The following is a 55549-nucleotide window of genomic DNA, read 5'->3' as shown; positions in this document are numbered from 1 at the left end:
CGAGGTAGAGGGCAGCCATCTCCTCGCGGGGGTACCCGTGGTGCAGGTACTGGATCGCGGTGTGGCCGATGGTGCCGAAGTCGCCGTTGATCCGGCCGACCGTCTGCTCGATGTCGTCGCGGAGCTGACGGTACGTCTCGACGCGTTCGCGGCTGGGGCTGGCGACCTGGACGAGCGTGACGTCCTCGACCGCGAGCTTGCCCTGCGCGAGGAGCTCTCCGAAGGCCTTGAGTCGGTGCCCGATGCCCTTCGTGTAGTCGAGGCGGTCGACGCCGAGCATGATCGTCTCCGGGTTGCCGAGCTCCTCGCGGATCTGCTTGGCACGGGCGATGATGTCGGGGCGTTGCGCGAGGGCCTGGTACCCCTTGCTGTCGATCGAGATCGGGAAGTGCCGGGCGATCACCGTGCGGTACGGGGCGCCACGCTTCGAGGCGACCGGTGCCGCGTCCGTCGTGACCGACACGAGTGCCGCATCGAGCGGGACCTGGATCGCGGCCCCCTTCGTCTCGTACCCGAACAGGCGGCGGACCGCCCGGGAGAAGTTGCCCGCGTCCGCGACGCGCTGGAAGCCGATGACGTCGGCGCCGAGCAGTCCCTCGATGATCTGGCGTCGCCATGGGAGCTGCGAGTAGATGCCGTAGGCCGGGAACGGGATGTGGTTGAAGAAGCCGATCGTGAGATCGGGTCGCAGCTCACGCAGCATCTTCGGCACGAGCTGCAGCTGGTAGTCCTGCACCCAGACGGTCCCGCCGTCGGACGCGGCCGCTGCGGCCGCCTCCGCGAACCGTCGGTTCACGGCGACGTAGGAGTCCCACCACTCGCGGTGGTAGCTCGGCGGAGCGATGACGTCGTGGTAGAGCGGCCAGATGGTGTCGTTCGAGAAGCCCTCGTAGTAGCGGGCGATCTCGTCCTCGGACAGCGGGACCGGGATGATCCACATGTCGTCGTTGTCGAACGGCTCGATCTCGAGGTCGGCAGAGCCGGCCCATCCGATCCAGGCGCCGTCGGCACCGCGCATGACGGGTTCGAGGGCGGTCACAAGTCCACCGGGTGAGGTCCGCCAGCTCTCGGCGCCGTCTGCATCGACGACGCGATCGACCGGCAGCCGGTTGGATACCACGATGAAGTCGAAGGTCGACGCTGATCCGCCGTCAGGCGCGGAATATCTGGTGATGATGGCCCTCCCGGGGTACTCGGGTTCGCTGTTCAGGCTAGCAGCGTTCCGCATGGCGAAACCGCGTGTTCAGACGGCGAGCATATGCTTGCGCTGATGATCCGCCATGGCATGAGCACCTCCTGCGTCTACCCGCTGGGAACCCGGCGCGCGTTCGAGTTGGCCGCCGAAGCCGGCTACGACGGCGTCGAGGTCATGGTGACCCAGGACCGCGTCACGCAGGACGCCGACGCCCTCCGCGCCCTCGCCGCCGAGACCGGGCTCGACATCCTCTCGATCCACGCGCCGGTCCTGACCCGGACCGCGTTCGTCTGGGGCCGCGACCATCGGGAGAAGCTCCGCCGCTCGGCCGAGCTCGCCGCCGCCGTCGGCGCGTCGACCGTCGTCGTCCACCCGCCGTTCCGCTGGCAGCGGCGCTACGCGCACGCCTTCGTCGACCTCGTCGCCGAGCTGAGCGAGACGCACGGACTCGAGCTGGCCGTCGAGAACATGGCGTGCTTCCAGAGCCGCGGGCTCCGGGTGCAGCCGTTCGCCTTCGGCTACGACCCGGCCCCGCTCGCCTGCGCCGCCCTGACGCTCGACTTCTCCCATGCGGCCCTCGCGGGTGAGGACTCGCTCGAGATCGCGACCCGCTACGGCGGCCGCCTCCGCCACGTGCACCTGTGCGACGGGACCGCACCGTCGCCGCGGGGTGCCTTCCTCGACGAGCACCTCCTCCCGGGCGACGGTGAGCAGCCGGTCGCCGAGGTCCTCGAGCTGCTGCGCGCGGCGGACTGGTCGGGAAGCATCGTCGCGGAGGTGCACCTGCCCGCAACCGGCGGCGACGCGCTCCGCCTCAGCCAGCTGCGCGCCTCACTGGCCTTCGCGAAGCGTGCATTCGCTAGCACAGGCGAGAACCCGAAGGAAAGCCCGGATGCGGGGGGCCTCCCCTACCGGCTAGCGTGAAGTCATGCGCAAATTCCTCTTCAACGGCAGCATGATCTCCACGGTCTTCGGCGGGATCTCCGCCCTCCAGGCGACCCGACAGGGACCGCGGGACTGGAAGCTCGCCCTCCTCTGGGTGAGCTGGGGCATCTCGCTCGCCCTCGCGATCAGCTCGGTGCTCGACGACAGCAAGCAGGCGGAGATCGGCCGCTGAGGTCGCGTCGCCCGCGCTACCACGACCGCCCGGAGAACCCGGGAATTGGAGCGCACACCCGCGTGTCTCCGCGTCGTTCCGCGCCTCGTGATCGACAATGAGGGCAGTCCAGCCTCACGGATGATCCGCTTTCGATGAAGGGCCCGCCATGTTCGGTCGCCGACGCCACGCAGCACCAGTCTCCGCATCGAAGCTGACCGAGAAGCAGCTGTTCGACCTCGTCCACGCTCGACTGGCGAGCGAGCTCGGTGCCAACGGTGCCTGGGTGCTGTCGCGCCGCACCCCGAGCTCCGGCGATGAGATCTTCCACGAGGTCTACGCCCAGCAGCTCGCCCACGACATCGCGACGGACATCGACCTCGAGCAGGCTGCGGTGACGGTCCGTGCCGAGGCCGCTCCTGCGCGCGGATGGCGGCTCTGGTCTCGTGGCCAGGAGGAGTCCGCGGTCGACGCCGCCGGCGAGGTCGAGGCCGTCGAAGCCATCGAGCCGACCGTCGCCGAGGAACCTGCGGCCCTCACCGAGACGATCGACGCGCCGTCCGAGGCGGCGGCTGACGACACTGAGCCGACGCTCGTCGAGCGAACCCTCCTCGAGCCGCAGCACTACCCCATCACCGTCTGGGCCGAACCCGAGTTCATCGACGCGAGCCTCGTCAACCCGGTGCCGGCGCGCCGCAGCTCGGTCGCCTGACCGGCCACGCACGTCGACAACGGCCGTCCACTCCGGTGGACGGCCGTTTCGTCGTACCGGGCCGTTGAGCGGGCATGACGCCTCATCGAACCCGAATCGATGAGGCGTCACGGCGCTGGTGGGCACGAATGCCCGACCGTCGCTCTGCTCCGCACGGTGGGGTGACCACGCGGAGGCTTTCGTCGGCAAGGGCAGGACCCGATCCCGCCATGCTGCCGACCCTTCCAGGGTCTCATGCCCGCGCTCTACTCGGTTCCGATGACGCGAATCGGACGGGAGCTGTCGCGAAACGTCACCGGAGCGTTTCGTCGGGCCGTAAGCCCGAACGCGAGTCGAGCCGAAACGCAGAACGGCCCCGTCCGAAGACGAGGCCGTTGCTGGTGTGGTGCACCCCCCCGGACTTGAACCGGGAACCCACTGATTAAGAGTCAGTTGCTCTGCCAATTGAGCTAGAGGTGCGTGGTATCGGAGTGTTCCGAACCGAGATATGACACTAGCACCCAACTGGCCCGGGTGCGAAATCGAGCCGGTCGGCGTGTCGCGGCGGCACGTCGCCGACCCCACGAGCGTCGTTCGATCCGGCCCGCGCGACCCTATCCTGGAGAGGTGACCGAACCCGTGACCGTCTCCCCCGCCGACCTCGATCTCGCGCTCCGGCTCGCCGACGCGGCCGACCGCATCGCGATGGACCGCTTCGAGGCCCGAGACCTCGAGGTCTCCACCAAGCCGGACCGCTCGCACGTCACCGACGCCGACCTCGCCGTCGAACGCGCCATCCGCGGCATCCTCGAGACCGAGCGCCCGGACGACGGCGTGTTCGGCGAGGAGTACGGCGCGCAGGGCCCGACGGATCGGCAGTGGATCGTCGACCCGATCGACGGGACGGCGAACTTCCTCCGCGGCGTCTCGAACTGGGCGACACTCATCTCCCTCGCCGTCGACGGCGTACCTGTCGTCGGCGTCGTGAGCGCACCCGCCATGCACGCCCGCTGGTGGGGTGCCATCGGACACGGCGCGTGGGGCGTCCGGTTCGGCGAGACCACCCCACGCCGGCTGTCCGTCTCGGGGGTCTCCGACCTCGCCGACGCGTCCTTCAGCTTCCAGAGCATCGCGCAGTGGGCCTCGGTCGGGCGGATCCCCCAGCTGCTGGCCCTGTGCGGCTCCCTGTGGCGCGATCGGGCCATCGGTGACATGTGGCCCTACATGCTGCTCGCCGAGGGCTCGATCGACGCCGTGGCCGAATTCGGCGTGCAGGAGTACGACCTGGGCGCCCACGTGCCGATCGTCCTCGAGGCCGGCGGTCGCTTCACGGACATCGACGGCATCGAGACCATCTCCACGCGGAGCTCCCTCGCGACGAACGGGCGCCTGCACGACGCCTTCCTCGCCGAGCTGCCACCCGTCGGCTGACACGAGCGCACGGCACGGCGCAAGCCCGCCGAGCGGTATCCGACCGCGTCGTAGCCTGGGCGGATGGTACGACTGAGGCGCAGCGACGTGAACGGACAGGGCATCCGACGGGTTCGATCCGGGCGCGGTTTCAGTTATCGAATGCCGGACGGTTCGCTCCTCGACGATCAGGAGATCCGGGCACGGATCGACGGCCTGGTGGTCCCTCCGGCGTGGAACGACGTCTGGATCACCCCCTACGCGAACGGGCACATCCAGGCGACGGGGATCGATGCAGCCGGGCGACGGCAGTACCTCTACCACCCGTCGTGGCGCGAGCGTCAGGACCGGAGCAAGTTCGACCGCGCCCTGGCCCTCGCAGAGGCGCTCCCTGCCGCGCGAGGTCGGGTCACCCGGGACCTCCGGCTCGAGGGATACCCGCTGGCACGGGTGTCAGCCGGCGCGTTCCGCATGCTCGACACCGGCTCCCTGCGCGTGGGCGGCGAGCAGTATGCGGAGGCCAACGGCAGTCACGGCCTGTCGACCCTCGAGGGAGCGCACGCTCGTGTGAGCGGCGACACCGTCGCGCTGAAGTTCCCGGCGAAGAGCGGACAGCCCTGGGAGTCCGACATCGTCGACGCCGACCTGGCCTCGCTCATCCGCTCCTTGAAGCGCCGTGGACCGCACGCCCGCCTCCTGGCCTGGAAGGACGGGAACCGGTGGCGCCACCTCCAGGCGAGCCAGATCAACGACTACGTCCGGGCGCTGACGAACGGCGAGTTCACCGCGAAGGACTTCCGGACGCTGCACGGCACCGTCGCGGCCGCGGAGAGCCTGGCGAAGGCCGGACCCGTGCAGAGTAAGACGGCACGCTCGAAGGTCATCGCACAGGCCATGCGCGACGCCGCAGCGGTCCTCGGCAACACCCCGGCGATCGCGAAGTCCAGCTACGTCGACCCGCGGGTCGTCGATCGCTATACGCACGGCGAGACGATCCCTCCGGACGGTCGCGGCTCACCGGAGACGGCGCTCCGTGTCCTACTCGTGGGGACGGACGAATCGTCCTAGCCGTGGTCCTGGTCGTGGGACTCGGTGCCCGCGTCGCGCGACGCCCCGTTCCCCGCGAGGTGCCCCTCGACCTCGGACTCCGGGATGAGCTGTAGCCCTCGCGGGGTGTGCGATGAATCCGAGAGGACCTCGAGCCACGCGCGGTTGAGTTCCGGCGGGCGGCTCCCGAAGAAGCGGAACTGCAGCGGGATGCTCGGGGACAACCAGAGCGACCGTCGTCCCGAACCGTGTTCGGGATCGTTCGCCCAGCTGAGGAAGAAACTCTCCTGTCGGCGCAGCTTCGCCCCGATGACGGCCTTCAGGTGCGCGAGCGCGCGGTCTTCGATCTCGTACTCGTCGCCGGACCCGTAGATGAGCATTCCCATGGGGACATTGTGCCGCTATTCGGGCGTGTGGCCGGGATGTCGTTCCTCGCCGAGTTCTTCGCGTCCCGCGAGCTCGTCGCGGACGAGGACGGCCGCGTCGAAGTTGCCGCTCCGGTACGCCGCCCGGGCGACCATGTGCGCGGAGATCGGCGCGGTGAGGCTCTGGAACACGATGATCGCGATCGCGATCGTGATTGTCCCGACCGTCGGGCTCGAGACGGCGACGTCCGCCATGATCGCGATGAGCCCGAGGATCTGCGGCTTGGTCGCCGCGTGCAGGCGGGACAACACGTCGGGGAAGCGCAGGAGGCCGACGCCGGCGGCGAAGCACATGATCGCCCCGACGAGCACGAGGGCACCGGTGACGATGTCGCGGATCAGCTCGCCGGTCATGCGTCGTCCTGCTTCGACATGAAGCGCGCGACGCTGACCGAGCCGACGATCGCGAACATCGCGAGCGCCAGGAGGACCGGCAGGCCGTCCGTGTGACGGTTGATCGCCATCTCGGCCCCGATCGCGCACATGACGGTGGCGACGAGCACGTCGGAGGCGATCACGCGGTCGAGGAGGCTCGGCCCGCGGATGATCCGGTAGACCGCTGCGAGGGCCGCGGCACCGAACAGCACGGAGACGATGATGATCACGACGAGCATCACTGCCCCCTTCCGATCGAGACGTGGTCATGGTCGTGGCGGAGGGCGTCGGCCTCGGAGCGCGAACCGATCGCGAGGATGAGCCGTCGCTCCGTTCCGAGGACTTCGGCGACGACCTCGTCGATGTCGGCGTCGTCATGCACGTTCAACGCGTGCAGGTAGAGCGTCGACGCCGTGCGGTCGAGGTCGACCACGATCGAGCCGGGGACGATCGAGACCGCCTCCGCCGTCCAGCTCATGATGAGGTCGGAGGTCGTCCGCAGACGGACCGCGATCACCGCGTTACTGGAACGGAACCTCGGCTTGAGGACGAGCCACGCGATCTCCGCACTCGCCCGCACGATGTCGACGAGGAGCTTGCCCAGGAAGATCGCGGTCCACCAGAGGTTGATGCGGCCGCTCAGCTCGACGGCCGGCAGGTAGAACAGGAACGACACCAGCAACGCGACCCCGAGGCCGGTCACGAGGGTGAGCAGGTCGAACATCCCCCAGAGGAGACACCAGAGCAGGATGAGTCCGGCCAGGAGGAGGGCCTGGCTGAACAGTGCGCGACGACGTGACGGTTGCATTACTTCAGGTGCTCCGTTCCGTCGGGGAAGACCGCGGTGATGTAGTTGTCCGGGTCCTCGATGTTCTCAGCGGCCCGCGTGGCCAGTCCGAAGAGCGGCCCCGCGAAGACCGTCAGGGCGAGGGTCAACGCGACCATGCCGGTCGTGGCACCGATCATCGGGCGCGAGATGGTCTTGGTGTCGACCGACCCCGAGTCCTCGGGGCTCTCCGCGAGCTGGTCGAGCAACGGCGAGGAGTATCCGGCGACCTCGTCCTTCCCACGCCAGAAGCCCATGTTCCACACGCGCGCCAGGGCGTACAGGGTCAGGAGCGAGGTCGCGGCTCCGGCGGCGATGAGGATGTACGACAGCGGGTCGCCCAGGGCGACACCCGCCTGGAACAGCCCGATCTTGCCGAGGAAGCCCGAGAACGGCGGGATGCCGCCGAGGTTCATCGCTCCGATGAAGAAGAGCACGCCGACGATCGGCGAGGCCTTCAGGATCCCGCCGAGGCGGGAGATGGAGGTCGTCCCGCCGATCCGCTCGACGAGACCGGTGGTGAGGAACAGCGTGGTCTGGACGACGATGTGGTGGACGATGTAGTAGATCGTCGCGGCGGTACCGGCGACCCCGCCGACGGCGATGCCGAAGATCATGTAGCCGATATGGCTCACCAGAGTGAACGACAACAGTCGTTTGATGTCGGCCTGGGCGACCGCGCCGAAGATGCCGATGAGCAGGGTCAGGAAGGCGATGACCATCAACGGTGTCGCCAGCGGCACGTCCTTGAAGATGAGCGTGTCGGTCCGGATGATCGCGTACACACCGACCTTCGTCAGCAGGCCGGCGAAGACCGCCGTGACCGGCGCCGGCGCGGTCGGGTAGGAGTCGGGCAGCCAGAACGACAGCGGGAACACCGCCGCCTTCACCGCGAACCCGAGCAGCAGTGCGGCGCAGAGGATCGCCTGCACCTCCATCGGCAGGTCGCGCACGCGGTCTGCCACAAGGGCGATCGTCACCGTGCCCGTCGCGCCGTAGATGAGGGCGATCGCGGCGACGAAGAGCAGCGACGACATGAGGCTGATGACGATGTAGGTGACGCCGGCGCGGATCCGTGCTCCGGTGCCGCCCAGGGTGAGGAGCACGTAGCTGGAGGCGAGGAGCATCTCGAAGCCGACGTACATGTTGAAGAGGTCGCCCGCGACGAAGGCGTCGAACAGCCCGGCCGCCAGGACCAGGTAGGTCGGGTGGAAGATCGACACCGGCGTCTCGCGGTCGCCGTCGACGATGCCCTGACCGATGGCGAAGATGAGGACGCCCAGCAGCATCAGGGCCGCGACGAGCAGCATGATCGCCGACAGCCGGTCGACGACGAGCACGATGCCCCACGGCGGGGACCAGCCGCCCAGCTCCACGACGATCGTGCCGCTCTGGTCGACTGCCGCGAGCAGGATCGCGCTGATCACGGTCACCGCGGTGAGCGCGACGACGCTGATCGCCACCTGCGTCTTGCGGCGGTTGCGGAACATGAGCGCGATCGCCGAGCCGATCAGCGGGATCATGACCACGAGCGGGACGAGTGCGTTCATTCGCCTGCCCCCTTCCTGGTCGTGTGACTGTCGTCGCCGTGCTCGTTGCTCTCGTCGAGGACCCGTTGGATGGCCTCGTCGTCCAGGTCGACCTGGTTGAAGACCGCCTCCGTCGCCGCCTCGGTGTCGTCGGCGTGCTCATCGCTGAGGGTGTCACCCTCGTCGCCGAGCTGTGCCAACCACCAGGTCCGGTAGATGAGCGCCAGGATGAAGGCGGTCACACCGAAGTTGATGACGATGGCCGTGAGCATGAGCACCTGCGGCACCGGATCGACCATGCGGTCGTCGGAGGCGGTGCCCGTGACGAGCGGTGCGGTGCCGCTCGGGCCGCTCATGATCAGGATGAGGAGGTTCGTCGCGTTGCCGACGAGCACGAACCCGATGAGGAACCTGGTGAGGCTCCGCTCGAGCATGACGTACACCCCGGTGCCGTACATGACGGCCATCAGGACGACGAGGGTCAGTGAGGCGCTCATTGCTCGGCCTCACTCGCCGAGAACTCGTCCGTACTCTGCTCGTCGATGTCGGCTTCCTCCTGTTGACGGTCGACTTCGGCCCCGAGGCTGCGCAGGATGTCGAGCGCCAGTCCGACGACGACGAGGTAGACGCCGATGTCGAAGATGCTGGACGTGCCGAACGAGAGGTGTCCGAGGATCGGGACGTCGGCCGAGAAGTACGCGGACTGGAGCGCCTCACCGCCGAAGAACAGGGAACCGACGGCCGTCCCCACCGCGAGCAGCAGTCCGACGCCGAGCACCTTGCCCGCATCGATCGGCACGGCTTCGCCGAGCTCGTAGCGTCCGCCGGCGAGATACCGCATCACAAGCGCGAGGCCGGCGAGCAGACCGCCGGCGAAGCCACCACCCGGCTCGTTGTGGCCGACGAAGAGCAGGAAGACGGAGACGACGATCGCCGGGTGGAAGAGGAGCCGCACGAGGACTTCGAGGAGGATCGAACGGTTCGCCTCGGCGATCGCCCGGCCACCGATGAGCCATGAGTGCCGCCCCACCGCGTCGCGAGGTGCTTCCATCTCGCTGTCCGCGAGGTGGGGGTCTGACACGACCTGGGATCGGAGGCCCGGGATCCGTCGACGCCGCGCACCGCTGAGGCGCGGGACCTCGGCGCCCCGCTGTGAGACGAAGAGCAGGCTCGCGATGCCGGTGGCCACCACGACGAGCACGGAGATCTCGCCCATGGTGTCCCAGGCCCGGATGTCGACGAGCATCACGTTGACGATGTTCTTGCCGTGGCCCTCCTCGACGGCGAGCCTGGGCAGCTCGGTCGCAATGCTCTCGGCCTGTCGGGCGCCGAGGGCGATGATCCCGATGAGCCCCATGACCAGGCCGGTCAGCGTGCCGATGACGACCCGACGGACGCGGTGGACCGGGGCGTTGCGCTGGGCGATCTTGGCCGGGAGTCGGCGGAGCACGAGGACGAACACCACGATCGTGATCGTCTCGACGAGGGCCTGGGTCAGCGCGAGGTCGGGAGCGCCGTGCAGGGCGAACAGCGCGACGAGCCCGAACCCGGTGACGCCGACGAGCAGCACGGCGGCCATGCGCTGCTTCGCCCGGGCGGCCGCGATCGCCGCGGTCGCCATGATGAAGGCGATGGCCACCTGGGCGGGGTAGTCCCACAGCCGGATCTCACTCGGCCAGGCGCGCCCGAGGAGGGCGATCGTGCCGAGGGTCAGGACGAAGACCACGAGGATGGTGGACAGGTACTGGACGAGCCCGCCGCGCTGGGCGAACAGGGTAACCTTCGCGGAGAGCCGGTCGATGCCCTGGGTCGCCGCCCAGTACCCCTTCGAGGAGTCGATGAGGGGTGGCAGGCGGTCCTGCAGACGCGCGACCGGGAGCCTCCAGCGGAAGAGCAGCAGACCGAGCAGCACGACGACGGCCGAGATGCCGAGCGCCGGCTCGAGGCCGTGCCAGAGCGCGAGGTGGTAGTCGCCCTCCCCCACGGAGTCCGCGTAGGGCGCGAGCACCGTATCGATGGGCTTCGTCGCGAAGCCGAGAGCGATGGTCGCGACGGCGAGGATGCCCGGCGCGATCATGATCGTTCCGGATTCGGCATGCAGTTCGGTCGGCGCGGCGCCGCGCCGGTCTCCGAAGGCACCCCAGAGGAACCGGGCGCTGTACGCGACGGTCAACACGGACCCGACGGCGGTCCCGATGATCGCGACCCAACCCCACACGTCACCCTCGAGCGCGCCCTCCAGCAGCGAGGTGAAGACGGCCTCCTTCGCGACGAACCCGAAGAGCGGTGGGATGCCGGCCATCGACGCGACCGCGATCGCCGCGATGACGGCGAGCACCGGCGTCTGACGCCCGAGACCGGAGAGGTGCCTCCAGTCACGCGTCCCAGCGCGGTGGTCGATGATGCCGACGACGAGGAAGAGTGCCGCCTTGTAGATGGCGTGAGCAAGCAGGAGCGCGACGGCGGCCAGGGCCGAATCACGGGTGCCGTACCCCGAGATGACCATGAGGAATCCGAGTTGGCTCACCGTCCCGTAGGCCAGGACCAGCTTGAGGTCGTACTGACGCAGCGACCGCCAGGCACCGGCGACCATGGTGAGGACACCCAGGCCGACGAGCATCGCGTCCCAACCCGGGGTGTCGGCGTAACCGGGAGCGAGTCTCGCGACGAGGTAGATCCCGGCCTTCACCATCGCCGCAGCGTGCAGGTATGCGCTCACGGGCGTCGGTGCGGCCATCGCGGCCGGCAGCCAGAAGTGGAACGGCACGAGCGCCGACTTCGAGATCGCGCCGACGAGGATGAGGAGGATGGCGACGGTGGTCGCGGGGCCGGTCAGACCCTGCTCGACGATCGAGGCGAGCGAGGTGCTCTGCGCCTGCACGGAGATCATGATGACGCCCACGAGCATGACGAGCCCGCCGAAGGTCGTCACCAGGAGCGCCTGGAGCGCGGCACCGCGACTCTCCTTGCGATCGGTGTAGTGCCCGATGAGCAGGTAGGAGAGCACACTCGTGATCTCCCAGAACATGAACATGACGATGATGTCGTCGGCGGTCACGAGACCGAACATCGTGCCGGCGAAGGCGAAGAGGAGCGCGGCGAAGCGACCGAGGCCGGGCTCGGTCGAGGAGAAGTAGCGGCCGCAGTAGAGCAATACGAGAGCACCGACGCCGGTGACCACGAGGGACAGCAGCCAGGCGAGCGTGTCCATCCGGAACGAGAGCGCGATGCTCAGTTGCGGGATCCACTCGATCGTCTCGACGACCGTGCCGCCGGCCGTGACCGTGCCGGTTTGGAAGAGCGTCCAGACGAATGCCGCCGCGGGCATACACGCGATGAAGTAGAAGACCTTCGTCGACAGCACTCGAGTGAGTGTGGGCGTGGCGACGGCGATCGCAGCAAAAACAAGCAGGATTGTCGCCATGCAGGTCTCCCGGGTGGTGGCGGCCTCTGGACTCCCAGGTTAGCAGCCCGTCGGTACCCCTCCGACCCCAGGAACGACGACAGGCCCCCGCCGAAGCGGGGGCCTGTCGTCGACTCGGCAGCGTGTGACAACGTCCGGAGTGGAGATGGGGGGAATTGAACCCCCGTCCACTGCTGTGATTCTGCGCCTTCTACGGGCGTATCCCTTAATGCGTTCTACTCGGCCCCGACCATTGACAAGGGCATCTTGGTCGACGGGCCCAGCCGAAGAAAAGTCCCGGATGACGTCGCGGCTCCGTCATCCAGCAAGTCCCCTAGATGACGCCAGGATCCGAGACGGGGACACGCTCGGTCTGACGGACTATCGGGCTCGCTTAAGCAGCGAGGGCGAAGTCAGTGCGCTTAGAGTTGGCACTTGTTGTTTTGCAGAGATCGTTAACGAGATAACCCTGCATCCTCGACCCGCTTCTCGCAGTTTCGCAGGCAATGTCGAAACCGATCATCCCCATGGACTCAGCGCCTCGGAGTACGAGGCGAAGAGGGTCGTTGTCACACGCTGTCGAGTTGTCAATCCACCGCGAGCGGTGGACGAGCACCTTGCGGTGCAGCTTTCAAGTGTACCGCGCCGAGGTGGCGCCTGTCACCTATTCGCCGAGACGGTTCCTGGTGGCCATCGCACGCGCGGCCTCACGGGTGTCCTGCTTCTCGCGCAGGGCATGCCGCTTGTCGTATTCCTTCTTGCCCTTCGCCACGGCGATCTCCACCTTGGCCTTGCCGTCCTTGAAGTAGATCTTCAACGGCACGAGGGTGAAACCACCGGGGGCGATCTTGTGGGCGATCTTGTCGATCTGCTCGCGGTGCAGCAGCAGCTTGCGCTTGCGCCGCGGCGGGTGGTTCGTCCACGTGCCCTGGCCGTACTCGGGGATGTGTACCGCGTCGAGCCACGCCTCACGGCGGTCGATGAAGGCGTACCCGTCGACGAGCGACGCCCGCCCGGCTCGCAGCGACTTCACCTCGGTACCCGTCAAGACCATGCCGGCCTCGTAGGTGTCCTCGATCGTGTAGTCGTGGCGGGCCTTGCGGTTCGTGGCCACGACGTTCTCGCCCCGTTCCCTCGGCACGGTGTACTCCTGACGTTCTGGTTCGGATCCATCGGAACGGACCGGCCGCGATCGCGGCAGCCTGTCAGTCTAACGCAGAGCGAGCGGTGCGGTGGCCGCACTGCCTCCCCGCTAGACCTTGAGGTACCGCGAGATCGCGAAGTTGGCCGAGATCGCCGCCAACAGCACGCCGACGAGCAGCAGGATCGGGAGGACCACGAAGGCGTCACCGAGATCGACGAAGTTGACGTACCGCATGCGGTCCGCCAGGTATCCCTGGACGAACACCTGGACGATGGTGATCACCGCCCCGGCCGCGAGGATGGAGCCGATGAGCGCGGCGAACACACCCTCGAGGATGAACGGTGTCTGGATGAACCGGTTCGATGCACCCACCAATCGCATGATGCCGAGTTCCCGGCGTCTCGAGTACGCCGACAATCGGATGGTCGTCGCGATCAGCAGGGCTGCGGCGACCAGCATGAGTGCTGCGATCCCGATCGCCGTGTAACTGGCGATGTTCAGGACCGAGAAGATCTGGTCGAGGTACTGGCGTTGATCCGTCACCTGCTCCACGCCCGCGACGCCGGAGAACGCCTCGACGAGCACGTCGGACTGCGAGGCGTCCTTCATGTTCACCCAGAAGGTCTCGGGCAGCTGGTCCGCCGTGACGAACTGTGCGATGTCGTTGCCCTTGAACTGCTCTTGGAAGTTCGTGAACGCCTGCGCCTGGTCCTCGAAGTAGAACTTGTCCACGAAGGGTGCGAGGGTCGACGACTCCAAGGCGCTCTGGACGGCAGCGCGCTGCTCCTCGGTCGCGGCGCCGGCGGCGCAGGTGTCGCCCGCGCTGTCGGCGGTGCAGAGGTAGATCGCGACCTGTGCGCGGTCGTACCAGTAGTTCTTCATCTGGCCGATCTGCATCTGCAGCAGGACGGCCGTACCGACGAAGGTGAGCGAGATGAACGTCACGAGCACGACGGAGACGACCATCGAGACGTTGCGACGCAGGCCGTTCCAGACCTCGGACCAGATCAGAGCGAGTCTCACTTGGTCGGCCCCACGTTCTGCTCTCCGTCTTCAGTGCCGCGCGCCGCGGCACGCAGACCGAGTCGCTCGGCGAGCGACAGGTGTTCGACCTCGATCGGGTCGATCTCGTTGCGTGCCGGGAGCCCGATGGGGCCCGTGGCGTTGCTCAGGCGTTGCGGAGGCGCGACCTCCGGGACCGCAGCCGCCGGTGGCACGGCGGGCTCCGCTTCCGGCGTCGTCGGCTCGGCCTCGGGCGCTTCCGGTGTCGATTCCTCGGCCCGCGTCGCCGGGGTCTCAGGCTCGGCGACGGAAGCCGCGGCCGATTCCTGGATCGGCGTCGAGCCGGACACCCGGGTGACGACCTCGTCGGTGTCGGCCCGCGGCGTGGTCTTGCGCGAGACCGCGGCGGGCGCGGTCGGCGCGGCTGGAGCGGTCGGCGTGGTCGCGGTTGCGGCGACCGCGGCTGCGGCCACGGCACTCGTCGTGGGCTCGGAGCTGGCAGCGACGGACGACGTCGTGGTCGTCACCGGAACCGAGGAGGTCTCGACGGCGGGCGCGACCGGGGTCGAGGCCGTTGCGGGAGCTGTCTGTGCCGACGGGACGGCAGCCTTGGAGGATCCTCTGACGAGACCCGGGATGGCCGCGGTCGTGCCGTATCCACCGTGGCGTTCGTCACGGACGATCTGGCCGTCCTGCAGCTCGATCACACGACGCTGCATCTGGTCGACGAAGCCGGCCTCGTGCGTGGCCATGACGACCGTCGTCCCACCGGCGTTGATGCGCTCCAGCAACTGCATGATGCCGGCGCTGGTGGCGGGGTCGAGGTTACCGGTCGGTTCGTCGGCGAGCAGGATCTGCGGCTTGTTGACGATCGCGCGGGCGATGGCGACGCGCTGCTGCTCACCACCGGACAGCTCGTGCGGCAGGCGCTGCGCCTTGCCGTCGAGTCCGACCATCTTGAGGACGTCGGGGACGGCCTCCTGGACGAAGCCGCGCGACTTGCCGATCACCTGGAGGGTGAAGGCGACGTTCTGGTAGACCGTCTTGCTCGGCAGCAGTCGGAAGTCCTGGAACACGACCCCGAGGCTGCGCCGGAAGTACGGCACCTTGCGGTTCGAGATGGAACCGAGGTCGTGGCCGAGCACATGGATCTTGCCCTTGCTCGGCTTGTCCTCCTTGAGCATCAGGCGGAGGCAGCTCGACTTCCCCGATCCCGAGGCACCGACGAGGAAGATGAACTCTCCCCGGAGGATTTCGAAATCGACGTCGTTGAGCGCGGGACGCGAGGTTCCCGGATACTTCTTGGAGATGTGATCAAACCGAATCATGGCTCCTTGAGCTTAAGGAGCGACCTGCCGATTACGGGCAGGACACGCCCGCGATCCGTACCCTGTACGAGGGCTGGGCGAACACTATGCCGCGGTGCGCTACTCCGGCTTCGACATGGACCGCCAGCGGATGCCCGCCGCGATGAACCCGTCGAGATCGCCGTCGAACACCGCTGCGGGGTTCCCCTGCTCGTGCTCCGTCCGCAGGTCCTTGACCATCTGGTACGGCGCGAGCACGTAGGAGCGCATCTGGTCGCCCCAGCTCGCCGTGATGGTGCCGGCCAGCTCCTTCTTCGTCGCGGCCTCCTGCTCCTTCTGGATGAGGAGGAGTCGCGACTGGAGCACGCGCATGGCCGCGGCGCGGTTCTGGATCTGGCTCTTCTCGTTCTGCATCGAGACGACCGTGCCGGTCGGCAGGTGGGTGATGCGAACGGCGGAGTCGGTCGTGTTGACCGACTGTCCACCAGGGCCGCTGGACCGGAAGACGTCGACACGGATGTCCGATTCGGGGATCTCGACGATCTCCGTCTCCTCCATGAGCGGGATGACCTCGACGGCGGCGAAGCTCGTCTGACGCTTGCCGGCGGCACCGAAGGGGCTCATGCGCACCAGGCGGTGCGTGCCCGCTTCGACGCTCAACGTGCCGAAGGCGTACGGTGCGTCGACCTCGAAGGTGGCCGACTTGATGCCGGCCTCCTCCGCGTAGCTCGTATCCATGACGGTGACCGGGTACTTGTGCTGCTCGGCCCACCGCAGGTACATGCGGAACAGCATGTCGGCGAAGTCGGCGGCGTCCACACCGCCGGCACCGGCGCGGATGGTGACGACGGCGGGGCGCGGGTCGTACTCGCCGCTCAGCAGCGTCTGCACCTCGAGGTCGCCGAGCACCTTCTGCAGGCTGATGAGCTCCTGGCGGGCCTCGTCGGCCGACTCCTCGTCCTGGGCGTCGGTCGCGAGTTCGATGAGCACCTCGAGGTCGTCGAGCCGGTTCGCGATGCTGGTGATGCGGGCGAGCTCGGACTGACGGTGGCTGAGCGCGCTCGTCACCTTCTGCGCGTTCGTCGTGTCGTCCCAGAGATCCTGGGCACCCGCCTGCTCGCTCAGCGTCGCGATCTCGGCTTCGAGACGGTCGACGTCGACGACGGTGCGGATGTCGTCGAAGGTCGAGCGGAGGGTACTGATCTGTGTGGAGAGGTCCAAGTCAAACATTTGGCTTCAGCCTACCGCGCAGGGCCGCGGGCGTACGATCGAGGGGATGACTTCCGACGAACGCCCGTTCCAGCTGCGCTCCGTGGCCGTCTCGGTCTTCCTCCCCACGCTGTTGTTCTCGATCGGTGAAGGCGCCATCATCCCGATCATCCCGGCCGTCGCCGGGAACCTGGGGGCGACGCTCGCCGTCGCAGGCGTCATCTCCTCACTCATCATGCTCGGCGAACTCGTCGGCGACGTCCCGTCAGGGTGGATCGTCAGTCGGATCGGCGAACGCTTCGCGATGATGTGGGCGGCGCTGCTCGCGGTCGTCGGGGTCGCGACGGCTGCCATCTCCCCCAATCCGTTCGTCCTTGCCGTGGGCATCTTCTGTATCGGGCTCGCGACCGCCGTGTTCGGTCTGGCACGGCACGCGTTCATGACGACGTACGTGCCGATGCGGTACCGGGCGAGGGCGCTCTCCTCCCTCGGCGGTGTCTTCCGCGCCGGCACGTTCATCGGACCGTTCCTGGCCGCAGGCGTCATCCACCTCACCGGGACGTCGCAGGCGGCGTTCTGGGTGATGGTCATCTGCTGCGCTGGCTCCGCGATCACCCTGCTCGTCCTCCCCGACCCGGCGGAGATGTTCGGGCGACCGCCGTCGACGCGCACCGCCGACGGCGAGGAGCGGACCGGGGGTGAGGAGCTCGCGTCCGAGGAGTCGAGCGGCCTCATCGCTTCGATCCGCGCGCACGGCGCGGTCCTCACCAGGATGGGGACGACCGCCGCACTCGTCGGCGCCCTGCGCTCCTGCCGCGCAGTCCTGCTCCCCCTGTGGGCCGTGAGCATCGGCGTCTCGGAGACGGACACGGCGCTCATCATCGGCGTCGTCGGCGCGGTGGAGTTCGCCCTCTTCTACGCCAGCGGTCAGGTGATGGACCGCTGGGGGCGGATCTGGACCGCCGTCCCGTCGATGATCGGGCTGGGCTCCGGGTTCATCGTCCTGGCCTTCACGCACGACCTCGATGAAGCGCGGGTCTGGTTCATCGCCGTCGCCCTCGTGCTGGCACTCTCCAACGGCCTCGGCAGCGGCATCCTCATGACCCTCGGCTCCGACCTCGCGCCACCGGACCGACCCGCGCCGTTCCTCGGCGCCTATCGCTTCCTGGGCGACGCGGGCACCGCCGCCGCTCCACTGGCGATGTCCGGGATCACCGCGGCTGCGTCGATCTCCCTCGCCGCCGGCACCATCGGCGGTGTCGGGCTCATCGGAGCGTTCCTCCTCTTCCGGTTCATACCCCGGTTCATCGACCGCGGCACGCGCCCGTTCCCCTGATCGTCGGGGGGCCCGTCCGCCGTCACCAGAAGACACTCCGAGCACTCGCGGTCGCCTCGATCCGGAGGCCCTGCGGGACGAACAGCGTCAGCATCGGCGGCCGCCAGTCCGACGCCAGCGAGACCTCCGCGCTCCGACCGTCCGGGGTCCGCGCCGCGACGATCTCGACGCCGGTGAGCGCACCCGCACCACCGGTGATGAGGTCGTCGCGTGCACTCGAACGGACCGAGTCGTCGTCGAGGACGGGGCGGACGGTCCCGTCCGGCTGGAACGTGACGTCGTCGATGGAGAAGGACTCCGCAGCGGTGACTGCCAGTCGGTCGGCGAGGTCGAGGAGCCGCTTGTGCTCCACGTACAGGGACGTGGCGGCGCTCCCGACGAGGACCACGGCGAGCGCCACCACGGCGAATCCGATGGTCAGGAGCATGGTGGACCCGTCCTCCTCGCCGACGTCCAGATGTCGTCGTCCGCCCGGCTCCCTCACTCCGCCTCGCCGAATCGGTCATCGAACCGCGAGATCGGTGCCGTGGCGACGCCGGTCACGGGGACCGCGGCCTGCACGCCGATGATCTCGGGCATCAGCGGCAGGACGACGAGGATGTCGACGGTGACCGTGACGGCACCGCCGCGCTGCCCACACGGGAGGCCGGCTGGTGCGCAGTCGAGCGTGACGGACGACTGGGACCGGTCGAGCCCGAAATCGTCGAGCGCGAGTGCGAGCGAGTCCTCGACGCGTTCGCGACCCGTGGCGTCGTCGTCGGCCCGCGCGTAGAGTTTCGCCGCCTGCGCCGCGGCCCCGCCGGCCGCGAGCACCGCGGCCTGCACCTCGGCGAGCGCGACGATGAGATAGACGATCGGCACGAGGAGGACCAGACCGACGGTGATGAACTCGAGGGAGGCCGAACCGTCGTCGTCCAGCGCGGTCGGTCGGCGACGCAGCTCATCACTCGAGTGTCTCGAGGACCGCATGACCCTCCACCTCCAACACGCCGGGCAGACCGATCAAGCCCACGACCGGAAGCGGTGCGCGGACGGTCACGGTGACGACGCTTGCTCCGCGATGATCGGCCAGCGTGGCGCCGACGTCACCCGTGTAGCCCTCCCCCACGGCGACGGCGATGAGCTGGCGTGCTCGGTCGGCGCCGTCGAGCAGTTCGGTGTCGGCCAACGCGCCGAGCCGGGCACCCTCCGCCGCCGCGTCGATGAGCGTGTTCCGGACGTGGAGGGCGAGCGCGAGCTGGACCACGGACATCATCAGGACGGTGAGGATCGCTCCGACGAACACGAACTCGGCGACGGCTGATCCGTCCTCGCCGCGCACGAGCCTCTTCCGCCATCCGCCGATCTCGGGCTCAGATGCCGGAGACACGGTCGATGGCCTGTTCGAACACCTGCGTGAGCGCCGGGCCGGCGACACCCCAGATGAGGAGGACGAGCCCGGCCGTCATGAGCGTGATGAGGACCCAGCCGGGGACGTCGCCGCGCTCCTCGGTGAAGAGGGAACGACTCCGGTTGAGCGTGCGGTCGAGGAAGGAGGGGGAGGACATGTGGAACCTTTCGTCAGAAGCCGGTCCGGAGCACGAATACCCCGGGGAACACGGCGATGATGATGGACAGTGGCAGGATCAGGAAGACGAGGGGCACGAGCATCGCGACCTCCTTCTTCCCGGCGGATTCGAGGAGACGGCGCTTGGCGGTGTCGCGTCCGTCGTGTGCGTGGTCGAGGAGCACGGCAGCGACCGGTGTGCCGCGTTCGAGCGCACCGAGGATCTGGTCGACGCATCGCGACAGCATCGGCATCGCGAGTCGTGCCTCGAACTGCCGGAGTGCGGCGGCGAACGGGATACCGGTGGAGACGTCCGCCATCACCCGGCGGAACTCCCTGCCGAGCTCCCCGCTGGACCCGATGCGCGCCACGCGGTCCATAGCGTCCGTGATCGCTTCGCCCGCCGCGAGACTCAGACTGAGGAACTCGAGCACCGTCGGCAGCTCCTCTTCGATCCGCGCGAGGCGGCGACTGGCGGCGAGCGCCAGCAGCTGGTCGCGGAGGACGATCCCGGCCACCGCCCCGACCGCGGGAAGCGGTGCTGCGAACGGGAGCGGGAGCCGACCGTTGCTGAAGGAGAACACGGCGAGCGCCGCGGCGACCGCGAAGCCGCCGAGCCCCCAGAGGAGTTGCAGCAGTCGGTACCGCTCCAGCGTCGGTCCCCCGGCTTGACCCAATCGACGGATGACGAGTTCCTGATCGGCGCCGACCAGGCCGAGCGACCATCGAACGGCGCGGAGGACCGGGACCAGCAGGGTCCCGAGGACCGGTAGCGGGTCGGTCGAGCGGCGCGCGGCTTGTGAGCGGGCGTCGCTGGAGAGGTCGGCGACATAGGGGGCGATGCGGTCCGCGAGCCGCGGTCGTCCGAGTGCCGGCAGGAGCATCGCGAGCGCCCAAAGGCCGACCCCGAGGATCGCTCCGAGGCTGACGGCCCACGCTCCGTCTGCACTCACCGGAACCACCGTCGTTCGGGCTGGAGGCGTCCGACACGGAGCATCGCCTGGTAGGCGAGAGCGGAGACCACGACGCCGGCGATGATCAGGACCGCCCCCTCCCGGGAGTTGTAGGCGGCCGAGGCCTCCGGCCGGGACGACAGGAGCAGGAGGATCGCCCAGGGTGCCGCGACGCCCAGCCTGGCGGCGTTCACCACCCAGGACTGTCGCGCCTCGGCCTCGGCTCGGATGGCCGACTCCTCACGGAGCCCCGCGGACAGCGCTCGGAGCACCGCCGGCAGTTCCGTGCCTCCCACGTCGCGGGCCATGCGCACCGTCTCGAGGATGCGGTCGGCGACCGGGTCGGCGAGCGCGGTCTTCAGGTCGTCGATGCCGTCGGCGAAGCGGCCGGCAGCACGGTAGTCGGCGCTGAACGCGGCGAACGCCGGGCGGAGCGGTGCGGGTCCGACGGTGTCGAGCGCGGCCACCGCATCCGGGAGCGAGAGCCCTGACCGGATCGCGGACAACAGGTGGTCCACGACATCCGGCCACAGTCCCCGCTGCAGGCGACGTCGAGAGGTGGCACGGGCTCGGAGCACGATCACCGGGGCGATGAGACCGGCGACGGCGACGACGGCGCTCAACGGCAGGACACGGCAGAGCGCCTGGACCACCGCGCCGGAGACGAAACCGGCGAGGACGGAGACCACGATGGCGGCCGCCCAGTACCGACCGGGCAGACCGGCCAGGATCAGGAGTTCACGGAGCGCAGCGACCGGCCTCCACCGCTCCAGGGTGTCGCGCAGCGGCTCCGGGTCCGGCCACCACCAGGGTGCGACGGTGAGGAGGAGGCCTGCGGCGAGGACCGCTCCGACGACGAGACTCATCGCTCGCCGACGGCGAGGATCGAGGCGAGCGAGATCCCGGCCGCACGGTACTTGGCGTCGTTCAACGGGAAGCGACCGGTGGCGCGGAGCTCTCCGTCTCGCTGCTCGAAGAGGGTGGAGGCCTCGATCGTGTGGGACTCCCCTCTCCCGCCGACCGCGATGATCTCCGCCACCCGTCGGCGTCCGGATCGGTCGAGCTCGCAGTGCACGACGAGGTCGACACATGATGCGACGGCCGGGCGCACGAACCCCGAGTCGATGTTCCGGCCAGCCAGCAGTGGCAGCGTGCAGAGCTTGCCGATCGCGTCGCGCGCGGAGTTCGCGTGGATACTGCAGAGCCCGGGCAATCCGCTGTTGAGGGCGATCAGGAGGTCGAGGCTCTCCGCCTCCCGGACCTCGCCGACGACGATGCGGTCCGGCCGCATCCGAAGCGCCTCCTTGATGAGCCGTCGGAGGGTGATCTCTCCCGTGCCCTCGAGGCTGGCCTGCCGGCACTGCATCGCGACGACGTCGCGGTTGCCTGGCGCGAGCTCGAAGGTCTCCTCGACGGTGACGATGCGGAGGGCCGGGTCCAATGAGGCGATGAGGGCGCCGAGCATCGTGGTCTTGCCGGCTTGCGTCGCGCCCGACACGAGCAGGTTCGCCCCCGCGGTCATGCTCGCGCGCAGGAACTCGGCGGCCTGATAGCTGATCGACCCTGCGGCCACCAGCTGACCGAGATCACGGATCCGTGCGGAGAACTTGCGGACGTTGATGGACATGTGCCGACGCGTGACGTCGGGGATGACGACGTGCAACCGCGAGCCGTCCGGAAGCGAGGCGTCGACGAACGGGTTCGCGAGATCCACCCGTCGTCCAGTGGCGCGCAGCATCCGCTCCACGAGATCGCGGACGTCGCCCTCGCCGAGGACCACGTCCGTCAGCTCTGACACCCCGCCGCGGGCGACGAACACCTTGGTCGGCTCGTTGATCCAGATCTCCTCGACACTCGGATCGTCGAGCAGCGGCTGGATCGCGCCGAACCCCGTCACCGCGGCGAGCACCTCGCTCGTCATCCCGTGCTCATCGTCGATGAGCGGCGTCGTGTCGTTCAACGCCCGCTCGTTGTAGCGACGCACCTCCTCGCGGGCGATCCGCCCCGCTCCCCCACGCCGACCCGGCTCCCCGAACTCCTCACGCACCCGATCGCGCACGCGCGCCGTGATGATCTCCGCCGCTGTCCCCATGCCGCCATCCTGACGAACACCGGCCACACCCCGCAGAAGTTATCCACAGCACCCCCGCTCGACGCGTCACCGACCGGTCACTAGGCTCGGGGACCGTGCCGACCACCTTCCGCATCGACGGCTCCCGCATCCACGACATCTTCTCGTTCTACGCGGTGATGAACGAGCTGGTGATGCAGGACGAGGACTGGGATCTCGGCCCGAGCCTCGACGCCCTCGACGACGTCCTCTACGGCGGGATCGGCTCGCTCCGCGATCTCGACGACGTGCACTTCGTCTGGACGGAGCACGACGCGAGCCGCGCCGCACTCGGCGTCACGGCCACCCGCGCCTGGTTACAGGAGAAGCTCGAGCGGGGCACACCGTTCGACACGGCTCGGATCACCGCGCAGCTCGACGACCTCGACGCCGGCCGCGGCAAGACCTACTTCGACCTGCTCCTCGAGGTCTTCGCCGGCCACCCGGACATCCGACTCGAACTCGCCTGACCAGGTGTGGAACCGGCGGTCGCGCTCAACCCGCCGCGCTCAAGCTGTCGCGAACCGCTTCGCCGAACGCTCCTTCGCCTTCTGCGCCTCGACCTCGCGATCCTTCGGCGGGGCGGTCGTCACGAGGTCTTCGAGCAGATGGCGGGTGATGTGGGCGATCTCCGCGACCGCTCGATCGAACGCCTCAGCGTTCGCCTGGGACGGCTTCGTCGACCCGCTGATCTTCCGCACGTACTGGAGCGCCGCGGCCCCGACCTCGTCGTCGGTCGCCGCCGGCTCGAAATTGTGGAGGGTGTGGATGTTCCGGCACATGCAGGCATGGTAGCCCCGGCGCACGCCAGGATCCAGAGGTGATTCCGGTGCTGGTCCCGCGCCGCAACCGCTTGCGGCGGTCGACCCGAGCCGGAAGAGTGGGCGCCATGATCAACGGCTACACCGCAGACCAGGTCCGAGCCGCAGAGGCACCACTCTTGGACGCAGGGGAACCACTCATGGCGCGAGCCGCCCACGGACTCGCCGAAGAACTGCGGACGGTCCTCGCCGATCGCGCTGAGGGCCTCGAGGGCGAGGCACCCGACGTCTGGAAGATCCTGCTGCTCGTCGGCTCAGGCGACAACGGCGGTGATGCCCTCTTCGCGGCGGCGGAGCTCGCCGGCACGACCGGTCCGGACGACGTCCCGCTCGACCTCGTCGTGGCCAGGACGGGTGACCACGCCCACGAGGCGGGCTACGCCGCGGCGGTCGAGGCCGGTGTCCGCTTCCTCATGAACTCCCCCGCCGAACCGGACGACACCGCCGACGAGGCCAAGGGCGCCGCGATCGTCGTCGATGCCGTGTTCGGCATCGGGGCAAGCCGGAACCCCACCCTGCGCGGTGCGCCGAAGGCGATCGTCGAGGCGGTCCTCCCAGTCGTGCAGAACTCCGGCGGACCGACGGTCGTCGCCGTGGACGTCCCGAGCGGCATCGACCCCGACGAGGGAAGCGTCCCCGAGGGTGCCGTCCTCCCGGCGGAGGTCACGGTCACCTTCGGCGCGGTGAAGGCCGGGCTCCTCATCCCGCCCGGCTCGGCCTACGCCGGCGACGTCCGCCTCATCGACATCGGTCTCGGGCCGCAGCTGGCCGACGTCACGCCGTTCACGACGCTCGACCAGGCGGACGCCTGACCGACTGCTCAGCCCGGCCCGTCGCCTGGGCGATCGGCAACACCGACCACCAAGGCAGTGCCTGACGCTCAGGAGCCGACGGCGGCAGCCGATCGCCCTGATGCGACCCCCGCGAGCGCGTGGCCCGCGAGCGAGCCGAGGGTCCGGAGCCCGTCGCGCGACAGCACCGACTCGAGGTGCCCCTGGACCGACGCGAACCCACGACCACGCATCGCGAACACGTCGCCGGACGCCGCATCGGCGGCGATCTCGACCCCACCGACCGGAGCCTCACCCGCCAGCCGTGCGGTGAAGGTGTTGTAGAACCCGATCAGCGACTGCTCACCGAAGAGGTCGAGGTCGAGCTGCAGCCCCTGTCGTGGCGCGTCGAGGCGTTCGATCGGCAGCCCGAGCTGGATCGCCAGCACCTGATGGCTCAGGCAGACGGCGAGCAGCGGCGCTCCGGCGGCGAGACGCGCGGATACGATCTCGTGCATCCGGCGGACCCGGGGGTCGGCGAGGTCGAGCGGGTCGCCTGGACCCGGACCGGCGACGAGGAGGTCGACGTCCACGAGTGCGTCAGTCACCGCCGACCAGTGCTCCACGCTGACGGTCATCCCGAAGTGGCGCAGCTGGTGGGCGAGCATCGCGGTGAACTCGTCCTCGGCGTCGACGATGACCGCGGTACGGCCTGAGAGTGCACCGACGGGCGCCGGGTGCTGCGGCTGCAACCAGAAGGACGCCAACCGCTCGTTCCGCGCTCGGAGCGCGTCCTGCACTCCGGGTTCCGCCGCGAGGTCGACGGTCGGGCCGAGTTCGGCGGGTGCCATGACGCCGAGCGCGGTCAACACGCCGGCCGCCTTCGCGGCCGTCTCGGCGACCTCCGACTCGGGATCCGAGTGACGGACGAGCGTCGCACCGGCAGGAACGCGGACGAGACCGGCGTCGTCGACGTAGGCGGTGCGGATGAGGATCGGTGCGTCGAGTTCGTAGTCGCCGTCGCCCACCGGGGTGAACAGCGCGAGCACGCCGGAGTAGTAGCCGCGCGCGTTCCGCTCGTGGCGGGCGATGACCGAGCACGCGTTCTGCATGGGCGAGCCGGTGACCGTCGGTGCGAACATCGTCAACCGCAGGACCTCGCGGACGTCGAGTTCGCTCGTCCCGGCGAGCAGGTACTCGGTGTGGGTGAGGCGCGACATCTGCTTGACGTAGGGGCCGAGGATGCGTCCACCGGAGGCGCACACCCGGCTCATCATCTTCATCTCCTCGTCGACGACCATGAAGAGCTCCTCCGTCTCCTTGACGTCGCCGAGGAACGCGCGGAAGTCGTCGCCGGTCGCGCCGGAGCGCGGGTGGCGGAAGGTGCCGCTGATGGGGTTCATGGTGACGGTGCGTTCACCGGTCGACGCGTCGCGGGCGACCGCGACGTGGCGCTCGGGCGTCGCACCGGCCATCGAGACGCCCGGCGTGTGCACGGCGAAGGTCCAGTAGGCGCCGGTCTCCCCCGACAGGAGCGCGCGCAACCACGCGAGGACGGCGCGCTCGGCCGGCACCTCGGTCGTCGCGGTGAACTCGCGGCGGATGACGAAGTTGGCGCCCTCGCCGCGTCCGATCTCATCCTCGATGACGCGGCGCACGATCGACGCGTAGTCCTCGTCGGAGACGTCGAACCCGCCGTCGACCAGGGGGACCGCGTCGGCGGGGAGTCGGTCGAGCACCTCGTCGAGCGTCACCGTCTCACGCTCGCTCACCACGAGGCAGCGCAGCGGAGCGCCGTCGTCCATCGCCGCGAAGCCGCGCTCGCGCACCTGGCGATAGGGCACGAGGGTGAGGACCTCGGGCTGGTGGTCGTCGCCGGCGGATCCGAGCGGGATGTCGGCGAGCGACTCGACGTCGACGACGTCGCCCGTGTAGAGGTCGACGGTGTCGCTGCCGTGTCGGCGGAGCACCGCGAACGGGAAGTCGGGGCCGGCGTGCAGCACGCGGTGGAGCAGGGTGGTCATGGTGGTGTCCTCAGGCTGGGACCGATCCGACAGGGCCTCCGAACGAGAACGACCGCCCTGTCAGGCGGTCGAGTCGTCGTGTGTGCACGTGCGCGGTCCGCCTAGGAGGCGGGCCACCAGCTCGTTGCACACGTCGTTCGCATGGAGCCGAGCATACACGGGCCGACCCGGGCTCCGCTGGCCATGGTTCCTCCCCCGAAGCTCAGGACGTTCCCGACCTCGCTCCCGTAGACTGAGCGGGCCGCGGGAGTGGTGGAATTGGCAGACACGCAGGATTTAGGTTCCTGTGCTTTCGAGCGTGAGGGTTCAAGTCCCTTCTCCCGCACGCGACATCGTCGTACGCCGTTCCATCCCTCCCCCTACAGCAGGAGCTCCGCATGGTCCACACCGCCCTCATCCCCTGGCTCGACCCGGAGGGCATCATCACGGCCGTCGGTCCCTGGGCCCTCGTCGTGGTCTGCGCGATCGTCTTCGCCGAGACCGGCCTCCTCGTCGGATTCCTGCTCCCCGGCGACACCCTGCTCGTCATCACCGGTCTCCTCGCGTTCGGCTCCGCCCGCGTCATCGAGATCGACATCTGGTGGGTCTGCCTCGCGATCGGGTTCTCGGCGTTCCTCGGCGGCGAGGTCGGATACCTCATCGGGCACAAGCTCGGGCCGAAGGTGTTCGAACGCAAGGAGTCCGGCCTCTTCAGCATCAAGAACGTCGAGCGGACGAACGCCTTCTTCGAGCGCTTCGGCGCCCTCGCGGTCATCCTGGCGCGCTTCGTCCCGATCGTCCGGACCTTCGCCCCGGTCGCGGCAGGCATCGGCCACATGAACTACAAGAAGTACTCGCTCTACAACCTCATCGGCGCGCTCATCTGGGGCGCCGGGCTCACCTTCTTCGGCTACCTGCTCGGATACATCCCCCCGGTCGCCACCTTCGTGCAGAACTACATCGACGTCATCCTCATCGGAGCCGTCGTCCTCACCCTCATCCCGACCACCTGGCACTACATCCAGTCCAGCCGGAAGGCGAAGGCGCTGCAGGGCACCATCACCGAGGAGGAGCGTCGGGCCGCGGCTTCGAAGCTCGCCGACCAGGACGTCTTCAAGCGCGACCGCGGGAACGACACGGTCTGATCACCGGTGGCGACGCTCGCACGAGCGGTCGCGACAGGCGGACCGCCCACGCGTCAGCGGTGGTGCGACTCCTCGTGCGAGGCGTGTTCCTCGGGTTCCAGCTGGAACGTCGAGTGCTCGACGTCGAAGTGGTCGTGGAGGCACGAACCGAGACGGTCGAGCAGCTCCCCCGTGCCACCATCGGCGAACACCTCCTGATCGACGACGATGTGTGCCGAGAAGACCGGCTGGCCGGACGTGATCTGCCAGACGTGGACGTCGTGGACGGCCACGACCCCGTCGGTGCCGAGTAGGTGGTCCCTGATCTCCTGCACGTCCGTGTCGGACGGTGCGGACTCGCTGAGGACGTGGACGACGTCGCGGAGCAACGACCACGCCCGAGGCACGATCATCGCGGCGATCGCGAGCGACGCGATGGCATCGGCCTGAGCGAAGCCCGTCGCCATGATGACCACCGCGGCGATGATCACGGCGATCGAACCGAGGAGGTCGCCGAGGACCTCGAGGTACGCACCGCGCATGTTGATCGACGTGTCACGGCCGCCGCGCAGCACCTGGAGGGCGGCGAGGTTCGCCACGAGACCGATGACGGCGACGATCAACATCGGAAGGCTCTTGACCTCCGCGTCCGCCGGCTCGAGGAGGCGGGACACCCCCTCGATGAGGACCGACACCGCGACGGCGATCAGGATGAGCGCGTTGATGAGCGCTCCGAACACCTCCGCGCGCTGATACCCGAAGGTTTGCCGGTCGGTGGCCGGTCGGGCGGCGACGATCGTGGCGACGAGCGCGATGATCAGCCCGGTGAGGTCGGACAGCATGTGCCCGGCGTCGGCGAGCAGGGACAGCGAACCGCTCACCCAGGCGCCGACGAGTTCGACCACGAGGACGGTCGCGACGATGGCGATCGCCCCTGCGAGTCTCCTGCGGTTGGCGGTGCCGGCGTGTGCGTGATCGTGACCCATGATGCATCAACCGTAGGAGCTTCCCAGCGCCCGCGGAAGGGTTCATGCCGAGATAGGAATGGTCCTGAGTATCATGCTCAGCTGGCGGTCGAGGCGGGCCCATCGGGCACGAGCCGCTGCAGCACCGGGACGAGTGCTCGGAAGGCGAGCGCGCGGTGGCTCAGCTCGTTCTTCTCCGCCGGTGACAGCTCCGCCGCCGTCCGCCGCTCACCGTCCGGGATGAACGCCGGGTCGTACCCGAAGCCGTTCGTCCCGCTCGGCTCCGTCGCGAGGGCTCCGCGCCAGGTTCCGACGGCGACGTGCTCGAACGGCTCGATCCCATCGATCCCAGGCGGCACCACGAGGGCGAGGTGGCAGGCGAACCAGGCGGCACGATGCTCCTCGTGCACGTCCTGCAGCTGATCGAGGAGGAGGGCGAGGTTCGCGGTCGAGTCGTGCTGCGAGCCGGCCCAGCGCGCCGAGAAGATACCCGGCGATCCACCCAGGATCTCGACGCCGATGCCGGAGTCGTCCGCGAGCGCGATGGAGCCGGTGTGCGCGGCGGCGACCCGCGCCTTGATCAACGCGTTCTCGCTGAAGGTCGTGCCGTCCTCGACGGGCTCCGGGCCGTCGTAGGCGAGGACCGTGATCCCGGGGACGTCGCGGCTGACGAGCCGCTGGAACTCCTCGACCTTGTGGTGGTTGTGCGTCGCGAGGACGATCTCGACGCCCATCAGCGTCCGAGGGCCTCGAACTGGATGGCCTTGAGCGACGCAGCGCCACCGACGGCGAGGTCGAGCAGGGAGTCGAGTTCGCGGCGGTCGAACGGGGCGCCCTCGGCCGTCCCCTGCACTTCGACGAACGATCCGCCGCCGGTGACGACGACGTTCATGTCGGTCTCGGCGCGCACATCCTCGACGTAGGCGAGGTCGAGCATGGGCACGCCGTCGATGATGCCGACCGAGACGGCCGAGACGCTGTCGGTGAGGGGCGACGCCTTCTGCGAGATGAACTTCTTACCGCGCGCCCACTCGATCGCATCGGCGAGGGCGACGTAGGCGCCGGTGATCGCCGCCGTGCGGGTGCCTCCATCCGCCTGCAGGACGTCGCAGTCGATGACGATCGTGTTCTCGCCGAGGGCCTTGGTGTCGATCACGGCGCGGAGGCTGCGACCGATGAGTCGCGAGATCTCGTGGGTACGACCGCCGATCTTGCCCTTGACCGCTTCACGGTCCATCCGCTCGTTGGTGGAACGGGGCAGCATCGCGTACTCCGCGGTGACCCAGCCGCGACCCTTGCCGTTCAGCCAGCGCGGCACGCCGTTGGTGAACGAGGCCGTGCAGAGCACCTTCGTCCGGCCGAAGCTGATCAGCGCCGAACCCTCGGCCTGCTCGCTCCAACCGCGCTCGATCGTGATGGGACGCAGCTGGTCGTTGGTGCGGCCGTCGGCGCGCGCGATATCACTCATGGATGTGCTCCTCGAACTAATGGGATGGAAGGTCGATGACGCCGGTCTGGACGAGCGAGACGGTGGAGATCTCCCGGCCCATCAGACGGTTGGCGAGGGCGATGAAGTCGTCGGCACTGCTCCCGGTCGCCTCGTACCGGTGGGTGGCAGGTTCGCTGCTGTCGCGCAGCAGGTCACGGGTGACGAGCACGCGGTAGACGTCGTTCGCGGTCTCGGTGTCGCTCGAGACGAGCGACACCTGCGGACCCATCACGTAGCTGATCGCGCCCTTGAGGAAGGGGTAGTGGGTGCATCCGAGGACGACGGTGTCGACGCCGGCGTGCCGGAGCGGGGCCAGGTACTCCTCCGCGGCCTCGAGGAGGTCGGGGCCGGTCGTGACGCCGGCCTCCACGAACTCCACGAACCGGGGGCAGGCCTGGCCGAACACCGTCAGCTCGGGATTGACCTCGAAGAGGTCCTGATACGCCCGCGAGTTGATCGTGCCCTCGGTCCCGATGACGCCGATGCGCCCGTTCCTCGTGCTCCGGACCGCGGTCCGCACAGCGGGCTGGATCACCTCGACCACGGGGACCGAGTAGCGTTCGCGGGCATCGCGGAGCATCGCCGCCGATGCGGTGTTGCAGGCGATCACCAGCATCTTCACGCCCTGGTCGACGAGCGAGTCGAGGACCTCGAGCGAGTAGCGCCGCACGTCGGCGATGGGCTTCGGGCCGTAGGGTGAGTGGGCCGTGTCGCCGATGTAGATCACGGACTCGGCGGGGAGCTGGTCGCTGACCGCTCTCGCCACCGTGAGTCCGCCGACGCCGGAGTCGAAGATGCCGATGGGTGCGTCGTTCACGATGACCCAGCCTACCGCCCCTGCCGATGGACGTCGGTGACCGACCGATCACCACGTTCCCAGCACGCTCGCGGCTAGGCTGAACGGGTGCACGAGTCCTCAGCTCTCCTCACCGACCGATACGAACTCACGATGCTGGACGCCGCCCTCCACCGCGGCACCGCGGATCGGGAGTGTCTGTTCGAGCTGTTCGCCAGACGCCTCTCCGGCGGCCGCCGCTACGGCGTCGTGGCCGGCACGGGCCGATTCCTCGAACTGCTCAAGCACTTCCGCTTCGGTGAATCGGAACTCGAGTGGCTGCGCGACGAGGGCGTCGTCAGCACGACGGCGCTCGACTGGCTCGCCGACTACCGCTTCTCGGGTTCGATCTGGGGCTACCGCGAGGGCGAGGCCTTCTTCCCCGGTTCGCCGATCCTGGTCGTGGAGGGCACGTTCGCCGAAGCCGTCATCCTCGAGACACTGGCACTCAGCGTGTTCAACTACGACAGCGCCGTCGCCACGGCCGCCGCGCGCATGACCTCAGCGGCGGGCAGCCGCCCCCTGGCCGAGATGGGCTCCCGTCGGACGGGCGAGCGGTCGGCCATCGCCGCAGCCCGGGCAGCGTACATCGCCGGCTTCAGCGCCACGTCGAACCTCGAGGCCGGACGCAGCTGGGGCATCCCGACGATGGGGACGGCCGCGCACTCCTTCACCCTCCTGCACGACTCCGAGGAGGACGCCTTCCGAGCCCAGATCGACACGATGGGCGCCGGGACCACGCTGCTCGTCGACACCTACGACATCGAGGAGGCCGTGCGTCTCGGCGTACGCCTCGCCGGCCCGGAGCTGGGAGCCGTACGCATCGACTCCGGTGATCTGCCGATCGTCGTCGACCAGGTCCGCCGCCTCCTCGACGAGCTCGGCGCCACGTCGACCCGCATCACCGTCACCAACGACCTCGATGAGCACGCCGTCGCGGCCCTGGCCGCGTCTCCGGTCGACTCCTACGGCGTCGGCACCTCCGTGGTCACCGGCTCAGGCTCCCCCGCCATGGGCATGGTCTACAAGCTCGTCGCGCACCGTGATGACCAGGGCGACTGGATCAGCGTCGCGAAGAAGTCCGCGGAGAAGGCGACCGTCGGCGGCCGCAAGACCGCTGCCCGCGCTTACGACCGGCACGGGGTCGCCCGCGAGGAGCGCATCTACCTCGGCGACGGTCCTGCGGGCGAACACGAGGGTGCGGCCGACGCCGCCTCGGAACGCCCCCTGATGGTCCAGCTCGTCGAAGGCGGACTCGTGGACGAGCAGTACCTCGGCGCCGCGGGGACGCGCCAGGCGAGGGAACACCGGGCACAGGCGGTGGCGGAACTGCCACCTCGGGCCGTCAGCCTCACCCGCGGCGACCCGGTGCTTCCGACCGTCTACCTCGAAGGCTGACCGCGGCGACGCGTCTCAGCGTCGGCCGCGGTGCGCTCCAGCGTCAGTCGCGGAGGAGCTTCTCGTAGATCTCCTTGCAGGCCGGGCAGATCGGGAACTTCTCGGGGTCGCGACCCGGCGTCCACTTCTTGCCGCAGAGCGCCTTCACCGGCTTGCCGCTCAACGCCGACTCGAGGATCTTCTCCTTCTTGACGTAGTGCGAGAACCGCTCGTGATCGCCGGGCTCGATGTTCTCGCTCTCGATCAGCTCCTCGAGCTCACGATCCATGATCGCCGTGCTCCCACCGTCGGGCGTGCCACCGGGATCGATCGTGCTCATCTGCTGCTTCGTGCTGTCATGCTGCGCCATGGCTCCATGGTACCGCCGGACGGCACCCGGGTCTCCTGCGGGCCGATCCGGTCGCCGACGTCGGGTCAGTGCGAGCTGGCGAAGCCGACGATCTCGGGGCTGCGACGGTCGAAGACGCGACCGCCGGCGAAGATCCCGATCGCGAGCACCAGGATGCCCGTACCGGCACCGACCGCGAGTGCCCCGAAGTTCCAGTTCGGCTCACCGGTGAGCCCGAGCACGGCCAGCCAGCCGGCGGGAATCGTGAGGAGCACCGTACCGAGCAGGCTCAGGAACTGTGCGGACATACCGCTGCTGCCCGGGACCTGCGGCTGCTGGAACGGGCTGTCGCCGGGAAGCGACGTCGGGTACGGGAACCGCGCGGACACGAAGCTCGCGATACCGGCACCGCTGAACAACAGGCACGTGCTCACGCCGATCATCGACGGCAGGGCGTCCCAGTCGCCGTAGAACAGGATGCTCAGCGTCGACCCGACCGCGATGAGCGGGATGCCGATGAGGAGCACCGGGAAGAGCCGGCCGATCCGATCCGATCGTCCGCGGACCCCCGAGGCGACGTGCAACCAGACCGCGGTCGAATCGAAGGCGAGGTCGTTGTGCAGGAGCCAGCCGAGGAACCAGCACACGACCGGGAGTGGGACGAGTGCGAGGACGTTCATCGGGATGCCGGCGACGAGCATGGGCACGAAGAAGATGAAGGGCGCGATCGGGATGATCACGAGGGAGACGAGGTACCGAGGGTCGCGCAGCCAGTAGGTCATGCTCCGAGCGGCGATGGCTCCGGACGGGGAACCGGGGAGCAGGTCGAACCAGCCCAGACCGGTGCTGTCGCGGCCCGTCCCGAGGCGTTCCGGCGCCACGAGCAGTCGGGCGACGAACGCCTGCCAGGCGAACCAGAGCAGGGCGATGGTCGCCGCGGTGAGGAGCAGCTTGACGATCGCCGGCGCGATGCCACCGAGTGCGGCATCACCGGGGAACGACCAGACGGCGCCGAGCGGGGTCCAACTGAGGATGTCAGCGACCCGGCCGAGGACGGCGAACCCGTCGCGCTGCCAGTCCACGGTGGTGAGGGCGATGATCGCCGGGGCCACGGCGATGATGAGCACCAGCCCGAGGACGCCCATGACCTCCTTGGCGCGACGCGTCGAGAGGAGGCTCGCGGAGATCGAGGTGGCGATCCGGGCCAGGAGCGCGCAGAGCAGCACCCCGAGGACCGCGGAGACCACGGCGAGGACGGCGGGCAACGGCGACCGAGACCAGGTGACCACCGACGAGGCCGCGAGGACGGCGAGGACGAGCGATGGCACCGACACGAGCGCTGTCACGAGTAGGCCGACGGACAGGGTGCGGTTGGGCAGCCCGAAGAGCGAGAACGCCCGAGGATCCAGCTGATCGTCGACACCGAAGACGAGCGGAAGGATGATGAACCCCAGGACGACGGCCGATCCGGCCAGCACGAGCAGGTTGCGGGTGACCTCCGGATCGCCACCGCGCAGCGCGACGAGACCGGTGCTCGCGAGCACGACGATCCACACGCCGACCGCGATCGCGAGGACGAGCCCGACCAGTCGCCAGGGGCTGCGGCGGAACGCGTTGAGCGTCAGCTGCAGTTTCAGTCGGAGAAGCTGTGCAACCATTCCATTCCCTCTGCCGACTTGCGGCCCCCGGCGAGCTCGACGAACCGCTCCTCGAGCGTGCCCGTTCCGCGCACCTCGTCGACGGACCCGGCGGCCAGCACCTTGCCCTGCACGATGATGGCCACGTGATCGCACACGCGCTGAATGAAGTCCATGCCGTGGCTCGAGAGCACGACGGTTCCGCCGTTGGCGACGTACCGCTGGAGGATCTCGATGACGTTCGCCGCGGACACCGGGTCGACCGACTCGAAGGGCTCGTCGAGGATGAGGAGCCGCGGCGAATGGATGAGTGCAGCTGCCAGGGCGATCTTCTTCGTCATGCCCGCCGAGTAGTCGGAGACGAGACGACCGAGCGCGTCGTCGAGGCCGAAGGCACGGGCCAGATCGGCGGTCCGCGACTTGACGGTCGCGGGGTCGAGCCCCCGCAGGACGCCGGAGTAGTACAGGAGCTGGCTGCCGGTCAGGCGGTCGAAGAGCCGCAGCCGGTCGGGCAGCACACCGATCGCCCGCTTGGCCTCGGCGGGATCCTGCCAGACGTCGACGCCCTGGACGGTGATCGACCCTGCGTCGGGACGGAGGAGACCCGTCACCATGGACAGCGTGGTGGTCTTGCCGGCGCCGTTGGGCCCGACGATGCCGTAGAAGGAGCCCCGGCGGACCTCGAGGTCGACGCCGTCGACCGCGACCGTGTCGCCGAACTGCTTGACGAGTCCCGAGATCGACAGGACGACGGGATGTGCGCCGTCGTCGGCAGCCTCGGTGCGCTGCGCCGTCGTCGCCGCAGGCGACGAGGTGGCGGCGGACGGCGGGGTCGCCGCGGGACGACCGACAGGACGCTTGGGGGCTGCCGCCGGAGCGACGACCTCCTCCTGCGGAGGCGCCACCGACACGGACTCCGACGGTGCCGGCGTCGTCTGCGGAGCCGTGTCGTCCGCAGCCTGCTCGGCGGTGGATGAAGCGCTCGCCGGGGTCGTGGTCTGCGTGTGGTCGGGCCGAGGCTCGTCGACGATGACCCGCTCGGCGACCTCGGGGGACGGCTGCTCGGACGGCGCCGACGTCGTCGCCCGGTCGACCGACCCCGGTGCGCTGACCTCGTCGAGGACGCCGGCGACCGCGGCTGCCGTCTGTTCGGTCTGCTTCGCGGCGCTGGTGCGCGCCGGTGTGCGCTTGGCCGGCGTCCGGGCCGTCGTGGACTTCGTCGTCGAGGTCCGGGCGGTGGTCGTCTTGGCGCCTGCGGCCTTGGTCGCCGGCTTCGCGGCTGCGGGGCGCGCCGTCGTCGACCTGGGCGCCTTCGGGGCGGTGGTCGTCTCGGCCGACCCAGTGCCCTCCGCACCACCGGCTGCAGCAGCCGACTTCGCGGGCGTGCGCTTCGCGGCGGTGGTGCGCGCCGTCGTCGACTTGGTGCCCGTGGTCTTCGCCGTCGAGGTCCGAGCGGTCGTCGAGCGTGCCGTGGTCGCCTTCGGTGCTGGTGTGGTCGCGTCCCCGGACTCGCCCGAGGCCTCGCTCGCCGACGTGGTGCGGGTGCGGGGCGTGCTCGGCCGCTTCGCAGGGGCCTTCGCCGTTCCGGAAGCCCGAGGCGTGGTCGAGCGGGGTGCGCGCTTCGGTGCCGTCGGCGTCGCAGCGCCCTGATCGTCGGAAGCGGTCGTCGGCGCAGGTGCACCAGCGGCGTCGGCGGGGTTCGGCGTGCCCGGACTCGTCGACGTGCCGTCGGCAGGCGCGGGCTGCTGAGCGGGATCTGGCGGAGTCGTGGAAGTCACCAAGCAAACCTACCAACAGCGGCGGCCGCAGCGGACAGCGGAGTCTCAGGATGAACGGTTGACACATCTCCCCCAAGCTGTGTAAACGCCGGGTGGTCGATCACAAAACGACAACGGACCCTGGGAACCCCTGACAGACGGAGTTCACCGCGGCTAGCCTGTATTTTGGCATAACGGAGTGTCTTTCAATGCACGTCTTGGTTAATCCTCGGTGAATCGTCCACAGCATCGTGGCACCGCGTGATTCCATACCCACACTGAGGAGAACAACGTGACCACCCAGGTAGTGATCCTTGCCGCAGGGATGGGCAGCCGTCTCGGCCGCTCGCTCCCCAAGCCCCTGACCGAGCTCAGCGACGGCCGCACCATCATGCAGCAGCAGTTCGACAACATCCACCACGCGTTCGGAGCGAGCGCCAAGGTGACGATCGTCGTCGGCTACAAGCTCGAGCACATCATCGAGGCCTTCCCCGATGCCTCCTTCGTCTACAACGAGCAGTACGACCAGACCAACACCTCGAAGAGCCTCATGCGCGCCCTCGCGGCGTCTCAGGCCGGCGGCGTGCTCTGGATGAACGGCGACGTCGTCTTCGACCCGGCCGTCCTCGACCGCGCTGCCGCGATGATCGCCAAGGACCGTTCGTTCGTGACCGTCAACACCTCCAAGGTGTCCGACGAAGAGGTCAAGTACACGACGAGCGCCGAGGGCTACATCAAGGAGCTCTCGAAGACCGTCGTCGGCGGGCTCGGAGAGGCCGTGGGCATCAACTACATCTCGTCGCAGGACAAGACGATGCTGCACCGCTACCTGACCAAGGTCGGCGACCAGGACTACTTCGAGCGCGGCATCGAGCTCGCCATCGAGCGCGAAGGCATGCTCGTCGAGCCGGTCGACATCTCCGACCTCTACGCGGTCGAGGTCGACTTCGCCGAGGACCTCGAGCGCGCGAACCTCTTCGTCTGAGGGCCCCGTCCACATCGCACACGAACGCCGTCCCGACGCTGAGCGTCGCGGGCGGCGTTCCTGCGTCGCCTCGATAAGGTTGGTCCCGTGAGTTCTTCTGCTGAAACGCGGCCAAGGATGTCGCGTTCGGCGAGGTATCGCCACGCGCTCTGGATCCTGACCGTCCGAGACCTGCGTGTGCGCTACTCGACGAGCGCGCTCGGCTACGTGTGGTCCATCCTCGACCCCCTCGTCATGAGCGGGATCTACTGGTTCGTCTTCACGCAGGTGTTCCGGCGCGATGTCGGCGAGGAACCGTACATCGTGTTCCTCCTCGCCGCCCTGCTGCCATGGATGTGGTTCACCGGATCGGTGTCCGACAGCACGCGCGCCTTCCTGCGCGAGGCGAAGCTGGTGCGTTCGACGACGATCCCCCGGACCATCTGGGTGAATCGGATCGTGCTGTCGAAGGGCATCGAGTTCCTCGCGGCGCTTCCGGTCCTCGCGGCGTTCGCGATCTTCAGCGGCGCGCAGGTGAACCTCGACATCGTGCTGTTCCCGCTCGCCATCGTCATCCAAGCCGTCCTGACCATCGGGCTCTGCCTGATCGTCGCTCCGCTCGTCGTGTTCTTCCGCGATCTCGAGCGAGCCGTCAAGCTCATCCTGCGGTTCATGTTCTACGCGACGCCGATCATCTACAGCACGACGGCGCTGCCCGACAAGATCGAACCCTTCGCCGCGTTCAACCCGCTCAGCGGCATCTTCGCGCTGTACCGTTCCGCGTTCTTCCCACAGGAACTCAACTGGCACCTCGTGGGCGTGTCCGCCGCCATGTCGGCGGTCATCCTCGCGGTCGGTCTCCTCGTCTTCAAGCGCTGTGAGCGCTCCGTGCTGAAGGAGATCTGATGCCCACAGGTAACGCAACCGCCGGTCGGCCGGCGATCTCGGTCGCCGACGCAGGCATCCGGTTCCGGCGCAACCGCGGCGGTCGGCGGAGTTTCAAGGACCTCTTCGCCGGTCGCGACCGTCGCTCGAAGCCGGGCGAGTTCTGGCCCCTGCGCCACGTCTCCTTCGATGTCGCCCCCGGCGAGGCGATCGGCGTCGTCGGTCGGAACGGTCAGGGCAAGTCGACGCTGCTCAAGCTCGTCGCGGGCGTCGTGCTGCCCGACGAGGGCACCATCGGTGTGCGCGAGGGCGTCGCGCCGCTCATCGAGATCACCGGTGGCTTCGTCAACGACCTGACGGTCCGCGACAACGTGTACCTGACGGCCGGCCTCCACGGCATGTCGCGCCGCGAGATCGACGGGCGGTTCGACGACATCATCGCGTTCGCCGAGATCGCCGACTTCATCGACACCCCGTACAAGCACCTCTCGAGCGGGATGAAGGTCCGCATCGCCTTCGCGGTGATCGCGCAGCTCGAAGAGCCGATCATCCTCGTCGACGAGGTCCTCGCCGTCGGCGACCGGGCGTTCCGCGAGAAGTGCTATCGGCGCATCGAGGAACTCCTCGAGGGCGGGCGGACCCTGTTCTTCGTCTCGCACAACGAGAAGGACCTCAGGCGGTTCTGCACGAGGGGCCTCTACCTCGACAAGGGGGCGCTCGTACTCGACGCCCCGATCGACGACGTGCTCGACCGCTACAACGCCGACTACAACAGCTGAAGCCCGCCAGCAAGCGTCAGTCGACCCGCAGCGGGTCGACGTAGACTGGCCGCCCCGCCCACGAGGAGGTCGTCATGACCGGACCGCAGCAGGGACCCGTTCCGGGTCCCGCCCAGTTCCCCACCGCCGCAGCACAGCAGCCCATGCTGCCCGAGCCGGGATGGGTGCGGGCGCTCGACCGACTGCTCTGGGTCCAGCGACCGGTGGTCGTGGCGCACATCCGGTCGATCCGGCGGATGTACCCGAACGCGACGGCCGACCAGCTCATCCGCGTCCTGGAGCGCCGGTACCTCACGACGGTGACGACGACGGGAGCCGCCGTCGGCGCGACCGCTGTGGTCCCGGCGATCGGGACGGCGACGACCCTTGCTCTCTCCGGTGTCGAGACGGCGGGGTTCCTCGAGGCGACCGCCCTGTTCGCCCAGTCGGTCACCGAGGTCCACGGCATCGCCCTGGCGGATCCGATGCGATCCCGCGCGCTCGTCATGACCATGATGCTCGGCAAGGCCGGAACCGACCTCCTGCGCAACTTCGGATCCCAGGCGGCCGGCAAGGGAGTCCCGCGGCAGGCGTTCTGGGGCCAGACGATCACCCAGGGTCTGCCGTCGATGATCGTAGGTCCCGTCGCCGACCAGCTGCGGGTGCGCTTCGTGAAGCACTTCGCGGCGAGCGGCAGCGCCGGTGTCATCGGCAAGGCGCTCCCCTTCGGCGTCGGAGCAGCCGTCGGCGGGATCGGCAACCACATGCTCGGCCGACAGGTCGTCCGTGCCGCGCGCCAGGCGTTCGGACCGGCGCCGTTCGTCGTCCCACTCGACCTCGAGCCGCGGATGCGGGCCGTCTCCGGCCGGTCGGGCCTCGGGAAGATCCGCGACCAGGTGTTCCGACGCCGGAAGCACCTGGCCATCGAGTCAGGCGGCGATGCGGCCGTCGGCGACGGGTCCGAGCAGCGCCCCTGACCACCCGAGGCGAGCTCCGGATCACTCCCGACCGGGCCGCCCGGGATGCGGCATCCCTCCAGGTCCATCGCGTACCGTCGGAGGGTGAGACTTCCCTTCCTGCGCCGCCCCCAGAAGCCGTTCCCGGAAGGTCGCCACTTCGCGGTGACCTGGGGCCTGTCGGACGACTTCGGCGGCATGACCGAGGCGATGCTCCAGCGCTCCCGCGCGTTCATCAGACTGGCCGACACCCCGGTCGACGTCCTCACCTTCGACCACCGACCGGACTACCCCGAGTTGGCGTCACGGCTGCGCACGCGCGGAGACCTGATCGACGGCCTCCGGGTCGTCAACCTCTGGGACTGGCTGCGTGACAACCCGCTGCCGGGTGGGTCCCTCGACCTGGCGCGCCACGGGTTCACCCCGCTCCCCCTGGACGACGTCGGCACGGAACGACGCCGCGGTGACGCCGTCCTCAGCCGCGAGCGCCACGATGACGCGGGTCAGATCCTGCAGGTGGACGTCTACCGAGCCGACGGCACCCTGCTCCTGTCCGACCGCCGCGACACGCGTGAGCGGGGTGTGAAGGGCGGCCGCTCGGTCGTCCTCTGCGACGAGCAGGGGAGCCCCATCCGGTCCTGGGGGCGCATCTGGTCGCTGTACCGCGCCTGGTTCGACGCAATCACCGCAGGCGGGCCGGCCTGGATGATCGTCGACAGCAAGACCATCGCACCGTTCGTCCTGAGCTACCGGAAGCGCAACGTCGTCACCGCGCACGTCGTGCACGCCTCGCACCTCCAGGGCACGGAACGGCCACACGGTCGGCTGCGGGAGTCGCGGCGAGCGGTGTTCGAGGCGCTCGACGACTTCGACCTCGTCGCGCTCCTCAGTGATCGACAGCTCGCGGACGTGACGACCATGCTCGGCGAGCACGCCTCGCTCAGTGTCATCCCGAACTCGCGCGAACTCGTCGCCCCGGAGGTCGCACGTGCGCCTCGACCGCGCAGCCGCGGGATGTTCCTCGGCTCGCTCACGGCCCGGAAGCGGCCGGCGCACGCGATCCGCGCCGTCCTCACCGCCACGTCCACGGATGGGCCTCCCCCGACGCTTGACGTATACGGCGGCGGCGAGCTGCTCGACGAACTGCAGTCGCTCGTCACCGCCGAAGACCCGGACCACCGCGTCGTCCTCCACGGCTACGACCGCTCCGCCCGGCAGCAGCTCGGCTCGGGTTCGTTCCTCGTCATGACCTCGACCTCGGAGGGCTTCCCGCTCGTGCTCATCGAGGCGATGGCAGCCGGGTGTCTTCCCATCGTGGTCGACGTCCCCTACGGACCGGCCGACATCGTCCGCGACGGTTGGAACGGGTTCCTCGTGCCGTCCGCGGAACCGACCGTCGTGTCGGCCGCCATCGAGCGCCTGCTCGCCCTTCCTGAAACCGAGGTCGACGCGATGCGTCGCAACGCCAGAACGACCGCGGAGCAGTACGACGACGAAGCAGTCACCCGTCGGTGGGCTCAGGAGTTGCACGCGGCCGCTCGTCGGAAGAAGCGGAACGCGCTCGTCCCTCGCGTCGGCTGAGCATCCGGGAGCGCACCGCCGCGACCCCGGTCTGCACCCCTCGGCCGACGCGGCGCGCCAGGCCGTGGGACGGACGCTCGACGAGCTGGAAGAACCCGGCGGCGATCAGCAGGCTGAGTGGCACTCCCACGATGCCGACCAGCCACCAGCGCTCATCGCCGAACATGAAGGCGAGCGTGGCCAGGATCGGGGCGTGCACGAGGTACAGGCTGAACGACACCTTGCCGAGCCAGAGGACGGGCGGGGTCTCGAGGAGCCGCCGGGCGAACGGGCTTCCGATGGCGACGACGATGAGACCGGCCGCTCCCACGCCCGACAGACCCCAGAGCGCCTGACCCAGCGTGGAGGAGGACTCGACGAACGGTCGGGAGAGCCAGCTCGCGACGAGCAGGAGTGCGGAGCCGCCCGTGAGCATCGCCCACTGCAGGGGGCTGGACCGATCCGCCGCCCAGGCGCGGAGGTCGTCGAGCCGGACGGCGATCAGCGTACCGATGAAGAACGCCGGCAGGTACACGGCGGCGTCCAGTCCCGCGACCCGTCCGAGCACCATGATCACGGACATCAACGCAGCGACCGGCCACGCCCAGCGGCGCAGCAACCGAGCGAGCAGGACGGCGATCGGAAGGAGGAGCGTGAAGATCAGCTCCCAGCGCAGCGACCACAGGGTGTTCACCAGGGTGTAGCTCGCCGGTGTCAGGGTGGCCTCCGTCAGGAGGTGCAGCGGGTCGACGCTCGTCGCGTTCGCGTTCGCGATCCACTCACCGGTGGTCACCGAGGCGGGATCCCTCGGGATGAGCAGGATGAGTGCGGCGGCGAACAGCAGCGATCCCCACACGGGGAGGTAGAGCCGCACGAACCGCGCGGCGAAGAACCCCGGCCAGCTCGCGCCGCCTCGCAACAGCGGGAGCGCGACGACGAGACCACTCAGGACGAAGAACACCTGCACCGCCTCGGTGCCGGCGAAGAGCAGCTTCAATGGTGTCTCGGTCGCGATGTCCCAGGCGGGCTCCGAGATCCGGCCCGTCGCGAAGGGTCGTGCGAGCAACGACACGTGGTAGAGCACCACGACGACGCTGGCGACACCACGGACTCCGTCGAGGGAGGCCAGTCGCCCGGAGGACGGATTCACCTGCCCGACCCTACGCGGTTCTCCTGGGCGCGGACTCAACGGCTCAGGGCGCCTCAGGCGCGTCCTTCGTCGTCATCATCCTCGTCTTCGTCCTCATCGTCCTCATGCTCGTCGAGCTCCGGCCGGCCATCGGCGTGCGCGAGGGCGAACCGTTCCCACTCCGACATCAGATGCTCGATGGCGCTGTGGAACCTCGCCGTCGTCACCCCGGGCGTCGTGTCGCCGAAGTAGTACTCGACCCAGTGCTGCAGTCGCGCGACCGTCTCGGGATCACCGAGGAGTCGGTCGACTCCGTCGACGATGTCCGCTGCGTCCGAGGCATCGAGCCATTCACACGACGAGAGGTACCCTCCGGTGTCGATCTCCGCCTCCGGGTTCACGGGACGGGTGATCATGAGCGGCTTCCCGCTCGCGAGGCGGTCGTAGACCATCGCGGAGATGTCGACGATCGCCGCGTCAGCTGCCGCCAGCTGCCAACCGAGGTCGGCACCCGTGTCGACGACGTGCTGGGCCGAGGCGTCCGCTCGGTTCGCCTCCTGGAGCGCGGCCATGATCTCGCGGTTCGCGCTCGCGTACGCCGGATCGACGACACCGCTCCTCGGGTGCGGGCGGTACACGACGCGGTGCCGCCCGGTCGCGATGAGCGCTCGGACGAGGGCCACGCCGTGGCTCGCGATCGAGCCGTACGCCGCGGCCGCGCGGTCGCCCTCCCAGGTGGGCGCGTACAGGACCACGGTCCGCTCATCGGGCGTGTAGGGCAGTTCGCCCGAGTAGTGGTCGGCCTGCGGGCGGCCGATCATGATCGCGCGCTTGTCGAAGTCGTAGTCCCAGAGCACCCGCTCCAGCCGGTTTCTCGCCGCTTGGCCGGCGATGAGGCTGTAGTCGTAGGCCTTGAACTGGTTCGTGGTCATGTACATCTTGTCGCTCTCGCCATGGTTGACGAAGACGTGCCAGCGGGAGCCGTAGCGGAACATCTGGAAGTTCTTGGCGTTCTGGTTGACGTACAGCACGACGCGGATGTCCTGTTCGGCCAGCGTGCGCTCGAGGGCGACGACCGTCCGGACGTAGGCCGTCGGGATCGGCGACTCCTCGAACAGCTTCGCCGCAGCCGTCGCACCGCGACTGAGGATGAGGACGGGCCACTGCTTCGACAGTTCGGCGAGCGGCCGGTACCACTGTCGGATCTGGTACATGTTGACGGCACCGTCCGCGAAGTACACGGCCACCTTGTAGCGCCCCGGCTCGATCACGGGCGCCGCCTGCATCTGCGCCGCGAGGACGGCTCTGGCCCGGCGGTTGGCGAGCAGGTCCTTGGCGAGCGTGATGGCACGACGACCGTCTCTGATCAGTCCCATGTCAGCTCCAGCATCCGTCAAGCGTAACGACGCCAGGTCACGGTGGGATCACGACGGGCCCCCGCCACTCAGATGACCGGAGGTCGCCCTGCGCGCGTCATCCGCCAGACCGTCCGCCAGCGCAGTGGACGACGTTCGCCGGGGTCCGTCCGCCACCCCTCGCGCCAGCCACCGAACCAGGGACGGAGGGCCTCCGGCTTCCGCCACCACCGGATCACCTGGATCGCGGTCCAGGAGCCCACGTACAGCGGGATGAGCGGCACCGGGAGGTTCCGCCGCGCGAGCCAGACCCGGTTCCGCGCGTTGAGCCGGTAGTAGGCGGTGTGCCTTGTCGGTTCGGTCACGGGGTGGTTCGCTTCGAGGGACGCCTCGTACCAGGCTCGCCTCCCCTGGTCCCAGACCCGCCAGGCGAGCTCGATGCCCTCATGCGCGTAGAAGAACGGATCTGCCCATCCACCGACGGCGTCGAACACCGACCGCGGCAACAGGACGGCCGCTTCGAGGCAGGAGAACACGGCGCTCGAATGCCCGGGGTCCTTGTCGCGGGTGCGCGGCACCCAGCGGGACGGCGTCGCTGCACCGTCCGCGTCGGCAAGCCGGGGCTGGATGAGGCCGATGGAGCGGTCCGCGTCGAGCATCGCGATGGCGTCGCGGAGGAACGTGGTGGACGGGATGGTCGCGTCGTCGTCGAGGAAGAAGACGTACTCCCCCTGCACGGCGTCGGCACCACGGTTGCGGCCGGCCGGGATCCCGAGGTTCTCCGACAGGGCCAGGCCTCGAGCGCCGTGCGGAAGTCCGGTCGGCTGCCAGCCGTTGCCGACCACCACCACGTCGAGCTCCACCGCTTGCTGGGCGAGCACGCTCTCCACGGCTGCGGTGAGTTCGACCGGGCGGGTCCCCTGCGTCAAGACCACGACGCCGACGGAGCGCGTGACCGGGATCGGGCCGGACATCACGCGTGGAGCCGCTTCGACGAGACGATCGCGATGAAGTGCCCGACGAGCGTCAGGAACGCGAGCGGAACGAGGATCGCGAGCACCCAGCGCATCGCCTCGACGTCGCCGACGAACAGGCCGACCACGGAAGCGGCGAAGATCACCATGGTGAGCTCGACCGAGTGGAACAGCCGGTGGAACGGGAGGAACCGCGCCACCGTCCGAGCGGTAGCGAGCAGTCCCCCGCGCGGCGCCGACTCCTCGGTCGAGTAGGTGAGTTTCGGCGCCCCGAACCCGGCGCGGGCGACCCGCACCATGTCGTTCAGCGCCTTGTTGAGGACGACGAACAGCGCGAGTGCGAATCCGAGGGTGATCCAGACGAGGTCTTCGGGCGCATCGACCGGCCACGCGGCGGCACGGATGCCGAGGGCGATCGCGATGAGCGACTCGGTGGAGTAGTGGCCGACCGAGTCCAGGAACGCACCGGCCGGACTCGACGTCCGCCGCCAGCGCGCGACCTCACCGTCGCAGCAGTCGACGAGCATCTGCGTCTGGCCGAGCACGAGCGCGAGGGCCGCGCCCCCGAATCCGGGGATGAGGAGCGCGGCGGCCGTGGCCCAGCCGGTCAGGATCATCAGACCCGTCACGCCGTTCGCGCTGATGCTCGTGCGCAGCAGCAACCACGTGACGTACGGCGACAGGTCTCGCAGGTAGAGGTCGGCCGTCCAGTGCTCGGCGTTCTTCCGCGCGCGGACCTCCGGCGGTTGCGCCACGGCACGGAGCTCGGCGATCGTCCGCGGGGGCGTGAGCCTCGGACCGGTTCCGGCCGTGCTGGGATCCGACATCTAGACCGCCTTCGGTGGATTGCGCAGCGCGGAGATACCCTTCGCGAGCGAGCCGTAGCCGAGCACGAACCCCGTGCCCCAGCAGAAGTGGATGCACGGCAGGACGGCGAGCATCCAGAGGCTCGTGCGTACCCCGTCCCGCCCGGTGACGACGATGCTCGCGAGCAGCACGATGGCCGCATAGGCGATGGGGGCCGCGAACCCGAGGAGCAGCCACGGCGTCGCCCCCGCACCCAGCTGGACCAGGCCTCCGAGCCCGAGCAGCGTGCCGAGCACGATACCGAGCACCAGGACCGGCGGCGCGAAGTAACGGAGCGTGCCGCGGGTGGGGAAGCTCCGGCTGAGCTCGCCGCGCCAGAGTCCGGTGGAGAAGAACTGCCGCGCCAGGGCGCGCATGCTCGCACGCGGGCGGTAGACGACGCGCAACGCGGGCGTGAACCAGACGAGGCCGCCGGCCTGCTTGATCCGGCGGTTGAGCTCCCAGTCCTGTCCGCGTTTGATGCGCTCGTCGAACATGCCCACCCGCATGAGCATCTCGCGGTCGAAGACCCCGAGGTAGACGGTGTCGGCAGGCCCCTCTCGACCGCCGACGTGGTGGGGTGTGCCACCGAGCCCGACGCGCGAGCCATACGCCCGCGCCACCGCCGTCTCGAAGCTCGTGCGCCCCTGGGCGTCCATGATGCCGCCCACGTTCTGCGCCCCCGTGCGGAGCATGGTCTCGACCGCGAGTCGCGCGTAGTCGTCGGGCAGCTCCGAGTGGGCGTCGACCCGGATGACGATCGGATGCGTCGACGCGGCGATCGCCAGGTTGAGCCCGGCCGGGGTCGACCCGACACGGTTCTCCAGCACGTGGATGCGCGGGTCGGCCGCCTGGAGCTCTCGGACGAGCTCGGTCGTGCCGTCGATGCTCGGCCCGACGGCGATCGTGATCTCCACGTCGCCGGCGTAGTCCTGCGCCAGGAGGCTGTCGACGGCTGCCCGGACGTGGCGGACGTCGTTCAACACCGGCATCACGTAGGAGACTCCGGGCGACGACGGTGCGTCGGCCTGGCCTGTGTCGTTCGACATGGGGGTTCACTCCGTGTTTCGTTCGATCGAGCCTAGCAGCCGGTCGTCGGGGTGGCCCGGACGCGGAGGACGCCCGCACGGTGGCCGTGCGGGCGTCCTCCGGGGCCTGACGCCCCGGGTGTCAGAGCGCGAGCTCGCCGAGCGTGACCTCGGCGGTCTGCGAGTCGTTGCCGCGGGTGAAGGTGAGCTTCGCCGTCGCCCCCGCCGCGAGCGCTCGCACCTGCGCGGTGAGGTCGTTCGCACCCGTGACCGGGACGCCGTTGAACTCGGTGACGATGTCCCCGGACTTCAGACCCGCGGCCTGCGCGGCGCCGTTGTCGGTGACCTTGTCGATGAGCGCGCCGGCGACCGTGCTCTTGGCGTCGCTCGAGGCGTCCTTCACGGTCGCGCCGAGCAGGCCGTGGGTCGCCTTGCCCGTCTTGATGATCTCGTCCGAGACGCGCTTGGCGATGTTCGCCGGGATGGCGAAGCCGACACCGATGCTGCCGCTCTGCGACGACGAGTCGGTGCTTCCGGCGCTCGCGATCGCGACGTTGACCCCGATGAGCTTGCCGGTGCCATCGACGAGCGCGCCACCCGAGTTGCCGGGGTTGATCGCCGCGTCGGTCTGGATGACCGCGATGGAGATCGAGGAGGTGGGCGCGGTCGGGGTGGTCTGCCCCGGCACGTCGAAGTTCCACGGGCTCTGGTTGTCGCCGTTCGAGTCGCCGGACCCGCCGTCGTCACTCGATCCGGAGTCCGGAACGGCGGAGGAGGCGACGGTGATGCTCCGGTTGAGGGCGCTGACGATGCCGTCGGTGACGGTCCCCGCCAGTCCGAGCGGCGCACCGATCGCGACGGCTGTCTCGCCGACGTTGAGCTTGTCGGAGTTCGCGAACTCCATCGGGCTGAGACCCGAGGCGTCCTCGAGCTTGATGACAGCGAGGTCGTAGATCGGGTCCGTGCCGACGATCTTGGCGTTGTACAGCTTGCCGTTCGCATCGGTGACCCGGATGGTCGGGTCGGCGACCTGGCCGTCCAGGGTGACCACGTGCGTGTTCGTCAGGACGTAACCGTCCTTGCTGAGGATGATCCCCGAACCGGTACCGGCGCTCTGCCCGCCCTGGACCGAGAGGGTCACGACGCTCGGCCCGGCCGTCGCAGCGATGGCCGTGGTCAGGCTCACGTCGGCGTCGTCGTTGATGGTGAACGCCTTCGAGCCAGCCTCGTTGCTCGAGACACTCGACTTCGTCGCGTTCGTGACCCAGAGCGTCGCCCCGGCGCCTGACGCTCCTCCGATGAGGGCGCCGACGGCGAGCATCGCGACCATGCCCGCGAGCGGGCGGTTGGTCTTCTTCGTCCGAGCCGCCGGTGGCGTCGGGACGCCGGGGTGCTGCCCGGTCGGCTGCTGGGCGTACGGGGACGCACCGTAGGGACCGTGCTGCTGACCGGGCTGCGGCTGCTGGCCGGTGGGCTGCTGGTAGGCGGCGTACGGGTTCGGCTGCTGCTGACGGGAGAAGGCTGCGGACGGGTGCTGCGGCGCCTGCTGGTACGGCGAGCCCTGCTGGGCCGCGCCGTAGGGCTGCTGCGTCGGCTGACCGGCGGGCGGTGCGACCGGTGGCATCGCGGTCGGGGGCGGGAAGTACGCTCCTGAGGTCGACGGCCGTGCCTCGCCCGCGGGAGGCACTGTGCCGCCCGCCTGCTCAGCGGGTGCGGACTGCGGCGCGGTCTCACCGTTCGGGGTGGACTGGGGGTGTTCGGCGGGCTGCTGTCCGTCTGCGGTGTCGGTCATGGCGATTCTGCTCCTTCCAAGCGCAGTCAGCTTCCCGTGCTGAGCTGAGTGTTTCATTCGCGCCCGCTGTGCGCCGGCTAGGGCTTCGCCGCAAGGACCTGCGCACGGTGTCCTAGATTGGGAGCGGCCCGCGCCCGCGGCCACGGAGGGAGATCGACATGGTGGTTGACGGACCCTGGCGGCGCACCGCCGAAGGCGCCGGCCTCGTCGACGAGGACGGACACGTCTCGTCGACGATCTTCGCGGAGATGAGCGCGCTCGCGCTGCAGACCGGAGCCGTCAACCTCGGCCAGGGGTTCCCCGACGAGGACGGACCCGAGGCGGTCCTGGCCGAAGCGGTCGCGGCCATCGAGCGCGGCGAGAACCAATACCCACCCGGCCCGGGCACCCTCGACCTCCGCACCGCGATCAGCGAGCACCAGCGACGGTTCTACGGACTCCAGCCCGACCCGCAGGGAGAGGTGCTCGTCACCGCCGGAGCGACCGAGGCGCTCGCCGCGACCCTGCTCGCCCTCGTCGAGCACGGCGACGAGGTCGTGACCTTCGAGCCGTTCTACGACGCGTACGGCGGACTCATCGCCCTCGCCGGGGGCCGGCACCGGACGGTCAAGCTGCGCGCACCCGACTTCCAGCCGGACCCGGACGAGCTCCGCGCCGTCGTCACCGACCGGACCAGGATCATCCTCGTCAACACGCCGCACAACCCGACCGGCACCGTCCTCGACCGCGCGACGCTCGACCTGATCGCCGAGTTGGCGGAGCGCCACGATGCGATCATCGTGACGGACGAGGTCTACGAGCACCTGACCTTCGACGTCCGACACGTCCCCGTCGCGACCCTGCCGGGTGCCGCCGGACGCACACTCACGATCTCGTCCGGTGGCAAGACCTTCAGCACGACCGGGTGGAAGATCGGCTGGTTGAGCGGACCCCGCGAACTCGTCACGGCCGTCTCGACGGTCAAGCAGTACCTCAGCTACGTCAACGGCGCACCGTTCCAGCCGGCGATGGCGACCGGACTCCGACTGCCCGACGCCGCGTTCACGGCCATCGCCGACGGCCTGCGCGGCAAGCGGGACCTCCTGAGCGCGGGCCTCTCCGCCGCCGGTTTCGACACCTTCCGACCGGACGGCACCTACTTCATCGTGGCCGATGCGACCCCGTTGGGTTTCGACGATGCTGCAGCGTTCTGCCGGGCACTGCCCGAGCTCGCCGGGGTCGTGGCGGTGCCGCTGTCGGCGTTCTGTCTGGACCGGCACGACGCGGACTACGCGTCGCTGGTCCGGTTCGCGTTCTGCAAGCGCGTCGAGGTGCTGGAGCGGGCCGTCGACGGCCTCGCCCGACTCCGCAGCTGACGCTCCGATGCACACGACGACGGGCACCGGATCGCTCCGGTGCCCGTCGTCTCGTCGATCCGCTACTTGGTGAGCGAGTCGACGTACTCCTGGTTGTCGCTGATCCACTGCTTGACGACCGGCGCGTAGTCCTTCGAGTCACCCTCGTTGAACATCGCGTTCTCGAGCGAGAACAGTCGCTCCGAGTCGAAGTCGAAGTCCTTCAGCCACCCGGCGAGCGTGGGGTACTCGTCCGCGAAGTCGGCCTTGCCGAAGCTGTGGATGCCTTCGGCATCCCCGAGGGCGCCCTTCGGGTCCTCGAGGTCCTTGATCGGGAACGCGTCATAGGCCCAGTGCGGACGCCACAGCGTGACGGCGATGTTCTCACCGGCGTCGGTCGCGGCCTTCAGCTCCGAGAGCATCGCCGGGGTGCCCGAGGTCAGGAACTCCCAGTCGTCGAGGCCGTACTCGGGGATGACCTTGTCCTGGGTGGCCTCGGTCAGTCCGGCACCGGGGTCGATGCCGACGAGGCGGCTGTCGAAGAGGTCCGCGTTGGCCGCGAGGTCCTCGAGCGAGTCGACAGGGGCGTCCTCGTTGACGGCGATCGTGAGCTTGGCGTCGGTGTTCCAGGCGCCGAGGTCGACGACGTCGTCACCGAACTTCTCGATGTAGCTCGCGTGGGTCGTCGGCAGCCAGACGTCGAGCGTCAGGTCGTAGTCACCGGTGCTGAGGCCGGAGAACACCGGGGCGGGCTCCGCCTCCTCGAGGGTGACGTCGTAGCCCTGCTCCTCGAGCACGGCCTTCCACAGCTCGGAGGCAGCGATGCCCTCGTCCCAGCCGCTGAACACGGCGATGGTCACCGCCTGCTTGTCGCCGTTCTCGAGCGTCTCATCCGAGGCGCCCGCGGAGCAGCCGGAGATGGCGAGCGTCGCCGCCGCCCCCGCTGCGATGGTGGTTGCGATCTTGGTGCGGTACTGCATGTTCGATGATTCCTTTCGTCCCGCGTGGCGCGGGGATCGGTGTCGTCGGATGGAAGCTGTGTGCCGGTGGGTCACCGCACGGCGGTCGGCGACTCGGCGGGAGTGCGCTGCTCCTCGCCTGAGGCGGTGCTGTCGGTCGTCGTGGTGCTCGAGGCAGGCGCCGGTCGGATCCCGCCGGGCGAGGACGGGGCAGCCTTCGTGCGCTTCCCGCGCTGTTTGCGACCGCCGCCGAGGGAAGCCGTGAGGCGGTCCAGGAAGATCGCCAGGATGACGACCGACAGGCCCGCTTCAGAGCCGAGCTGGATGTCGATCCGGGAGAGGCTCTTGACGACGTCGCCACCCAGACCGCCGGCGCCGACCATGCCGGCGATGACGACCATGGACAGCGAGAGCATGATGACCTGGTTGACACCGGCCATGATGTTCGGCATCGCGAGCGGCAGCTGGATCTGGCGGAGGATCCGCCACGAGGAAGCGCCGAACGCGTTGCCGGCCTCGACGACCTCGCGGTCGACGTTGCGGATCCCGAGTTCCGTGAGACGGACGGCCGGGGCCAGCGCGAAGACGATCGTCGCGACGATGCCCGGGACGACGCCGATGCGGAACAGGATGAGCGCGGGGATGAGGTAGACGAACGCAGGAGTCGTCTGCATGAAGTCGAGCAACGGCCGGATGATCGACGACGCGACCTTCGAGCGCGCCGCCAGGATGCCGAGCGGGATCCCGATCACGATGGCGATGAGTCCGGCCACGAGCACGAGCGAGAGCGAGTCCATCGCGTTGTCCCACTGCTCGACGCCGACGATGATCAGCAGCCCGACCGCGGAGCCGACGGCGAACACCGGGCCCCTTGCGACGAAGGCCAGCAGGGCGGCGACGATGATGATCACCCAGAACGGCGGACCGCTGAGCACGAGGTCGACGCCGTCGTACAGCCCCTGGAAGACGCTCCGGATGACGTCGAAGACGGGCTGGAAGACGTCGGTGATGAAGTCGACGAAGGCTTCGACCCACGCACCGATCTCGGGGCGGGTGATGGCGTCCAGGAACCCGGACGACTGGAGACGGATGCCGTTCATCGGACACTCCCTTCCGGCAGGATCGCTGCCGGTTCGGCGGCGCTGGTCTCGATCGACGAGGTCACGTCATCGGGGTGCTGCGGGTCCTCCGCGGTCGACCGCAGGGTCGCCGTGATGAGCTCGACGGGCACCGTCGCCGGCGGCCCGACGAGACTGATCTCGTCCGTGTTGGTCGGGACGTTGCCGACGGCGGCGAGCAGGGTCACCCGCGGGACGACGCCGAGCAGGCGCGTCCGCTCGTCCACGACCGCGACGGGCAGGGCACTCTCGACGGCGGACTCGAAGAGGTCGACGAGCGCCGCCTCCGGCGAGACCGTGGCGAGGTCGGCGGTGATGACGCTGCCGAGCTCGTGGTCGCCCGCGCGGACGAGACGCAGCACGTCCTTGTCGCGGACGACGCCGAGGAGCTGCCGACCCGGACCGACCACGAAGGCGGTCGAGGTCTGCAGGTCGCGCATGATGCGCAGTGCAGCCCTGGGTCCGGCGGATGCGGAGACGACGGAGCGCGCGGGTTCCATCACGCCACCGGCGGTCAGGACGCGGGCGCGGTCGACGTCCTGGACGAACTGGGCGACGTAGTCGTTCGCCGGGTCGGTCAGGATGTCGTTCGGGGTGCCGACCTGGACGATCCGGCCGTCGCGCATGACGGCGATCCGGTCGCCGAGGAACATCGCCTCGTTGAGGTCGTGGGTGATGAACACGATGGTCTTGCCGAGCTCGGCCTGCAGCTCGACGAGCTGCTCCTGCATCTCGCGGCGGATGAGGGGATCGAGCGCGGAGAACGCCTCGTCCATGAGGAGGATGTCGGTGTCCGAGGCGAGTGCGCGGGCGAGGCCGACGCGCTGCTGCATCCCGCCTGAGAGCTGGCCCGGGAGCTTGTCCTCCCAGCCTGCGAGCCCGACGCGCTCGACGACGGCCTGGGCCCGCTCGCGTCGTTCAGCGGCAGGAACACCCTTCACCTCGAGTCCGTAGGCGGCGTTCTCGAGCACCGTGCGGTGCGGCAGCAGGGCGAAGTGCTGGAAGACCATCGAGATGTTGTCCTGTCGGACCGCACGCAGCTGCTTCGAGGACACCCCCGAGATCGGCTTCCCGGCGATGGTCACGGTGCCCGCCGTCGGCTCGAGCAGGCCGTTGAGCATCCGGATCAGCGTCGACTTGCCCGAGCCGGAGAGGCCCATCACGACGAAGATCTCGCCCTGCTTCACCTCGAACGAGGCGTCGATGACGGCTGCGGTGGTCCCGCCGGAGGCGAGTTCGTCACGCGAGGCACCGGCCTGCAGGCGTTTCACGGCTTCCTTCGGCTTCCTGCCGAAGACCTTGTACAGTCCCGTCGCGGAGACGGCAATCGTTTCGGTCATGTGTTCTCCTGGAAGCGCACGCGGAACCGCGGTGCGCTCTTCCTGTCGATCGTCAGGCCGGGTCGAACGGCTCTCGATCCGCCCCATCGGCGCACTGATGGACAGCGCGCGGGCTCGGATCACGTGGGGCGACAACGGCTACCGCGTGGCGTTCGACCGTACGTCCAGCACGCCGTCACGGGGCGACAGGGGGCGGGACGCGGTTACGTAGGTCAGCCCTTGCGGGCCGTCGACAACGCTAACGAAACTCACAGCTGCTGGCTAATCGACGATCCCCCAAAAGGCGGACATCGCGCACGGCCTCCATGGCAAAACCGAACATGGTCAGGGTTTTCCGCCCGAGTCCTTCGTTATGCGTTCGTGACCTTCGCCCGGCCGGTACAGCCGCGGATCGCCCTCACTCCCCCACCGCGACGCCGATGAACGAGTGATCGAACACCAGGCTCGTGCGGGTCGAGGCGACCGTCGGATCGGCCGACAGGTGCTCGACGACGAAGTCGCGGATGTGGGCGCTGTCCCGCGCCGCGAGATGGATGACGAAGTCCTCGGAGCCGCCGAGGAAGAACACCTGCACGACCTCCGGGAGCTGTCGGATGCCGGCGCTGAACTCGGCGATACGGGCGCGAGCCCCCGCCCTGATGTTGACGCTGATGAGCGCCTCGAGACCGAGCCCGACCGCGACCGGATCGATACGCGCCGAGAACCCCGTGATCACGCCGCGGTCGACGAGCGACCGCACTCGGGCGACACACGTCGAGGGGGCGATGCCGACGAGCTCCGCCATGCGGGCGTTCGTCATGCGTGCGTTCTCCTGCAGGAGCCGCAGGAGTGCGTGATCGACGTCGTCAAGGTCCGCGCGTCCGTGCAGATTGTTCGTCATCCTGCGCCCACGTCCCTTTTCAGCCGAATCATCATCGAATTCAGACGCGAATTCCGCAAAAGCTGCGGCGTTCATCCGGCTGAAACGCAGCAACCTCAGAATAGTCGCACACCGTCCACCGACGAGCGGGAGAGCCGAGCCTTGGCCCAGCCTGCGAGAGGAACCAGACATGCGAATCGGCATCCCCACGGAGATCAAGAACAACGAGAACCGGGTCGCGGCGACGCCAGGCGGCGTCCACGAACTCGTCCGACACGGCCATGAGGTCGTCGTCCAGGCGGGCGCCGGCCTCGGGTCCGGCAATCTCGACGAGGCGTATCGTGCCGCCGGCGCGACCATCGCCACCGACGCGGCCTCCGTCTGGGCGGCGGGCGACCTCCTGCTCAAGGTGAAGGAGCCCGTCGCCGCCGAGTACGACTTCCTGCGGGCCGACCAGACGCTCTTCACCTACCTCCACCTCGCGGCGGACCGTCCGCTCACCGACGCCCTGATCGCCTCTGGGACCACCGCGATCGCCTATGAGACCGTGCAGCTCCCCAACCGCTCCCTGCCGCTCCTGCAGCCGATGAGCGAGGTCGCAGGACGGCTGTCCACGCAAGTCGGCGCCTACCACCTCATGCGCGCCACCGGTGGACGAGGGATCCTGCTGGGCGGCGTGCCCGGAACCCCCAAGGCGAAGGTCGTCGTCATCGGCGGCGGGGTCGCCGGCGAGCACGCAGCAGCCAACGCGCTCGGCATGCAGGCGGACGTCACGATCATCGACATTTCCATCCCTCGCCTGCGCGAGCTGGAGAACCGCTTCAGCGGGCAGATCCAGACCAGGCCGTCATCGGCGTACGAGATCGCGGAGCAGCTCCGCGACGCCGACCTCGTCATCGGCTCGGTGCTCATCCCCGGGGCCCAGGCCCCGAAGCTCGTCACCGACGCCATGGTGGCGGACATGAAGCCCGGCTCGGTGCTCGTCGACATCGCGATCGACCAGGGCGGCTGTTTCGAGGGCTCACGGCCGACGACGCACGACGACCCCACGTTCCGTGTCCACGACAGCCTCTACTACTGCGTGGCCAACATGCCCGGTGCCGTCCCGGAGACCTCGACGCGCGCGCTGACCAACGCCACCCTCCGGTACGCACTCGCCATCGCCGACCAGGGCACGAACGACGCAGTGGCGGCCGACGCAGCACTTCGCGCGGGCGTCAACATCCACGCGGGTGCGGTCACCAACGCCGGCGTGGCCGCGGCGTTCGGCCTCCACGTCGCGACGATGGGCTGACCCACAGCCCGCCGACGGCGGGCGATCATCCCCGCAAACGACGAAATCCCGGTCTCGAGGAGACCGGGATTTCATCTTTTCTGTTGCAGGGGCAGGATTTGAACCTACGACCTCTGGGTTATGAGCCCAGCGAGCTACCGAACTGCTCCACCCTGCGGCACAAGAGATAAACCTAGCATGCATTCTGAGGGCGTGCAAATCGCGTGCCGCCAAGCACTCCGATTCCGGTCGAATCCCTCCTCCTGGAACGCCGAACGGCGCCGCCCGTCAGGGCGACGCCGTTCGGATTGCAGGCTCGGAATCAGCCGTTCAGCAGTGCCAGCGCCTGCGCCAGTGCGTCGGAGATCTTCTTGTCCGCCACCCCGTAGGCAGCCCAGTCACCGCTCGCCATGGCCGCGTCCTTCTCGACCATCGCGGCCTTCGCCTGGTCGAGCAGCGTCTTGATCTGCGCGTCCACCGTCGGGTCACCCGTGCTCGGGGTCGAGCCGGTGTCGGTTCCGCCGCCGGTGTCCGTGCCGTCCGTCGGGGGCGTCGTGCTGTCGCCCGGGACGTTCGTGTCACCCGCATCCGCACCCGAGTCGCCGCCGAACAGGACGTCGAGCGCCTCGTCCAGCGTGTCTTCGAAGGCGATCTGGTCGCCGAAGGCGACGAGCACCTTCTGCAGGAG

General features: G+C 69.0%; 56 protein-coding genes, 3 tRNA genes and 1 other RNA gene (2 of these 60 running past the window's edge). 18 read left to right on the top strand and 42 right to left on the bottom strand.

Features of this window, described 5'->3' with window-relative positions:
* Window positions 1–1228, bottom strand: partial view of an alpha,alpha-trehalose-phosphate synthase (UDP-forming) gene (otsA, locus tag EAO79_RS11520; RefSeq protein ID WP_079705604.1) — the 5' portion only. 356 nt of this gene lie to the left of the window's left edge; the window shows 1228 of its 1584 coding nt (coding positions 1–1228); it begins with the start codon at window positions 1226–1228; its stop codon lies off the left edge, out of view.
* 57 nt (window positions 1229–1285) lie between these two features.
* Here otsA and EAO79_RS11515 point away from each other — a divergent pair, with 57 nt between their 5' ends.
* From EAO79_RS11515 to EAO79_RS11505, 3 genes are all read left to right on the top strand, one after another.
* On the top strand, window positions 1286–2119 hold the full coding sequence (locus EAO79_RS11515; protein WP_241160861.1) for a sugar phosphate isomerase/epimerase: 834 nt from the start codon (window positions 1286–1288) through the stop codon (window positions 2117–2119).
* A 4-nt stretch (window positions 2120–2123) separates the two neighbouring features.
* Entirely contained in the window at window positions 2124–2312 is a 189-nt protein-coding gene (locus EAO79_RS11510; protein WP_079705603.1) for a hypothetical protein, read from the top strand.
* Window positions 2313–2460: 148 nt separating this feature from the next.
* Entirely contained in the window at window positions 2461–3003 is a 543-nt protein-coding gene (locus EAO79_RS11505; RefSeq protein WP_124769055.1) for a hypothetical protein, read from the top strand.
* A 383-nt stretch (window positions 3004–3386) separates the two neighbouring features.
* Here the strand turns inward: EAO79_RS11505 and EAO79_RS11500 are convergent.
* Window positions 3387–3462, bottom strand: a tRNA-Lys gene (locus tag EAO79_RS11500).
* Between the two features lie 147 nt (window positions 3463–3609).
* Between EAO79_RS11500 and EAO79_RS11495 the strand changes: the two genes are divergently transcribed.
* Window positions 3610–4413 carry an inositol monophosphatase family protein gene (locus tag EAO79_RS11495; protein WP_241160860.1) on the top strand — a complete coding sequence of 268 codons (804 nt, stop codon included), beginning with the start codon at window positions 3610–3612 and terminating at the stop codon, window positions 4411–4413.
* A 63-nt stretch (window positions 4414–4476) separates the two neighbouring features.
* A complete protein-coding gene (locus tag EAO79_RS11490) occupies window positions 4477–5460 on the top strand; it encodes a DNA topoisomerase IB (protein WP_124769054.1) in 984 nt (327 codons plus the stop codon).
* Here the strand turns inward: EAO79_RS11490 and EAO79_RS11485 are convergent.
* The 12 genes from EAO79_RS11485 to prfB all read right to left on the bottom strand — a co-directional run bounded on the left by EAO79_RS11485 (window position 5457) and on the right by prfB (window position 16680).
* Complete coding sequence (locus EAO79_RS11485; RefSeq protein ID WP_124769053.1) at window positions 5457–5825, bottom strand: hypothetical protein; 369 nt, start codon at window positions 5823–5825, stop codon at window positions 5457–5459. The two genes, EAO79_RS11490 and EAO79_RS11485, sit on opposite strands and share 4 nt — an antisense overlap.
* 15 nt (window positions 5826–5840) lie before the next feature.
* Window positions 5841–6218, bottom strand: a complete 378-nt coding sequence (mnhG, locus tag EAO79_RS11480) for a monovalent cation/H(+) antiporter subunit G (RefSeq protein ID WP_085510575.1) — start codon at window positions 6216–6218, stop codon at window positions 5841–5843.
* A complete protein-coding gene (locus EAO79_RS11475) occupies window positions 6215–6478 on the bottom strand; it encodes a monovalent cation/H+ antiporter complex subunit F (RefSeq protein ID WP_064296237.1) in 264 nt (87 codons plus the stop codon). Before EAO79_RS11475 ends, mnhG begins: the two co-directional genes overlap by 4 nt.
* Window positions 6478–7047 (bottom strand): Na+/H+ antiporter subunit E, encoded by a 570-nt coding sequence (locus EAO79_RS11470; RefSeq protein WP_124769052.1) that lies wholly within the window; start codon window positions 7045–7047, stop codon window positions 6478–6480. Before EAO79_RS11470 ends, EAO79_RS11475 begins: the two co-directional genes overlap by 1 nt.
* The gene (locus EAO79_RS11465; RefSeq protein WP_079705597.1) at window positions 7047–8615 is read right to left on the bottom strand and encodes a Na+/H+ antiporter subunit D; all 1569 of its coding nucleotides are present in this window, start codon (window positions 8613–8615) and stop codon (window positions 7047–7049) included. The genes EAO79_RS11470 and EAO79_RS11465 overlap by 1 nt, the downstream gene beginning before the upstream one ends.
* Entirely contained in the window at window positions 8612–9091 is a 480-nt protein-coding gene (locus tag EAO79_RS11460) for an NADH-quinone oxidoreductase subunit K (RefSeq protein WP_079705596.1), read from the bottom strand. Before EAO79_RS11460 ends, EAO79_RS11465 begins: the two co-directional genes overlap by 4 nt.
* The gene (locus EAO79_RS11455; RefSeq protein ID WP_124769051.1) at window positions 9088–12018 is read right to left on the bottom strand and encodes a Na+/H+ antiporter subunit A; all 2931 of its coding nucleotides are present in this window, start codon (window positions 12016–12018) and stop codon (window positions 9088–9090) included. The genes EAO79_RS11460 and EAO79_RS11455 overlap by 4 nt, the downstream gene beginning before the upstream one ends.
* 137 nt (window positions 12019–12155) lie before the next feature.
* Window positions 12156–12524: a transfer-messenger RNA gene (gene ssrA, locus EAO79_RS11450) on the bottom strand.
* A gap of 137 nt (window positions 12525–12661) precedes the next feature.
* Entirely contained in the window at window positions 12662–13138 is a 477-nt protein-coding gene (smpB, locus tag EAO79_RS11445; RefSeq protein ID WP_056007115.1) for an SsrA-binding protein SmpB, read from the bottom strand.
* 111 nt (window positions 13139–13249) lie between these two features.
* The gene (gene ftsX, locus EAO79_RS11440) at window positions 13250–14164 is read right to left on the bottom strand and encodes a permease-like cell division protein FtsX (RefSeq protein ID WP_064296231.1); all 915 of its coding nucleotides are present in this window, start codon (window positions 14162–14164) and stop codon (window positions 13250–13252) included.
* Entirely contained in the window at window positions 14161–15471 is a 1311-nt protein-coding gene (gene ftsE / locus EAO79_RS11435) for a cell division ATP-binding protein FtsE (protein ID WP_124769050.1), read from the bottom strand. Before ftsE ends, ftsX begins: the two co-directional genes overlap by 4 nt.
* A gap of 99 nt (window positions 15472–15570) precedes the next feature.
* Entirely contained in the window at window positions 15571–16680 is a 1110-nt protein-coding gene (gene prfB / locus EAO79_RS11430; protein WP_124769049.1) for a peptide chain release factor 2, read from the bottom strand.
* 46 nt (window positions 16681–16726) lie between these two features.
* On the opposite strand from prfB, the gene EAO79_RS11425 reads away from it, so the two are divergent.
* Window positions 16727–17995 carry an MFS transporter gene (locus tag EAO79_RS11425; RefSeq protein WP_124769048.1) on the top strand — a complete coding sequence of 423 codons (1269 nt, stop codon included), beginning with the start codon at window positions 16727–16729 and terminating at the stop codon, window positions 17993–17995.
* A 22-nt stretch (window positions 17996–18017) separates the two neighbouring features.
* Here EAO79_RS11425 and EAO79_RS11420 read toward each other — a convergent pair whose 3' ends face one another.
* From EAO79_RS11420 to EAO79_RS11390, 7 genes are read right to left on the bottom strand one after another with little or no spacing between them, the layout of a single operon-like run.
* On the bottom strand, window positions 18018–18422 hold the full coding sequence (locus EAO79_RS11420; protein WP_124769047.1) for a hypothetical protein: 405 nt from the start codon (window positions 18420–18422) through the stop codon (window positions 18018–18020).
* A gap of 53 nt (window positions 18423–18475) precedes the next feature.
* Window positions 18476–18964 (bottom strand): TadE family protein, encoded by a 489-nt coding sequence (locus EAO79_RS11415; protein ID WP_124769046.1) that lies wholly within the window; start codon window positions 18962–18964, stop codon window positions 18476–18478.
* Window positions 18939–19364, bottom strand: a complete 426-nt coding sequence (locus EAO79_RS11410; protein ID WP_241160859.1) for a TadE/TadG family type IV pilus assembly protein — start codon at window positions 19362–19364, stop codon at window positions 18939–18941. The genes EAO79_RS11415 and EAO79_RS11410 overlap by 26 nt, the downstream gene beginning before the upstream one ends.
* Window positions 19348–19542 (bottom strand): hypothetical protein, encoded by a 195-nt coding sequence (locus tag EAO79_RS11405; RefSeq protein WP_124769044.1) that lies wholly within the window; start codon window positions 19540–19542, stop codon window positions 19348–19350. The genes EAO79_RS11410 and EAO79_RS11405 overlap by 17 nt, the downstream gene beginning before the upstream one ends.
* A gap of 13 nt (window positions 19543–19555) precedes the next feature.
* Window positions 19556–20494: a type II secretion system F family protein gene (locus EAO79_RS11400; protein WP_124769043.1), complete on the bottom strand. Its 939-nt coding sequence runs from the start codon at window positions 20492–20494 to the stop codon at window positions 19556–19558.
* Entirely contained in the window at window positions 20491–21360 is an 870-nt protein-coding gene (locus EAO79_RS11395; protein ID WP_124769042.1) for a type II secretion system F family protein, read from the bottom strand. The genes EAO79_RS11400 and EAO79_RS11395 overlap by 4 nt, the downstream gene beginning before the upstream one ends.
* Window positions 21357–22586, bottom strand: a complete 1230-nt coding sequence (locus EAO79_RS11390) for a CpaF family protein (RefSeq protein WP_124769041.1) — start codon at window positions 22584–22586, stop codon at window positions 21357–21359. Before EAO79_RS11390 ends, EAO79_RS11395 begins: the two co-directional genes overlap by 4 nt.
* 95 nt (window positions 22587–22681) lie before the next feature.
* On the opposite strand from EAO79_RS11390, the gene EAO79_RS11385 reads away from it, so the two are divergent.
* The gene (locus EAO79_RS11385) at window positions 22682–23074 is read left to right on the top strand and encodes a ribonuclease inhibitor (RefSeq protein ID WP_241160858.1); all 393 of its coding nucleotides are present in this window, start codon (window positions 22682–22684) and stop codon (window positions 23072–23074) included.
* Window positions 23075–23113: 39 nt separating this feature from the next.
* Here EAO79_RS11385 and EAO79_RS11380 read toward each other — a convergent pair whose 3' ends face one another.
* Complete coding sequence (locus tag EAO79_RS11380) at window positions 23114–23386, bottom strand: DUF2277 domain-containing protein (protein ID WP_086473621.1); 273 nt, start codon at window positions 23384–23386, stop codon at window positions 23114–23116.
* 107 nt (window positions 23387–23493) lie between these two features.
* On the opposite strand from EAO79_RS11380, the gene EAO79_RS11375 reads away from it, so the two are divergent.
* Entirely contained in the window at window positions 23494–24237 is a 744-nt protein-coding gene (locus EAO79_RS11375; protein WP_124769040.1) for an NAD(P)H-hydrate epimerase, read from the top strand.
* 68 nt (window positions 24238–24305) lie between these two features.
* On the opposite strand, the gene EAO79_RS11370 is transcribed toward EAO79_RS11375, so the two are convergent.
* Window positions 24306–26219 carry an anthranilate synthase family protein gene (locus EAO79_RS11370; protein WP_124769039.1) on the bottom strand — a complete coding sequence of 638 codons (1914 nt, stop codon included), beginning with the start codon at window positions 26217–26219 and terminating at the stop codon, window positions 24306–24308.
* Window positions 26220–26462: 243 nt separating this feature from the next.
* Between EAO79_RS11370 and EAO79_RS11365 the strand changes: the two genes are divergently transcribed.
* Together EAO79_RS11365 and EAO79_RS11360 are read left to right on the top strand one after the other, a co-directional pair.
* Window positions 26463–26544 (top strand) — tRNA-Leu (locus tag EAO79_RS11365).
* Between the two features lie 52 nt (window positions 26545–26596).
* Complete coding sequence (locus EAO79_RS11360; protein WP_064296207.1) at window positions 26597–27343, top strand: DedA family protein; 747 nt, start codon at window positions 26597–26599, stop codon at window positions 27341–27343.
* 53 nt (window positions 27344–27396) lie between these two features.
* On the opposite strand, the gene EAO79_RS11355 is transcribed toward EAO79_RS11360, so the two are convergent.
* The 4 genes from EAO79_RS11355 to murI all read right to left on the bottom strand — a co-directional run bounded on the left by EAO79_RS11355 (window position 27397) and on the right by murI (window position 30593).
* Entirely contained in the window at window positions 27397–28308 is a 912-nt protein-coding gene (locus EAO79_RS11355; protein WP_124769038.1) for a cation diffusion facilitator family transporter, read from the bottom strand.
* A gap of 77 nt (window positions 28309–28385) precedes the next feature.
* Window positions 28386–29021 carry an RdgB/HAM1 family non-canonical purine NTP pyrophosphatase gene (gene rdgB / locus EAO79_RS11350; RefSeq protein ID WP_124769037.1) on the bottom strand — a complete coding sequence of 212 codons (636 nt, stop codon included), beginning with the start codon at window positions 29019–29021 and terminating at the stop codon, window positions 28386–28388.
* A complete protein-coding gene (gene rph / locus EAO79_RS11345; RefSeq protein WP_064296204.1) occupies window positions 29021–29755 on the bottom strand; it encodes a ribonuclease PH in 735 nt (244 codons plus the stop codon). Before rph ends, rdgB begins: the two co-directional genes overlap by 1 nt.
* Window positions 29756–29771: 16 nt before the next feature.
* Window positions 29772–30593 carry a glutamate racemase gene (murI, locus tag EAO79_RS11340; protein ID WP_124769036.1) on the bottom strand — a complete coding sequence of 274 codons (822 nt, stop codon included), beginning with the start codon at window positions 30591–30593 and terminating at the stop codon, window positions 29772–29774.
* An 87-nt stretch (window positions 30594–30680) separates the two neighbouring features.
* Here murI and EAO79_RS11335 point away from each other — a divergent pair, with 87 nt between their 5' ends.
* Window positions 30681–32009 carry a nicotinate phosphoribosyltransferase gene (locus EAO79_RS11335; RefSeq protein WP_079705576.1) on the top strand — a complete coding sequence of 443 codons (1329 nt, stop codon included), beginning with the start codon at window positions 30681–30683 and terminating at the stop codon, window positions 32007–32009.
* 43 nt (window positions 32010–32052) lie between these two features.
* On the opposite strand, the gene EAO79_RS11330 is transcribed toward EAO79_RS11335, so the two are convergent.
* The 3 genes from EAO79_RS11330 to EAO79_RS19550 form a co-directional block, all read right to left on the bottom strand.
* The gene (locus tag EAO79_RS11330) at window positions 32053–32328 is read right to left on the bottom strand and encodes a DUF3039 domain-containing protein (protein WP_064296346.1); all 276 of its coding nucleotides are present in this window, start codon (window positions 32326–32328) and stop codon (window positions 32053–32055) included.
* 95 nt (window positions 32329–32423) lie between these two features.
* Complete coding sequence (locus tag EAO79_RS11325) at window positions 32424–33995, bottom strand: hypothetical protein (RefSeq protein WP_124769035.1); 1572 nt, start codon at window positions 33993–33995, stop codon at window positions 32424–32426.
* Window positions 33971–35752, bottom strand: a complete 1782-nt coding sequence (locus EAO79_RS19550; RefSeq protein ID WP_371413640.1) for an ATP-binding cassette domain-containing protein — start codon at window positions 35750–35752, stop codon at window positions 33971–33973. Before EAO79_RS19550 ends, EAO79_RS11325 begins: the two co-directional genes overlap by 25 nt.
* A 271-nt stretch (window positions 35753–36023) precedes the next feature.
* On the opposite strand from EAO79_RS19550, the gene EAO79_RS11315 reads away from it, so the two are divergent.
* From EAO79_RS11315 to EAO79_RS11295, 5 genes are all read left to right on the top strand, one after another.
* A complete protein-coding gene (locus tag EAO79_RS11315; RefSeq protein ID WP_064296200.1) occupies window positions 36024–36716 on the top strand; it encodes an NTP transferase domain-containing protein in 693 nt (230 codons plus the stop codon).
* Window positions 36717–36833: 117 nt separating this feature from the next.
* Window positions 36834–37601 carry an ABC transporter permease gene (locus EAO79_RS11310; protein ID WP_079705574.1) on the top strand — a complete coding sequence of 256 codons (768 nt, stop codon included), beginning with the start codon at window positions 36834–36836 and terminating at the stop codon, window positions 37599–37601.
* Window positions 37601–38359: an ABC transporter ATP-binding protein gene (locus EAO79_RS11305; RefSeq protein ID WP_086473630.1), complete on the top strand. Its 759-nt coding sequence runs from the start codon at window positions 37601–37603 to the stop codon at window positions 38357–38359. Before EAO79_RS11310 ends, EAO79_RS11305 begins: the two co-directional genes overlap by 1 nt.
* A gap of 74 nt (window positions 38360–38433) precedes the next feature.
* A complete protein-coding gene (locus EAO79_RS11300; protein WP_124769034.1) occupies window positions 38434–39315 on the top strand; it encodes a hypothetical protein in 882 nt (293 codons plus the stop codon).
* A gap of 84 nt (window positions 39316–39399) precedes the next feature.
* Window positions 39400–40875 (top strand): glycosyltransferase, encoded by a 1476-nt coding sequence (locus EAO79_RS11295; protein ID WP_124769033.1) that lies wholly within the window; start codon window positions 39400–39402, stop codon window positions 40873–40875.
* Here the strand turns inward: EAO79_RS11295 and EAO79_RS11290 are convergent.
* The 6 genes from EAO79_RS11290 to EAO79_RS11265 all read right to left on the bottom strand — a co-directional run bounded on the left by EAO79_RS11290 (window position 40796) and on the right by EAO79_RS11265 (window position 47978).
* Window positions 40796–42004, bottom strand: coding sequence for an acyltransferase (locus EAO79_RS11290; RefSeq protein ID WP_124769032.1), 1209 nt, complete (start codon window positions 42002–42004; stop codon window positions 40796–40798). The genes EAO79_RS11295 and EAO79_RS11290 overlap by 80 nt on opposite strands.
* A 53-nt stretch (window positions 42005–42057) precedes the next feature.
* Window positions 42058–43359 carry a CDP-glycerol glycerophosphotransferase family protein gene (locus EAO79_RS11285; protein WP_079705569.1) on the bottom strand — a complete coding sequence of 434 codons (1302 nt, stop codon included), beginning with the start codon at window positions 43357–43359 and terminating at the stop codon, window positions 42058–42060.
* Between the two features lie 68 nt (window positions 43360–43427).
* Entirely contained in the window at window positions 43428–44312 is an 885-nt protein-coding gene (locus EAO79_RS11280) for a glycosyltransferase family 2 protein (protein WP_124769031.1), read from the bottom strand.
* Window positions 44312–45139 carry a CDP-alcohol phosphatidyltransferase family protein gene (locus EAO79_RS11275; RefSeq protein WP_079705567.1) on the bottom strand — a complete coding sequence of 276 codons (828 nt, stop codon included), beginning with the start codon at window positions 45137–45139 and terminating at the stop codon, window positions 44312–44314. The genes EAO79_RS11280 and EAO79_RS11275 overlap by 1 nt, the downstream gene beginning before the upstream one ends.
* Entirely contained in the window at window positions 45140–46207 is a 1068-nt protein-coding gene (locus EAO79_RS11270) for a glycosyltransferase family 2 protein (protein ID WP_079705566.1), read from the bottom strand.
* 121 nt (window positions 46208–46328) lie between these two features.
* On the bottom strand, window positions 46329–47978 hold the full coding sequence (locus tag EAO79_RS11265; RefSeq protein WP_124769030.1) for a S1C family serine protease: 1650 nt from the start codon (window positions 47976–47978) through the stop codon (window positions 46329–46331).
* Between the two features lie 158 nt (window positions 47979–48136).
* Between EAO79_RS11265 and EAO79_RS11260 the strand changes: the two genes are divergently transcribed.
* Window positions 48137–49333 (top strand): aminotransferase class I/II-fold pyridoxal phosphate-dependent enzyme, encoded by a 1197-nt coding sequence (locus EAO79_RS11260; RefSeq protein WP_124769029.1) that lies wholly within the window; start codon window positions 48137–48139, stop codon window positions 49331–49333.
* 62 nt (window positions 49334–49395) lie between these two features.
* Here EAO79_RS11260 and EAO79_RS11255 read toward each other — a convergent pair whose 3' ends face one another.
* From EAO79_RS11255 to EAO79_RS11240, 4 genes are all read right to left on the bottom strand, one after another.
* Window positions 49396–50292: a glycine betaine ABC transporter substrate-binding protein gene (locus EAO79_RS11255; RefSeq protein ID WP_079705563.1), complete on the bottom strand. Its 897-nt coding sequence runs from the start codon at window positions 50290–50292 to the stop codon at window positions 49396–49398.
* A 71-nt stretch (window positions 50293–50363) separates the two neighbouring features.
* Complete coding sequence (locus EAO79_RS11250) at window positions 50364–51371, bottom strand: proline/glycine betaine ABC transporter permease (RefSeq protein WP_124769028.1); 1008 nt, start codon at window positions 51369–51371, stop codon at window positions 50364–50366.
* Window positions 51368–52729, bottom strand: coding sequence for a glycine betaine/L-proline ABC transporter ATP-binding protein (locus EAO79_RS11245; RefSeq protein WP_079705561.1), 1362 nt, complete (start codon window positions 52727–52729; stop codon window positions 51368–51370). Before EAO79_RS11245 ends, EAO79_RS11250 begins: the two co-directional genes overlap by 4 nt.
* Window positions 52730–53126: 397 nt before the next feature.
* Complete coding sequence (locus EAO79_RS11240; RefSeq protein WP_079705560.1) at window positions 53127–53609, bottom strand: Lrp/AsnC family transcriptional regulator; 483 nt, start codon at window positions 53607–53609, stop codon at window positions 53127–53129.
* 169 nt (window positions 53610–53778) lie between these two features.
* Here EAO79_RS11240 and ald point away from each other — a divergent pair, with 169 nt between their 5' ends.
* Window positions 53779–54882, top strand: a complete 1104-nt coding sequence (gene ald, locus EAO79_RS11235) for an alanine dehydrogenase (protein ID WP_124769027.1) — start codon at window positions 53779–53781, stop codon at window positions 54880–54882.
* Window positions 54883–54965: 83 nt separating this feature from the next.
* Here the strand turns inward: ald and EAO79_RS11230 are convergent.
* Together EAO79_RS11230 and EAO79_RS11225 are read right to left on the bottom strand one after the other, a co-directional pair.
* Window positions 54966–55039, bottom strand: a tRNA-Met gene (locus tag EAO79_RS11230).
* A 144-nt stretch (window positions 55040–55183) separates the two neighbouring features.
* Window positions 55184–55549, bottom strand: the final stretch of a protein-coding gene (locus tag EAO79_RS11225) for a UPF0182 family protein (RefSeq protein WP_124769026.1). It continues 2559 nt past the right edge of the window; only the last 366 of its 2925 coding nucleotides appear in the window; its start codon lies off the right edge, out of view; the stop codon is at window positions 55184–55186.

This window comes from Plantibacter sp. PA-3-X8 (assembly GCF_003856975.1).
GTDB lineage: Bacteria > Actinomycetota > Actinomycetes > Actinomycetales > Microbacteriaceae > Plantibacter > Plantibacter auratus.
This window is presented reverse-complemented; position numbering and strand designations above follow the sequence as displayed.

Bases quoted from the DNA above. Each gene is read 5' to 3' on its own strand.
- EAO79_RS11515 (WP_241160861.1), top strand. From the start codon at position 1,286: ATGAGCACCTCCTGCGTCTACCCGCTGGGAACCCGGCGCGCGTTCGAG.
- EAO79_RS11510 (WP_079705603.1), top strand. From the start codon at position 2,124: ATGCGCAAATTCCTCTTCAACGGCAGCATGATCTCCACGGTCTTCGGC.
- EAO79_RS11505 (WP_124769055.1), top strand. From the start codon at position 2,461: ATGTTCGGTCGCCGACGCCACGCAGCACCAGTCTCCGCATCGAAGCTG.
- EAO79_RS11490 (WP_124769054.1), top strand. From the start codon at position 4,477: ATGGTACGACTGAGGCGCAGCGACGTGAACGGACAGGGCATCCGACGG.
- EAO79_RS11485 (WP_124769053.1), bottom strand. From the start codon at position 5,825: ATGGGAATGCTCATCTACGGGTCCGGCGACGAGTACGAGATCGAAGAC.
- mnhG (WP_085510575.1), bottom strand. From the start codon at position 6,218: ATGACCGGCGAGCTGATCCGCGACATCGTCACCGGTGCCCTCGTGCTC.
- EAO79_RS11475 (WP_064296237.1), bottom strand. From the start codon at position 6,478: ATGCTCGTCGTGATCATCATCGTCTCCGTGCTGTTCGGTGCCGCGGCC.
- EAO79_RS11470 (WP_124769052.1), bottom strand. From the start codon at position 7,047: ATGCAACCGTCACGTCGTCGCGCACTGTTCAGCCAGGCCCTCCTCCTG.
- EAO79_RS11465 (WP_079705597.1), bottom strand. From the start codon at position 8,615: ATGAACGCACTCGTCCCGCTCGTGGTCATGATCCCGCTGATCGGCTCG.
- EAO79_RS11460 (WP_079705596.1), bottom strand. From the start codon at position 9,091: ATGAGCGCCTCACTGACCCTCGTCGTCCTGATGGCCGTCATGTACGGC.
- EAO79_RS11455 (WP_124769051.1), bottom strand. From the start codon at position 12,018: ATGGCGACAATCCTGCTTGTTTTTGCTGCGATCGCCGTCGCCACGCCC.
- ftsE (WP_124769050.1), bottom strand. From the start codon at position 15,471: ATGATTCGGTTTGATCACATCTCCAAGAAGTATCCGGGAACCTCGCGT.
- prfB (WP_124769049.1), bottom strand. From the start codon at position 16,680: ATGTTTGACTTGGACCTCTCCACACAGATCAGTACCCTCCGCTCGACC.
- EAO79_RS11425 (WP_124769048.1), top strand. From the start codon at position 16,727: ATGACTTCCGACGAACGCCCGTTCCAGCTGCGCTCCGTGGCCGTCTCG.
- EAO79_RS11420 (WP_124769047.1), bottom strand. From the start codon at position 18,422: ATGCTCCTGACCATCGGATTCGCCGTGGTGGCGCTCGCCGTGGTCCTC.
- EAO79_RS11415 (WP_124769046.1), bottom strand. From the start codon at position 18,964: ATGCGGTCCTCGAGACACTCGAGTGATGAGCTGCGTCGCCGACCGACC.
- EAO79_RS11405 (WP_124769044.1), bottom strand. From the start codon at position 19,542: ATGTCCTCCCCCTCCTTCCTCGACCGCACGCTCAACCGGAGTCGTTCC.
- EAO79_RS11395 (WP_124769042.1), bottom strand. From the start codon at position 21,360: ATGAGTCTCGTCGTCGGAGCGGTCCTCGCCGCAGGCCTCCTCCTCACC.
- EAO79_RS11390 (WP_124769041.1), bottom strand. From the start codon at position 22,586: ATGGGGACAGCGGCGGAGATCATCACGGCGCGCGTGCGCGATCGGGTG.
- EAO79_RS11380 (WP_086473621.1), bottom strand. From the start codon at position 23,386: ATGTGCCGGAACATCCACACCCTCCACAATTTCGAGCCGGCGGCGACC.
- EAO79_RS11375 (WP_124769040.1), top strand. From the start codon at position 23,494: ATGATCAACGGCTACACCGCAGACCAGGTCCGAGCCGCAGAGGCACCA.
- EAO79_RS11370 (WP_124769039.1), bottom strand. From the start codon at position 26,219: ATGACCACCCTGCTCCACCGCGTGCTGCACGCCGGCCCCGACTTCCCG.
- EAO79_RS11360 (WP_064296207.1), top strand. From the start codon at position 26,597: ATGGTCCACACCGCCCTCATCCCCTGGCTCGACCCGGAGGGCATCATC.
- EAO79_RS11355 (WP_124769038.1), bottom strand. From the start codon at position 28,308: ATGGGTCACGATCACGCACACGCCGGCACCGCCAACCGCAGGAGACTC.
- rdgB (WP_124769037.1), bottom strand. From the start codon at position 29,021: ATGGGCGTCGAGATCGTCCTCGCGACGCACAACCACCACAAGGTCGAG.
- rph (WP_064296204.1), bottom strand. From the start codon at position 29,755: ATGAGTGATATCGCGCGCGCCGACGGCCGCACCAACGACCAGCTGCGT.
- EAO79_RS11330 (WP_064296346.1), bottom strand. From the start codon at position 32,328: ATGAGCACGATCGATCCCGGTGGCACGCCCGACGGTGGGAGCACGGCG.
- EAO79_RS11325 (WP_124769035.1), bottom strand. From the start codon at position 33,995: ATGGTTGCACAGCTTCTCCGACTGAAACTGCAGCTGACGCTCAACGCG.
- EAO79_RS11310 (WP_079705574.1), top strand. From the start codon at position 36,834: ATGTCGCGTTCGGCGAGGTATCGCCACGCGCTCTGGATCCTGACCGTC.
- EAO79_RS11305 (WP_086473630.1), top strand. From the start codon at position 37,601: ATGCCCACAGGTAACGCAACCGCCGGTCGGCCGGCGATCTCGGTCGCC.
- EAO79_RS11300 (WP_124769034.1), top strand. From the start codon at position 38,434: ATGACCGGACCGCAGCAGGGACCCGTTCCGGGTCCCGCCCAGTTCCCC.
- EAO79_RS11285 (WP_079705569.1), bottom strand. From the start codon at position 43,359: ATGGGACTGATCAGAGACGGTCGTCGTGCCATCACGCTCGCCAAGGAC.
- EAO79_RS11280 (WP_124769031.1), bottom strand. From the start codon at position 44,312: ATGTCCGGCCCGATCCCGGTCACGCGCTCCGTCGGCGTCGTGGTCTTG.
- EAO79_RS11275 (WP_079705567.1), bottom strand. From the start codon at position 45,139: ATGTCGGATCCCAGCACGGCCGGAACCGGTCCGAGGCTCACGCCCCCG.
- EAO79_RS11270 (WP_079705566.1), bottom strand. From the start codon at position 46,207: ATGTCGAACGACACAGGCCAGGCCGACGCACCGTCGTCGCCCGGAGTC.
- EAO79_RS11265 (WP_124769030.1), bottom strand. From the start codon at position 47,978: ATGACCGACACCGCAGACGGACAGCAGCCCGCCGAACACCCCCAGTCC.
- EAO79_RS11260 (WP_124769029.1), top strand. From the start codon at position 48,137: ATGGTGGTTGACGGACCCTGGCGGCGCACCGCCGAAGGCGCCGGCCTC.
- EAO79_RS11255 (WP_079705563.1), bottom strand. From the start codon at position 50,292: ATGCAGTACCGCACCAAGATCGCAACCACCATCGCAGCGGGGGCGGCG.
- EAO79_RS11250 (WP_124769028.1), bottom strand. From the start codon at position 51,371: ATGAACGGCATCCGTCTCCAGTCGTCCGGGTTCCTGGACGCCATCACC.
- EAO79_RS11245 (WP_079705561.1), bottom strand. From the start codon at position 52,729: ATGACCGAAACGATTGCCGTCTCCGCGACGGGACTGTACAAGGTCTTC.
- EAO79_RS11240 (WP_079705560.1), bottom strand. From the start codon at position 53,609: ATGACGAACAATCTGCACGGACGCGCGGACCTTGACGACGTCGATCAC.
- ald (WP_124769027.1), top strand. From the start codon at position 53,779: ATGCGAATCGGCATCCCCACGGAGATCAAGAACAACGAGAACCGGGTC.